Source organism: Clostridium sp. AF27-2AA (genome assembly GCF_003478505.1).
Classification (GTDB): Bacteria; Bacillota; Clostridia; order Lachnospirales; family Lachnospiraceae; genus Brotaphodocola.
This window is the reverse complement of sequence record NZ_QUFI01000018.1, coordinates 1-57,671: the sequence shown is the minus strand read 5'-3', so window position 1 is coordinate 57,671 and position 57,671 is coordinate 1. Positions and strand designations below refer to the sequence as shown.

Below are 57,671 nucleotides of genomic sequence, written 5' to 3'. Positions count from 1 at the left end.
TGGACATTCTGGATGTGGACAAGGTCGGCCTTGATAATAATGACCGGAGTATTCTTCTCATGATGATCGAGAAATTCGGCGGCGGCCCGGTTGGTCTGGAAACCCTGGCAGCGGCGCTCGGCGAAGATGCCGGAACGCTGGAGGATGTGTATGAGCCGTATCTTCTGATGAATGGCTTCCTAAACCGTACGCCACGCGGAAGGGTGGCAACACCGCTGGCTTACCGGCATCTGGATATTCCATATGACGGGCAATCCATGTAAAAACAAAAGAAACAAAAAATAAAAATCCGGAGAATTGATGCACGATGATAGAAAGCAGAGTTCTCCGGATTTGTGGATTTTAGCATATTTTCCCAGAAACACAAAATGAGAAACTGTGGGAAACACTCTTGTTGAGATGGTGGGAATATGTTAAAATGTATACAGTATTAAAATTATATTATTTATAAGGAAATTTCATGGAACAGAAAAATTATACGGAAGTTTTTATAGATGGAACCGTTTTTACATTGGGCGGTACGGAAGATGAAGCGTATTTAAGACAGGTTGCTGCTTATCTGAATGAGAAGATTGGCGAAGTCCGCAAGATGGATGGTTTTTCCAGACAGAGTCCGGAATATCAGAATCTGACTATTCAGCTGAATCTTTCTGATGATTATTTCAAGGAGCAGATGCGTGCAGATGACCTGAAACAGCAGAAAGAGGAACTGGAAAAAGACGCATACAGCTTAAAACATGAGCTGATCACCACTCAGATGAAGTATGAGGCACAGTCCAGGGAACTGGAAGTGGCCAAGGCTGCTCCGCTCAAAGACCGGGAAGAACTGGAAGCAGCGAAGGAAAAGCTGGAGAATGCATCTCAGGAAATCGAATCGCTGAAAAACCGTTGCGAGAACACGAGACAGGAGCTTGCAGCTGCAAAGTCGGAAAATGAGACCGTGCAGCAGGAGCTTGCAGCCGCCAAGTCAGAAAATGAGACCGTGCAGCAGGAGCTTGCAGCTGCAAAGTCGGAAAATGAGACCGTGCAGCAGGAGCTTGCAGCTGCCAAGTTGGAAAATGAGACCGTGCAGCAGGAGCTTGTAGCCGCAAAGTCAGAGAATGAGTCTGTGAGCCGGAAACTGGCTGCAGAGAAAGAACGGCTTTCTGCTGAAATAGAGCAGGTCTCCGCAGAGAAGAATGAGGCTGTCGCAGAGACAGAAAATATGAGGACAGTGCTTACTGCTGCACAGGCAGAGGCGGAAAGACTGAGAGCAGATCTGGAAAATGCGCAGGCAGAAGCGGAAAGCCTGAGAGCGGATCTGGAAAATGCGCAGGCAGAGGCGGAAAGCCTGAGAGCAGATCTTGATGATACACGGACAGAAGCAGAAACACTGAGACAGCAGCTTGTCCGGGTACAGGAAAATTCAGCCAATACCGGAAGCGAGCTGGAAGCCATGAAAGCAGAGTCTGAGACGGCGAAGCAGAACCTGGAAACGAAAGCAGCAGAGGCAGAGCATTTGAAACAGGAACTGGAGGAAGTGCGTCGGAAGCTGGCACAGCTGTATTCTGAGCAGGATGCAGCTGAACAGGAGCTGCAACAGGCTCATTTAAAAAATGCAACTTCGCTTCAGGAACTTACACAGGCGAGAAGCGAAGCAGAAACCGCAAAGCAGGAGCTTACACAGGCGAGAAGCGAAGCAGAAACCGCAAAGCAGGAGCTTACACAGGCGAGAAGCGAAGCAGAAACCGCAAAGCAGGAGCTTACACAGGCGAGAAGCGAAGCGGAAACCGCAAAGCAGGAGCTGGAGGAAGCATGCGAGACAGCGACAAGGGCTGAGAGTGATCTGAAGGAAGCACGCGAGGAAAATGAGCGTCTCAACCGGGAACTGCTTCAGGCAAAACAGGATGCAAAGCAGGCACGGCAGGAGCTGGAAACATTGAAACAGTCAGCAGAACAGATTCAGCCTGAGGTACAGCAGACCCGGCCGGAGAAAGAGGCAGCAGTGGCCGTGGAAACCATGGAAGCAGCCGAATTGGTTGAGGAGCAGGATGCTGAATCCGCAGCGGCTGAGGTGGCTGCTGTGAAGGAGCTGGTTGCATCCATTCTGCCAAAGACAGTAAAAACGCCGGAAGAACAGAAAAAGGCTGATGAAATGGCAAAACAGGCAGCGTTCAAGGCAGCTCTTGCTGCAGCAACGCATCCGAACAGGCATTTTATCCGTTAAGTAATACAATATGGGGGTGAAGGGTGTTGAAAGACAATCGGAACTCCCTTTCTTTTGGCCTGAAACCAAAACGGTCATTTGACTGTTTTGATCCTGATTTGCGGAGAAGCAGATCCAGCGAAATGGCTCACTTTAATATGAGGAGGAGAATTTGAATTCACGTGTAGAAATCCTGGCTCCGGCCGGGTCAATGGAAAGCATGATGGCAGCGGTTCAGGCTGGTGCCGATGCGATATATATGGGTGGCAGCCGGTTCGGGGCCAGGGCTTATGCAGACAACCCAGAGGAAGACAGGTTCTTGGAAGCAATCGATTATGTGCATCTGCATGGCTGTCGTCTTTATATGACAGTTAATACGCTGGTGAAGGAAGAGGAACTGGACCAGCTTTATGACTTTTTAAAGCCATATTATGAGCGGGGTCTGGATGCGGTGATCGTGCAGGATCTTGGTGTGTGGAAGTTCATCCGGGAGCATTTTCCGGATCTTCCGATTCATGCGAGCACCCAGATGACTGTGACAGGATGGCGCAGTGCCCAGAGCTTAAAGGAGATGGGAGCGACCCGCGTGGTAACAGCGAGAGAGTTATCTCTTCAGGAAATCGCAGAGATCCGCGACCATGTGGATGTGGAAATCGAGAGCTTTGTGCATGGCGCATTGTGTTACTGCTACTCCGGGCAGTGTCTGCTTAGCAGCCTGATCGGCGGCCGCAGCGGTAACCGCGGACGTTGCGCACAGCCCTGCAGACTTCCCTATGACGTACTGACAGCAGCCGGAAAGCCGGTTCAGAGTGCGGCAAAGCAGAATTCTGCGAAACTGACGGAAAGCATATACGAAACCGGAAAGCAGAATGCAAGAAATCAGAACACAGGAAAAAAGGGCAAAGGAAAGCACAGTCCGGACATGCAGGACAGAAATGCCCGGATGAAGGGAAAGCCGTATGCACAGCAGAAAGCAGCGGTGGGGGATGACCGCTATGTCTTAAGCCTGAAAGACCTCTGCACCCTGGATATTCTCCCGGACATCATTGAATCCGGTGTCTATTCCTTAAAGATTGAGGGCCGCATGAAGAGTCCGCGCTACACTGCCGGTGTCGTGAGTATTTACCGCAAATATGTGGATTACTATCTGGAGCATGGACGGGACGGTTATAAGGTAGATCCGGCAGACCGCAGGATGCTCCTGGATCTCTTTGACCGCGGTGGCTTTACGGATGGTTATTATCTTCACCACAATGGCCGCGAGATGGTGGCATTAAAAGAAAAACCGGCCTTCCGGGAAGGAAATCAGGCTTTGTTTGACCGTCTGGACCGGGATTATGTGGAGAAGAAAAAGCAGGAGCCGCTATCCGGCCATGTAGTGGTAAAGGAAGGCAAGCCGCTGAAGCTTTCCCTCTGGTGCTGTGAGCCGGAGCGTCTTCTGGAAGAAGCAGCAGCTCAGAATCCGTATGTGGAGGTGAACGGCGCAGAGGTTCAGACGGCCCAGAACCAGCCCATGGGAGAGGAAAAGCTGTTAAAGCAGTTAAACAAGACCGGAAATACCCCGTTCTATTTTGAAAACCTGACAGCAGAGATCGAAGGAAATTGTTTTGTGCCGGTTCAGGCGCTCAATGAGCTGCGCCGGGAGGCACTGGAGCAGATGGAAGAGAAGCTGCTGCAGCCATTCAGACGGACGGCGGGAGCGGTAGAAAGCCAGGATGAAGGCGAAAACGAGCGGTCTGAGCAGCAGAGCGAGACTGGCAGTGTGGAAGCAGGTTCCTGTGGCCTTCACATCTCCATCGAGGAACCTTGCCTCTTACCCATCGCCATTGCCCATCCGGATGTCACCCGCATCTACCTGGATTCCTGCGGCTTGGGGCCGGAGACCTGGAAGGTGGCGGTACAGGCATGCCATGACAACGCAAAGCAGTGCAGCCTGATGCTGCCGAACATCTTCCGCACGGAGGCGGAGACTTATTTCCGCAGACATATAGATGCCCTGAAAGAGGCCGGCTTTGATGAGCTGGTGGTAAAATCCCTGGATGAGATCACGTTTTTAAGAGAAAACGGCCTGGGGGATATTCCTATGGTATCGGACGCAAATCTTTATGTCCTGAACCATCTGGCAAGAGAGCAGATGGAAGACCTTGGAATTTCCCGCATGACCCTTCCGCTGGAGTTAAACAGCCGGGAGCTGGAGACACTGGGCTGTGCGGGGATGGAACTTTATGTGTACGGTTATCTTCCGGCCATGGTGTCGGCCCAGTGCATCGTAAGGACTACAAAGGGCTGTACGAAACAGCCGGAGGTCTTAAAGATGAGGGATCGCACCGGAAAAGATCTTCCAGTGAAGAATCACTGCCGGTTCTGCTATAACACCATCTATAATCCAAGTCCTCTGTCCCTGCTCGGACAGGAGAAGCTGATCCGACGGCTGGCTCCGGGGGCGCTGCGTCTTGCGTTCACGCTGGAGACACCGGAGCAGATGAAAGCAGTGCTGGATGCTTTTGCGGATCAGTTCCTTCACGGGGAAGAAACCAGGGATCCGTTCAAAGATTTTACACGCGGCCATTTCAAGAGAGGCGTAGAATAAATATATATGGTAAATATTGTCATTGAAGTATCGAAATATCTGCTGATCCTGCTGATCGCGGCTTATACCTACTGGAATTTCAGTTATTTCCGGTTTCGGGATCCCTGGCAGCAGGGAAGAGTCTGTGTCCGGCAGAATGCGGCCATGTTTCTGCTGCATTTTGTGGCGTATGCGGTGCTGTTCTTAAAATCAGAGGATGAGCGGGTAATCCTGTTTTATCTGGCACAGGTAGTATTCCTGGCAGTTTATCTGGGACTTTATAAGGTGTTTTATCCACTGCGGTCCAGGCTTCTGGTCAACAACATGTGCATGCTTTTGTGCATCGGCTTTGTGATCCTGACCCGTCTGGATTTTGACAAGGCCATTCGCCAGTTTGTGATTGTTGCCATATCGGCACTGATCACCTGGATTATCCCGTTCATTCTGGAGCGGGTGTGGCAGCTGGCGAACATTCCGTGGGTATACGGTTTTGCCGGTCTGGCGCTGCTGATCGTGGTATGGATCATCGGCAACAACAGCTTCGGCGCGCAGCTGTCCGTGAACATTGCGGGCATCGCGTTTCAGCCGTCAGAGTTTGTAAAAATCCTGTTTGTGTTCTTTACAGCCTGCATGTTTTACCGGGATACCGAGTCTAAGACGATCATAGAAACCACGGTGATGGCGGCTGCTTATGTGCTGGTGCTGGTGCTTTCCAAAGATCTGGGAAGCGCGCTGATCTTTTTTCTGACGTACCTGACCATGCTGTTTGTGGCAACCGGAAGCTATCTGTATCTGTTTTCCGGCCTGCTTTGCGGCAGCGGCGCGTCGGTGGTGGCATACCAGCTCTTTGCCCATGTGCGCACCCGTGTGGCGGCCTGGAAAAATCCATGGGCGGACATTGATAACCGCGGTTACCAGATCACCCAGTCCCTCTTTGCCATCGGCACAGGCGGATGGTTCGGCATGGGCCTATATCAGGGCATGCCTTATAAAATCCCGGTTGTGGAAAAGGACTTTGTATTCGCTGCAATTTCCGAGGAGCTTGGCGGGATATTTGCTCTCTGCGTGCTGCTCATCTGCCTGGGCTGCTTCTTACAGTTTGTGCTCCTGGCAGCGCGGATGCAGGCATTGTTTTATAAACTGATCGCCTTTGGCCTTGCCATGGTTTATGCGGTTCAGGTATTTTTAACCGTGGGCGGAGTGACGAAATTCATTCCGTCTACCGGTGTAACCCTGCCCCTTGTCAGCTATGGCGGAAGTTCTATTTTGAGCACCTTTATCATTTTCGGTGTGATTCAGGGCCTGTACATTCTGAAACGGAATGATGAGGAGGACTATGAAGAAAAATTCGACTGAAAAGAAAACAACAGAAAAACGGACAGCCGGAAGAAAAGTGGCAGGACAGAAGGCAGATAAGAGTATTTTGTTTGTGACCTATATTATGGTAGGCCTGTTTGTTGGTCTGATGGGCTATTTCGGCTATTTTCTGCAGGTGCAGAGTGAGACGGTCATCAACAATTCCTATAATGCGCGTCTGGACAGTTTTTCTGACCGGATCATCCGCGGAGAGATTTTAAGCAATGACGGCACGGTACTGGCGAAGACCAATGTGGCAGAAGATGGGACAGAGGTGCGGGAATACCCGTATGGAAGCCTGTTTGCCCATGTGGTGGGCTATTCCGACCAGGGCAAGACCGGCCTGGAATCTCTGGCGAACTTTTATCTGTTAAGTTCCCACATGAATCTGGTAGAGCAGGCCGTCAACGAGTTATCCGATGCGAAAAATCTGGGAGACCAGGTGGTGACTACGCTGGATGTGGGGCTGCAGCAGGCGGCTTCCGACGCGCTGGGTGACCGCAGGGGCGCTGTCGTGGTGATGGAGCCGGACACAGGCAAGATCCTCGCCATGGTTTCCAAGCCGGGCTTTGACCCGAATCAGCTGAGCAGCCAGTGGGAGAGCCTGATCTCCGGGGACAATACTGAGGCACAGCTTCTCAATCGTGCCGCACAGGGTGTGTATCCACCGGGATCAACCTTTAAGATCGTGACGCTTCTGGAATATATCCGGGAGCATCCGGATACCTGGGAGGGGTTTACTTTTGACTGTGACGGCAGCTATGAGGCCGGAGATTACAGGATTTCCTGTTATCATGGGAATGCCCACGGCCATCAGTCGCTTTTGCAGGCATTTGCGAATTCCTGCAATGGCGCTTTTGCAAGCCTCGGTCTTACCATGGATCTCGGGCAGATGCAGAATACCTGCGGAGAATTGTTGTTTAATAAAGACCTTCCGATGTCTCTGGCATATAGCAAGAGCTCATATGCCATGGGACCAGGGGCTTCAGACTGGGAACGGCTGCAGACCGCTATTGGCCAGGGAAACACCCAGATGACGCCACTGCACAACGCTATGATCACAGCGGCCATAGCGAATGGCGGTACGCTGATGAAACCATATCTGATCGATCACGTGGAATCTGCGGCGGGAGAGGAAGTAAAGAAATATCTGCCTTCCGCTTATGGAAATCTGATGACCTCGCAGGAGGCCTCCACGCTTTCCATGTTCATGCGGAGCGTTGTGACGGATGGAACCGGTTCCGGTGTCCGTACCGATGCTTATTCCGTAGCCGGAAAGACCGGATCTGCGGAGTTTGAGACCGGAAAAGAGACCCATGCATGGTTTACCGGGTTTGCCCCGGCAGAGGATCCGAAACTGGTAGTCACGGTACTGGTGGAGGAGGCCGGATCGGGCGGTCATGTGGCCGCGCCGATCGCAAAAAGTATTTTTGATACCTATTTTTCAAGATGAAAATGGTGATATAACGCTACACAAAGTTTTTAGGAGTGACAAAGGAGGAATCGCATGTTTCATGCAAAGGAGTATGTGAAGGCGGAAAGCCTGGAACAGGCATATGAGCTGAACCAGAAGAGAAGCAACGTTCTGGCAGGCGGTATGATGTGGTTGAAAATGAGCAGCGGGAACCGGAATACGGTGATTGACTTAAGTGGTCTGGGTCTGGATCAGATCGAGGAGACAGAAGATGAATTCAGAATTGGCTGTATGTGCAGCCTGCGGCAGTTAGAGCTTCATAAAGGCTTAAATCAGTACTTTGACGGCGCATTTCGTGAGTGTACCCGCTGGATCGTTGGAACCCAGTTCCGCAACAGCGCGACTGTGGGAGGCAGTGTTTTCGGACGCTTCGGCTTTTCTGATATTCTTACCTGCATGATGGTTCTGGACAGCTATGTTGAGCTTTACAAGGGCGGAACCGTATCTCTGGAAGAATTTGCGAAGATGAAGTACAGCCGGGATATTCTGGTGCGCATCATCATCAAAAAGGATGGCAGAAAAGCAGCCTATGCCAGCCAGCGGCGTTCCAAAACAGATTTTCCGCTGATTGCCGTCGCAGCGGCAAAGAAGGATGACATGTGGTATATTTCCGTTGGCGCGAGACCGTCTAAGGCGGCACTGGTAACACGTCCGGTCCAAACCGGATGTGAGCTTTCCGCGCAGGCAGAGGAAGCAGTCAGCATGTTCTCATTTGGAGACAACCTGCGGGGCAGCGCGGATTACCGGAAGTCTCTGGCGGAAATTTATGTGAGAAGGCTCATGGAGCAGTTAAGTGGGGAGGAGGCATAGCATGAAAATCAGACTGACATTAAACGGAAAAAAAATCGAGGCTGAGATCAAGGCAGATACCCTGCTTCTGGATCTGGTCCGGGAAAAGGGCTGCTACAGTGTAAAGCGTGGCTGCGAAACTTCAAACTGCGGACTCTGCACGGTGTGGCTGGATGGAAAGCCGGTGCTTTCCTGCTCTGTTCTTGCTGCCAGAGCCGACGGACATGAGGTTACAACTCTGGAGGGCCTTCAGAAAGAGTCAGAGGAATTTGCTGATTTTCTGGCAAGAGAAGGCGCGGACCAGTGCGGTTTCTGCAGTCCTGGTTTCATTATGAATGTACTGGCTATGGAACGGGAACTGGTAAAACCGACTATGGAAGAGGTGCGGGAGTATCTGGCAGGAAATCTCTGCCGCTGTACCGGATACGCCGGCCAGCTCCGCGCCCTGGAAAAATATTTAAACCGGAAGAAGGAGGCGTAAACCATGGAAGCGAAGAATAGATATGTAGGCATGTCTGTGATCAAGAAAGACGCAAAGGCACTCCTCGCCGGAAAACCGCTTTATACCGATGATATCGCTCCGAAGGATTGTCTCATCGTGAAGCTTCTGCGCAGTCCTCATGCGCATGCGCTGATTGAGGAGATCGATCTTTCCAGAGCATTAAAGGTAGAGGGGATTGAGACGATCCTGACGTATCAGGACTGTTCCCAGAAGCGTTTTACCATGGCGGGCCAGACCTACCCGGAGCCAAGCCCGTATGACCGCCTGATCCTGGACCAGAGAGTCCGTTTTGTAGGTGATGCAGTGGCAATTGTGGCCGGTGAGACGGAAGAAGCAGTGGATAAGGCTCTGCGTCTTATCAAAGTAAAGTACCAGGTGCTGGAGCCGGTGCTGGACTTCCACACTGCAAAGGATAACCCGATCCTGGTACATCCGGAGGACAGCTGGAAGAGCCTGTGCCCGGTTGGCGCCGACAATAAGCGCAACCTCTGTGCCTCTGCGCAGGACAGCAATGGTGATGTGGATGCGATCCTGGCAGACTGTGCCCATGTTATTGACCGCACGTATCATGTGAAAGCGAATCAGCAGGCAATGATGGAGACCTTCCGGACCTTTACCTCCATGGACGCTTACGGACGCTTAAACGTGACATCCTCCACGCAGATCCCGTTCCATGTGCGCCGTATCGTAGCTCACGCGCTGGATATCCCGAAGTCTAAGGTCCGTGTGCTCAAGCCGAGGATCGGCGGCGGATTTGGTGCAAAGCAGACGGTGGTTACGGAGGTTTACCCGGCGCTGGTAACCTGGAAGACAGGAAAACCGGCCAAGCTGGTCTACACCCGCTATGAATCCCAGATCGCTTCTTCCCCGCGTCACGAGATGGAGGTACATGTGCGCCTGGGTGCGGATGAAAATGGAATTTTTCAGGCCATTGATCTGTACACATTGTCCAATACCGGAGCATTCGGTGAGCATGGCCCGACTACCGTAGGTCTGTCCGGCCATAAGTCTATTCCGATTTATTCCACGCCGAAGGCTTACCGATTCTGCTATGATGTTGTTTATACGAATACCATGTCAGCAGGCGCGTACCGCGGTTACGGCGCGACCCAGGGTGTGTTTGCGCTGGAGTCCGCAGTCAACGAGCTGGCACGGGAACTTCAGATGGATCCGACCGTGATCCGTGAGAAAAATATGGTACACGAGGGCGATCTGATGCCGGCTTACTACGGCGAAACCGCCAACAGCTGTGCTCTGGACCGCTGCATGGCAAGAGCAAAGGAGCTGATGCACTGGGATGAAAAATATCCGTGCCGCGACATGGGTAACGGAAAAGTCCGTTCGGTAGGCGTTGCCATGTGCATGCAGGGCTCCTCTATTTCCGGTGTGGATGTGGGCTCCATTACCTTAAAGCTGAACGATGACGGCTTTTATACCATGATGATCGGTGCGTCAGATATGGGTACCGGCTGTGATACCACGCTGGCCCAGATCGCGGCAGACGTGCTGGGCTGTGATCTGGAAAACATTGTGTCCCATGGTGTGGATACGGATGTTTCTCCGTATGATTCCGGTTCCTATGCGTCCAGTACCGCTTACTTAACCGGTATGGCTGCCGTGAAGGCATCCAAATCCATGATCCGCCTGATCACCGAGAAGGGAGCGGAGTATCTGGAGAAGGCACCGGAAGAGGTGGATTTTGACGGTGAGCAGGTATTCGCAAAGGACGGTTCGGCTTCCATCAGCTTAAAGGATATCGGAAACCGTGCCATGGCGAATAACGGGAAGGCTCTTGAGGTGACCGAAAGCCATTCCTCACCGGTATCTCCGCCTCCGTTCATGGTTGGTATGGCTGAGATTGAGATGGATCAGGAAACCTGTGATTTTGAGCTGGTCAATTATGTGGCTGTGGTAGACTGCGGAACCCCGATCAACCCGGCAATTGCCCGGGTACAGACGGAGGGAGGTCTTGGACAGGGTATCGGCATGGCAATGTTTGAGGATGTGACCCGTTCCGAAAAGGGCCAGGTGTATGAGAATTCCTTCATGCAGTACAAGCTTCCGACCCGCGTGGATGTGGGAAATATCCGGGTTGAATTTGAAAGCAGCTACGAGCCGACCGGTCCGTTTGGAGTCAAATCCATCGGTGAGGTTGTCATCAATACGCCGTCTCCGGCAATTGCGGCGGCCGTGGCAAATGCCACCGGCGTGCAGATCCGGGAACTGCCGATCACTCCGGAGAAAATCTTTAAAGAACTGCACAAATAAAGTTTATGGAAGTAACAGAATAAGAAACTTGCAACTTACCCGAAATAGAGGTATACTTAAACCAGTCTGTGTGACACACCAAAGCTGTGCTTATTGCACGGTACAACAGGAGGAATTGCAATGATAGAAGCAACGAGCTGTGGAGGTGTGGTTATATTTCGCGGCAAGATCCTGGTCCTTTATAAGAATTACAAGAACAAGTACGAGGGCTGGGTCCTTCCAAAGGGAACTGTAGAAGCAGGGGAGGAGTATAAAGAAACGGCTCTTCGGGAAGTAAAAGAAGAGACCGGCGTGAGCGCTTCCATTATCAAATATATCGGGAAGAGCTCCTATTCCTTCAATACGCCGCAGGATATGGTGGAAAAAGACGTACACTGGTATCTGATGATGGCGGACAGCTATTACAGTAAACCACAACGGGAAGAGCATTTTGTGGATTCCGGTTATTACAAGTTTTATGAGGCTTACCACCTTCTGAAGTTCTCAAATGAGAAGCAGATTCTGGAAAAGGCCTACAACGAGTACCGGGATTTAAAAAAAGCGAACCTCTGGGGCAGCAAGAAGTATTTTTAAGATTTTGCAGAGCAACTGAAACAGTATGTAAGAACAGGGAATCCAGTGGATTCTCTGTTTTTATGCCCGGCATTAAAAACGGGAATAAAAAAAGAAGGAGTTTTGTGTGCATGAAATATGATGTGATTATTGTGGGCGCAGGCCCGGGGGGAATTTACTCTGCGTATGAGCTGACAAAGAAGTGCGGAGGCAAAAAAATTGCGGTTTTTGATTCCGGCTACACCTTAAAGAAGCGTCACTGCCCGATTGACGGTGACAAGATCAAAGCCTGCGTCAAATGTAAATCCTGCTCTATTATGAGCGGATTCGGCGGAGCGGGCGCGTTCTCCGATGGTAAATACAACATTACCAACGATTTTGGCGGTACTCTGTATGAGTACATCGGCAAAAAAGCAGCGACTGAGCTTATGGAATATGTGGACGAGATCAATATGGCCCACGGGGGCGAGGACACCAAAATGTACTCTACCGCAGGAACCAGCTTAAAGAAGGTCTGCATCCAGAACCGTTTAAAGCTGTTGGATGCATCTGTGCGCCATCTGGGAACCGACATCAATCTGGTTGTATTAGGCCAGCTTTACGATGAGTTAAAGGATCAGGTGGATTTCTACTTTGAATCCCCGGTTACCCATATTGAGAGCCTTGAGGACGGAATCTACCGGGTATGGGTGGGTGAGACCTCCTATGACTGTAAGAAATGTATTGTTTCCGTAGGAAGAAGCGGAAGCAAATGGATGGAGCATATCTGTAAGGAGCTTGAGATCCCGACCAAGTCCAACCGTGTGGATCTGGGCGTTCGCGTGGAACTTCCAGCGGTACTGTTCTCCCATCTGACGGATGAGCTTTACGAGAGCAAGATCGTATACCGTACTGAGAAGTTTGAGGATAACGTGCGTACCTTCTGCATGAACCCGCGCGGCATCGTGGTAAATGAAAACACCAACGGCATCGTGACTGTAAATGGCCACAGCTACGAGGATCCGGCCAAGCAGACCGAGTGCACCAACTTCGCGCTGCTGGTATCCAAGCACTTCTCCGAGCCGTTTAAGGACAGCAACGGCTACGGTGAGAGCATCGCCCGTCTTTCCAACATGCTGGGCGGCGGTGTCATCGTACAGCGTTTCGGTGACCTGGTGCGCGGAAGACGAAGCACCCAGAAACGTATCGAGGAAAACATGTTCATGCCGACCCTTTCCGCAACTCCGGGCGACTTAAGCCTGGTGCTGCCAAAGCGTATTCTGGACGGCATCATTGAGATGATCTACGCCCTGGATAAGATCGCGCCTGGTACTGCCAATGACGATACCCTGCTGTACGGCGTGGAGGTCAAATTCTACAACATGGAAGTAGATGTGGATGAGAACCTGGAGAGCCGCCACAAAGGCCTTTACATCATCGGTGATGGCAGTGGCGTGACCCATTCCCTGTCCCACGCATCCGCAAGTGGTGTGTATGTAGCGAGAAAGATCGCGGAAACATTATAAAGAATCGGAAAATGTCTGCCGGACGTTTGTACAGTGGAAAATGCCGGTTGTTTGTATGTCATGCAAACAGCAGGAATAATCCGTTGTCAGGCGTCCGGCAAACGCATGTGAGGAGATATGCCATGAAATCATCGAATGAACTGCGCACGATGCTGCGCTCCATTGACCATAAAAGCTATCCGGCTTACAAATCCCTGTCCGGGGCATACCAGTTTGGGAATTACGCGCTGGTGATCGACCATGTACAAGGAGACCCCTTTGCGTCCCCGTCTTCTGTTCATCTGGAAATCCCGTGGAAACTGTCCGGATTTTCTGAAGAAATGCGGGATCAGGAATGCAAACGCATTGCGCTGCAGGATCACCTGACAAGATTATTTTCTGCCCAGACGGAGCGGTTCAGTTTTCAGGCAAAGGGCTCAGGCAAGAGCGGCCTGATTTCCATCAGCCGGTGCGGCCAGGAGGTCTTAGAGCGCAGCGCCTGTGAGATCAGCCGTGACACCATTACCGTGCGTTTCCACGTCGGTTTTCCGGCTTTTGGAAGAACCATTGACGCAGGCGGACTGGAGAAGATTCTCTTTGATTTTCTGCCGAAAGCAGCGGAAAAAAGTTTTTTCGCAAAAAATCTGGATCGGAAAGCGCTGCAGGCGGCGGTATGGCTGGCAGAAGACCAGACAAAGCTGCGCCGCCAGATGAAAGAGAAGAATGTGGTAGCTTTTGTGGCAAACGGTTCCATTCTGCCGAGAAAAAGCGGCGTTTCCGACCAGCCGATGAAAGACAGCATTCCCTTTGTTTCTCCGAAGAGTATGGAGCAGAGCTTTATCCTGCCTCATCACGGAGAGATTCACGGCATGGCAGTACCGGCAGGCATTACGCTGATCGTGGGGGGCGGCTATCATGGAAAATCCACGCTGCTTTCCGCTCTGCAGATGGGCGTGTATGACCATATCGCGGGGGATGGACGGGAATTTGTCCTGGCGGATGAGACCGCGGTGAAGCTTCGGGCAGAGGAGGGGCGATCTATTCGCAACACTGACATTTCCCTGTTTATCAATGACCTGCCCAACGGCAAGGACACGAAAAACTTTTCCACGCCGGATGCCAGCGGAAGCACCTCCCAGGCTGCAGGCGTGTTGGAAGGCATTGAGGCGGGAAGCAGGCTGTTTTTGATTGATGAAGATACCTCCGCCACTAACTTTATGGTGCGGGATGATTTCATGCAGCAGGTCATCAGCCGGGAGAAAGAGCCGATCACGCCATTTCTGGAGCGGGGCCGGGATCTGTATGAAAAGGCTGGTGTATCTACGATTCTGGTAGCGGGAAGCTCCGGCGCGTTCTTCTACATCGCGGACCACATCATTCAGATGGACTGCTATAAGCCGGTGGAGATCACGGAGCAGGTGAAAGCGCTGTGCAAAGAACATCAGGCGCCGAGAGTCCAGGCACCGGGATTTGCGGTTCCGGCGTTTGCGGAGACGTATGCGGCGGGAAGAACGGCAGGTACGAATGACCGGAACGGCAGGTCGGATCGCAGCAGAGGAGGCCGTGGTGGTGATCGTGCCCAGGAGCGCAGCAAAGTGAAAACCTTCGGCCGTGATTCCTTCTCCATTGACCGGGAGACGGTAGATCTGCGCTATGTGGAACAGCTGGCGGATTCCGAGCAGACCTCTGCCCTGGCCTATCTGACCTGTTACGCCCTGGAACAGCTGACAGACGGGCGAAAAAATCTGCGGCAGATTGCGGCGGAACTGCGAAAGCGGATTGAGACAAAAGGCTGGGACGGCCTGACCGGTTCCTATGTGCCATGCGGTCTGGCGAAGCCGAGAATTCAGGAAATATTTGCGGCGCTGAACCGGTACAGAGGCTAAGAAGATTGCGTGTAATTTGCAGGCCGGAATTTCCGGTGCTGAAAATTCCGTGTGGCAGCATTTAGTGTAGCCGATTTTGACTGCGAATCAGAAACATATGAAAAAATCAGAATTAACGAAATTAAAAGAAATACGGAAGAAAATAAAAACGACATATCTGGATAAAATAAAATCCGAACAGTTTCGGAAAGACAGTGTGGTTCTTCCACTGCTGGCAGGTCTCGCCCTGGTGGTGATACTGGCTGCGGCCATTGCCGGAATACGAAGCATTTCTGCAGATCCCGGGGCTGGACAGATGGAGTCAAGGGCGGCGTCCGTCAGTGACAGTTCCGGCGAGGAGACTACGGCGGAGCAGGAAAGCGCAGAAACGGATGCGGACCCGGAGAAACGGACTGGTTTTTATACAGAGGATGGCGTGCTCTACTATTATACAGAGGATGGATCCTTGTATCTTGGCTGGCTTTTACAGGATGATGACTGGTACTATTTTACGGAGCAGGGTGCCGTCATCGGTTACCAGACTATTGAGGAATATGGCCGGGTAGACGAGTGTTACTTCGAGGAAAATGGCCGCCTGGTGATGGATGCGGAGACGCCGGACGGAAGAATGGCAGACAGTGACGGTTATCTGCTGGATCCGAATGAGGAGGCAGCCATACTGGAAGCCTGGTCTGAGTTTGAAATGGAGGCAGGAAAGGCGGTTACGCCCGGCGCTTTAAGCGGAATCCACATTTCCGGGGAACCGGCGGAGTTCTATATGCTTTCCATTGCAGGGGAATCCTCCGGCGGCCAGATCATCGCAGGAGACAGAGGCCGGGCCTATGGCCTGTGCCAGTTTGATTACCGTTACGACCTGGTAGATTTCATGCGGTGGGCTTATGAGCGGCATCCATCTCTCTGGCAGGAGTTCGCGGAATACACGGAAAAAAATGCCAGAGATGTATCCCTGGTGGAAAACGCGGGTATCGTGCAGGCCTTTGTCAGTGCCAGGGAACGGGATTACGAGGCGGCCATCAGCGATGAGCTGGAGTTTATGCGCATGACCTACTGGGATAATTTTGCGGCGAAGCTGAACGCGGCAGGATACCGGCTTTCGGAGCGGCACATTGCCGTGAGCGCAGCCTTCTTTTCCGTCAATGTAAACTGCAGCAGCCAGGCAAGCGTATTTCTGGAGCATCTGTCACCGGAAATGACGGATGCTGAGATGATCTGCGAGATTTACAAGATCCGAAACACGATTCTGGCGGAACAGAACGTGGGAAGGGTGAAAAAGGGAACGACGCTCCGCTATCAGATGGCGGAGCCGAGAATGGCTCTCGATCTGCTTCACGGCTATACCACCATTGATTCGGTAAAGAATTATGGCGGCGGTGTGCAGTGGAACGGCGATCTGTTTGTCAACGCGGTGCTGACCAGCGCCGTGCAGGGCATGAGCATGGAATGGGAGGAAGCGCTGCTTGCGACACCGGCAGACGCGGAAACGGAGAATGGGCAGTCTGAACCAGAAACAGGTGGCCAGGAAGAAACGTCCGACACGAATGGTCAGAAAGAAACATCCGGCGCAGACGCAGAAAAAACATCTGGCACAGATGGCAGGAATGCTGACATGGAGAATGAGGAATAATAAGGCGGTCAGGAGGAAACTTATGAATACAGAAAAGAAACATTCCGAGTATGAAGAACTGATGCAGTATCTCGAGGAGGCCCAGGCCTATGAAACGGCACTGATTCTCTTTGAGTGGGACGAGGAGACGCTGGCACCGGAGGAGGCGGGAAGCCGCACCGCCCGGATACAGGGTGTGCTGTCCTCATCTTACCAGCGCATTATGATGAGTGAGCGGGTGAAGGAGCTTGTAGACAAGTGCCTGCAGGAACTGACTGGAAAAGAGGGCAGTGCGCAGGATGAGGCAGATGGCTCAGAAAAGATTACACTGGAGACCCCGGATATGGAACTTACAGAAGATGGCATCCGTTATGCGATTCTGAAATCCGCGAAGCGCACCATCGAGGAGATCTCCTGCATTCCGCCGGAGGAGTACCGGGCGTATCAGGAACTGATCTCGAAATCCACCCGTATCTGGACAAAGGCGCGCAAAGAAAATGATTTTGCTTCTTTCGCTCTGGTCTTAAAAGAGATCATTGATTACCAGAAAAAGTTTGCGTCCTACCGCCAGAAGGAAGGTCAGAAGCTCTACGATGTGATGCTGGATTCCTTTGAACCGGGTTTTACCATGAAGAAACTGGATGAGTTTTTTGACATGTTAAAAGAGCACATCGTTCCGCTGTTAAAGCAGGTGATGGAAAGTCCGGTCCGCATTCAGGATGATTTTCTGGACGGGGACTATTCTGAGGAGAAGCAGCGGGAACTGGCAGAGTATCTGGCAAAATATGTGGGTTTTGATTTTTCAAAAGGAGTTCTGGCAGTCAGTGCCCATCCGTTTACCACAAATTTGCATAACCGGGATGTGCGCATCACCACCCACTATAAATCCAGAGTGGATTCTTCAGCATTTTCTGTGATTCATGAGAGTGGACATGCTATTTACGAATTTGGCATTGATGACCGGTTAAGCCAGACGCCGGCTGGTCAGGGAACCTCCATGGGCATGCATGAGTCCCAGTCCCGGTTCTTTGAGAACATCATCGGCCGCAGCGAGGCCTTCTGGATCCCGGTATACGGAAAGCTGAAAGAGCTGTTCCCGGAGCAGTTAAAGGGTGTGGGACGAGAAATGTTTGTCCGTGCCATCAACAAAGTCCAGCCGGGCCTGATCCGCACGGAGGCCGATGAGCTGACCTACAGCCTTCATGTGCTGGTGCGCTATGAACTGGAGAAAATGCTGATCGAGGAAGATCTGGATGTCAGCGAACTTCCGAAACTCTGGGCTGACAAATATGAGGAATACCTGGGAATCCGCCCGGAAACTGACGCGCAGGGCGTGCTTCAGGACATCCACTGGGCCCAGGGGTCCTTCGGCTACTTCCCGTCCTACGCGTTAGGCAGTGCCTTTGGCGCGCAGATGCTGGCCCGGATGAAGCAGGAGATGAATTTTGACCGTCTGCTGGAGGAAGGAAAGCTGGATGTGATCCGGGAGTATTTGAGAAAGCATGTACACCGCTACGGAAAGATGAAGGACAGCCGGGAAATTTTAAAGGATATGACCGGGGAGGATTTTGATCCGAAATATTATGTGGAATATCTGGAGAAGAAGTACAGGAAGCTGTATGCAGTATAAAAATCAGGGAACAGCGGACGAGTAAGAGCGTATAAAGTATATTGAGATATCAATGGAAACAGGAGCAGGTAGATCGATGTCTGTGAACCAGAAACTGGAAAATCTCTTAAACCTTTCCCTGGACACTACTGCGGAGGAACGGAGCCGTTCCGCGGAGCTGGAGACCGGCTATAACCCGGAAGAACAAACCTGGGAGCTGATCGTAAAATACTCCGGGAGCCTGGATGCGGCACGGGAGCTTGGCGCTGCAGTGGAGGAGATGCGTAACGAGTATGCGATCCTGACCGTGAAAGAAAGCCTGATCCCGTACATCAGCGCACTTCCGCAAATTGAATACATTGAAAAACCAAAGAGGCTGTTCTTTGCCGTTGACCAGGCAAAGACAGCCTCTTGTGTGAATCTGCTGCAAGAGGCACCGCCATATTTGAGCGGAAAAGGAGTGCTTGTGGCCGTTGTCGATTCCGGGATTGATTATTTTCATGAGGCATTCCGGAAGGAAGATGGCACAACCCGGATTCTGGAGCTCTGGGACCAGACGCAGAATCGGGTCTATACGGAGAGGGAGATCAACCGCGCACTGGAGGAGGGCAGCCGGGAGGCAGCCCGGAACATTGTGCCATCCGTGGATCTGAGTGGGCATGGAACAGCTGTGGCGGGAATTGCGGCAGGAGACAGCAGAGGGGCCGCAGCTGGACAGACTGCTGATGGCGGCGGACGGAGCACAGCTTTTTCAGGCAGCGCCGCATCTGGCATGTACCGCGGCATCGCCTGCGAGAGTGAACTGTTGGTGGTGAAGCTTGGCACCGCCCGCCCGGGGGGCTTTCCGAGGACCACAGAGCTCATGAGGGCAGTCAATTATGCAGTTTCCTTTGCGGCAGAGCGTTTTCTCCCTCTGGTCATCAACATCAGCTTTGGCAACACCTACGGTTCCCACGACGGGACCAGTCTGCTGGAAACCTTTCTGGATGATATTGGAAACTATGGAAGAACAACGATTCTGGCAGGGACCGGAAATGAGGGAGCATCAAGCGGTCATACCTCCGGGACGCTGCAGATGCGAAGAACGGAGAAAGTGGAGTTCACAGTATCTCCCTATGAAAGCAGCTTCAGCATCCAGCTCTGGAAATCTTACACTGATCAGTTTACGGTTAGTCTTCAGGCACCATCTGGGGAGAGATTCGGGCCGTTTTCAGAAAAGCTTGGCCCGGCCAGGTTCCGTTACCGAAAAACACAGATCCTCTTGTATTACGGGCAACCGGGTCCCTACAGCACAGCCCAGGAGCTGTACTTTGAGTTTATTCCGGATGAGGGCAGCTATGTGGAGGAAGGAATCTGGAGCTTTTATTTAAGTCCGGTCAGTCTGGTAAGCGGCCGGTACGATTTCTGGCTTCCGTCAGCCGGAATTTTGAATACGTCGACCCGTTTTCTGCGGCCGACGCCGGATACCACCCTGACGATTCCATCGACGGCCTCTAAGGTGATTACCGTAGGAGCCTATAACAGCAGGTATTATTCCTATGCGGATTTTTCCGGCCGGGGATTTACCCGCCTGACGAACCAGATAAAGCCGGATCTTGCCGCGCCAGGCGTAAATATCATGGCTCCGGCAGCAAACGGCGGATACCAGTCTGTTACCGGAACCTCTTTCGCAACACCGGTGGCTTCCGGAGCAGCAGCGCTTCTCATGCAGTGGGGAATTGTAAACGGAAATGATCCGTTTTTGTATGGGGAGAAGGTAAAAGCATATCTGAGAAGAGGAGCAAAGAAACTTCCGGGGATCTCGGAGTATCCGAATCCGATGGTGGGGTATGGGGCACTGTGCGTGCGGGATAGTCTGCCGGAGTAAACGAAAGCGGCCGTGATTTTACCGGATACCAGCGCGGATACTTTTCACGAAGCCCGGACCATGATATACTCTAAATCAGGAATAAAGAAAAGGACGAAAGAGATATGAAACAACTTGATTTTGAACATGGTACAGTGACCGGAAACATCCTTGGAGCTGCGGTTCCAATGCTGGTGGCGCAGATTTTAAATCTGCTCTACAACATTGTGGACCGCATTTATATTGCACGTATCCCCAAAGTGGGAACAGCAGCGCTGGGAGCGGTGGGACTCTGCTTTCCACTGATCGTGATCATCACGGCGTTTTCGAACCTGTACGGAAGCGGCGGCGCACCGTTATTTTCCATTCACAGGGGGAAAAAGGAGACACAGACAGCAAATGACATCATGAATACGTCATTTTCCATGCTCTGCCTGACAGGAGTGATCCTGATGGTAGTTGGCATGCTGCTGATCCGGCCGATCCTGATATTATTCGGGGCGTCAGAGGGAGCACTGGCATATGCCTGCCCGTATATGATGCTTTATCTGATCGGTACGCTGCCATCTATGATCGCGGTGGGTATGAATCCATTTATCAATGCCCAGGGCTATTCCCTGACCGGCATGCTTTCCGTAGCGATCGGTGCGGCGGCCAACCTGGTTCTGGATCCGCTGTTTATCTTTGTTCTGGGCTTTGGTGTGCGCGGAGCAGCAATCGCAACGGTTATTTCCCAGTTTTTGTCAGCGGCCTTTGTACTGCATTTTCTTTCCGGAAAAGCGGAGCTGAAGGTACGCTTCCTGCGCAGGACGGAACTTGCAGGATCCGTCAGCTACGCGAAAGAGATCGTCAGTCTCGGTACGGCGGGTTTTATCATGCAGCTGACCAACAGTCTGGTGACGATCTGCTGCAACCATGTGCTTTCTGCTACAGGCGGTGATATTTATATTTCAGTCATGACTATTGTATCCAGTGTGCGCCAGCTGGTGGAAACTCCGATTTCAGCGATCAATGACGGATCTTCTCCGATTTTAAGCTACAACTATGGAGCGCGCCGTCCGGCCCGGGTGCGGAAAGCGGGTGTGGTGATGGGACTTCTGATCCTAGGCTATACAGCGGTAATGTGGAGCGTTATCATTCTGGCACCTGGTGCGCTGATCCGGGTGTTCAGTTCTGATGCCCTTCTGCTGCAGGATGCGGTTCCGGCCCTGAAACAATATTTTGCGGCATTTATTTTCATGGATCTGCAGTATATGGGACAGACCACGTTTAAATCACTGAACAAAAAGGCCTATGCGATCTTTTTCTCATTGCTTCGAAAGGTGTTTATTGTGGTTCCGCTGACTTATTTCATGCCATATGCGCTGCATATGGGAACTGCTGGTGTATTTCTGGCAGAACCGGTCTCAAATGTGATCGGCGGCAGCCTGTGCTTTATCACCATGCTCTGCACGGTATTGCCTGAATTAAAACGAATGGAGTAGACAAAAACTATGAAAAAGAACGCTGCAAAAAAACTGACTTATGTAAGCCGTGCGTGCATGACGGTTCTGACTACAGTGCTGATCGTATTATTTTTCTGTATCATGTCTCTGGTGGGGAAAATTCAGGGGACAGCAAGGGTGGTAAACTACGCCGGTCTGGTGCGCGGCACGACGCAGCGCATGGTCAAGCTGGAAAACATGCAAAGTCCGCAGGATGAGATGCTTGAGGAGGTGGAGTCGATCATAATCGGACTGCGCTATGGAAGTGATGATCTAAACCTGGTCCGTCTGGATGATTCCGCATTCCAGGATAAGATGCAGGAGCTGGAGGATTATTTTGAAACCCTGAAAGTGGAAATACAGCTTGTTCGGGAAAATGGCTATGAAAACACGCAGATCATTGAAAAGAGTGAGCAGTTCTTCCGGATCTGTGATGAGGCTACCGGACTTGCGGAGGCCTATTCCCAGAGAAAGGCAACGGCACTGAATCAGCTTGAGCAGGTGGTCTTCGCGGATATCGCAGGACTTCTGATCCTGATTGCCATGGAAATATTTAAGGCATTGCGCTATGCGGCCCAGAACCGCATTCTGCAGAAAAAGGTTTATCTGGATGAGGCCACGGGGCTTCCGAATAAAAATAAGTGTGAGGAAATTCTGGACAATGATACATTCCTGGAAGATGGGGAAACGGTTGCAGTCTGTGTGTTTGATTTAAACAATCTGCGTATCATCAACAATAATCTCGGCCATGAGAAGGGAGACGAATATATCCGTTCCTTTGCGGTGCAGCTGCGCGGGGCTATGCCGTCGGAGCATTTTGTGGGACGCGACGGAGGGGATGAGTTTCTGGCCGTGATCCGCGGACTGGAGCGGGAGGCGGTGGAAGCCTGCCTTTCCCAGGTACGGAGCCAGACAGCGGAGTATTCTGCCGATCATCCGGAGATGCCCATCAGCTATGCGGCTGGTTATGCGATTTCATCGGATTTTGAATCCTGCAGCATGCGGGATCTGTTCCGGCAGGCCGATAAGAATATGTATGTCGATAAGAACCGCGCCAAGATGCTGGAAGCGGCGGAAAAGCAGAATGAAAATATCCGGCTGCTGGATACAGTCAAACAGCAGGGCTATTCGTTTTCGGACTGCCTGTACTGCGATGCATTGCTCGACCAGTACCGGGTGCTGCGTGCGGATTCCGAGTTTTTTCTGGCGGAGGAAGGCAGCTACACCGGTGCAGTGGAGCAGATTGTGCAGGAACTGGCCCGGGGAGTGGAACGCGGACCATTGCGCCAGAAGCTGCAGCCGGAGGCGCTGAACCAGGTGCTGACCAGCACGCGGGCAAAGCTGGAATTCCCGTATCAGTGTACGGACGGCGAAAGGGTGCGCAGAGGCCGCATGACGTTGCTTTTTTTAAACAATACGGAAGATGGACGGCTGCATCATTTTATCTTTGGTTTTGAGCCGTTCCATGACAAAAATCAGGTGTCAGCCAATGAGAAGGTCCAGCTGACCCGGTATTATGAGCAGATGAAGCAGTCCATTCTGGAAAATGGAAATTATGTGGATGCTCTGATGGATGAGGCTGAGGCGGTCTACACGGTGGACTTAACACATGACCGTCTGGAAAAAATCTTTTTTCCGTCTGGCAGCAGTAGATTCAGGATTTCGCAGCAGGCACCCTGCTCTTATAACGAATATTGTGCATCCAGAATGGAGCGGATCACAGAGGATACCATGGAGAATTACTGCATTGTGGATTCTTCGGAAAAACTTCTGGAGCGTTTCCGCAATGGCGCTAAGCAGGTTACGGTGGAGTATCAGGAAAACGGATCGAATGGGGAACCGGAGTGGCTGCAGAAGACAGTGCTGATGTCACAGGATACGCTGTACGATGAAAAAGTGGGACGGGAGATGACCGTGGTGCACGGAATTATCCTCTTTAAGAATACGTCTGTTTTCCATGAGAAGGAGCAGAAAGAGAAGGAGCGCCTGAAGGTGGCCTACGAGGAGGCAGACCTGGTAAGTAAAGCGAAAACGGAGTTCTTAAACCGTATGAGCCATGATATCAAGACACCGATCAATGGTGTGATGGGTATGCTGGAGATCATCCGACGGAACATGGATGACCGGGAACGGGTCGAGGAATGTCTTGGAAAGATCCAGCTGTCCACCAGACATCTGCTGGCGCTGGTCAATGATGTTCTGGACATGGGGCGCATTGAGACAAAGCAGGAAAAAGGAATGATGGAAGCCTTTGATCTGGAGCATCTGATGACCGAGACTTCCTCTCTGGTGGAAGCCCAGCTGGAGGAAACCGGAATCCGGCATTACCGACACAGAGAAGGAATTCGGCATACAGCTCTGATCGGAAACCCTCTGCATCTGCGCCAGATCATGGTCAATCTTCTGAGCAATGCAATCAAATACAATAAGCCGGGCGGCAGGATTGATACCTATGTAAAAGAGCTTTCCTGCGATGGAAAGCAGGCTTTTTATGAGTTTTGGATTACGGACACCGGTATTGGCATGCAGAAAGAATTTGTAAAAAATAAGCTGTTTCAGCCCTTTACACAGGAACAGGCAGATGCGAGGACACAGTATAAGGGAAGCGGTCTTGGCATGTCGATTGTCAAGGGCCTGATCGAAAGTATGAACGGTTCTATTCAGGTGGAAAGCGTGCCGGGAGAGGGAACGACCTTCACATTTCAGCTTCCTTTTCTTCTCGATGATACGACTTGCAGCAATCGGAAGAGGGAGAAGACGGAAGAGACTGATGCAGCCGGAATGAAGATCCTGGTGGTGGAGGACAACGAAATTAATATGGAAATTGCCGAATTTTATCTGACGGAAGCAGGGGCGAAAACGGAAAAAGCATGGAATGGAGCCGAGGCAGTTCAGAAATTTGCGGAATCCGAAACAGGAAGTTTTGATGTGATTCTGATGGATGTTATGATGCCGGTCATGGACGGACTGGAGGCAACTAGAAGAATCCGTGCGCTGGAGCATCCGGATGCAGGGACAGTCACGATTCTTGCTATGACAGCCCAGTCTTCTGCCGACAGCATTCACCAGTGTGAGCAGGCTGGAATGAACGGCTATATCGCAAAGCCGGTGGAGGCAGCAGAGCTGCTTCGGATCCTGGCAGAAAATGTACCAAAAGGGTATAAAAGGTAAGGAAGGTGAACTGATATGGAGAGACGGGAAGGTTACCCGAATCTGGATCTGAAGCAGAGCGGAAATCTTCTGCGCTATCAGATCCGAAAGTCTGGTTATAGTGTGCAGGACATTCAGAACTATCTGGTGCTTTCCTGCCCGCAGCCGGTTTACCGTTGGTTTCAGGGGAAAACGCTTCCATCTGTGGATCATCTGTATGCCTTAAGCCGCCTGCTGGGCGTGCACATGGAAGAACTTCTGGCCGGACCTCAGGAAAGTCCGCTTTACCGGGAAGCTTTTGGAGAGAAGCGGTATCTGTTTTCTTATCTGAGACAGTTAAGCCGGGCGTCGTGAATGGATGTGCAGTTTCGATTGGACTATTTGTCCAATGACGAATTCGAACGTTTGTTTTATCCTCTTGTCATAACCGAAAAGGAAATGACAGGAGGATTTTTTTATGGAAAAAGGACGAATGATTTATGTGGATGAAAGTGGAAAGAAGCTTGTTACACGGATGTTGATTTGCGATATGCGTCCAGTGCGGAGCGGATGTGGTATGCACATTGTAAATACGTTCCGTTATGGAGGATTGCGGTCGGCGGAGGAATTTCTCTGTTTTGCGGGGCGGTTTGCCAGGCTGTATGAGGAGAGGAAAGTGGAGATTGAGGAGGAACTGGTGCGGGAGGTTCTGTTGGGAGCAGCCACATTCTGGCTGGAGCCGGAAAGCTACTGCTATGTGATCTGCGGGGATACCATGACCATTTACTGCGGCCTAGAACCGGCGGAGACGGTTTACCGCCGGGCGGATGCCTTTGAGCCTCCGGTGGATGAATGTGAATTTGTCACCATCATGGAGACCTTAAAGAGCGGGGAGGGAATCTCTGCGCCTGCGCAGGATCTCATTGTTCATCTGCTGGGGCTTCTGATGCGGGACTGGGGCGGTGAGATTTCCTACTACGTGTATGATCTGGATTTTGGCCGGAAGTTTGAGCCGGGGCTGCTCTCAGACCGGGACGGATATGTGGATCTAAGCTGTGATCAGGCCCTCTACCGGGATCTGGCGCGCACAGGATTCTGAATGAAAGCGTTATATCCCGTAGGTAGGAATTTTCTGAACTGAAAATTCCGTATGATACAGTGGTGGCAGCAGATTTTGCCGATTTGGAATGCGTAGCATCGGCAAAATCCGGTTGCTGTTTGCACAACGTGTAAACAACAACCGAAAATCTTAAACATGGGAAATTTTGTGAGATATGGTTGCATTTCCGGAAGAGACATGATATAAGTGTATTAAGAAAATTAATACACTTATACAGAAAGGAGGCGTAGCTGGGAAATGATTCATCTGGACTATAAAGACAGCCGACCGATTTATGAACAGGTGGCAGACCGTTTAAAGGAGCTGATGATCCTCGGTGTTCTGGAAGAGGACGGCCAGATGCCTTCTGTCCGATCTCTGGCAACGGAATTGTCCATCAACCCCAACACCATACAGCGGGCTTATGCGGAACTGGAACGGAATGGATTTATCTATTCGGTCAAGGGACGGGGAAGCTTTGTGGGAAGCATCAGCAGACTCCGGGAACAGAAATGCCGAGAGCTCGAAGAGAAGGTAGCAGGTCTTGCGGTGGAGGCAAAAAGTCTTGGTATGGACAAAACAGCATTCGTCCGCATGGCGGAGGAACAGTTTGGAGGAGAGAAAACAGTATGATAGAGGCAACCAATCTCACAAAAAAATTTGACGATATCCTTGCGGTGGATCATATCAATGCGCAGATCCGGGAAGGCAGCGTCTTTGGTCTCATTGGAACCAACGGAGCCGGAAAGAGTACGTTTTTGCGGATGGCGGCAGGTGTCCTGAAGCCGGACGAGGGAAGCATCACGATAGACGGAATGGATGTATATGAAAATGAGGCGGCAAAACGGAAATTTTTCTATATTTCCGACGACCAGTATTTCTTCGGCAATGCGACACCGGAGGATATGATGAACTATTACCGTATTGTTTATCCGGAGTTTGACGAAAAACGCTTTGACTCTCTGTTAAAGAGCTTCGGACTTCAGAAAAACCGCAAGATCAACACCTTTTCCAAGGGCATGAAAAAGCAGGTTTCCATCCTGTGCGGTATCTGCGCGGGGACAGAGTATCTGTTCTGCGATGAGACCTTTGATGGCCTGGACCCGGTTATGCGCCAGGCGGTCAAGAGCATTTTTGCGAATGACATGGAAGAACGGAAGCTGACCCCCATCATTGCATCCCACAATCTGCGGGAGCTGGAAGACATCTGCGATCATGTCGGTCTTCTGCACAAGGGTGGTATTCTCTTAAGCCGTGACCTGGATGAGATGAAGATGAATCTCCACAAGGTTCAGTGCGTATTAAAAGAGGGCATGCAGCCGGAGCATATTACCGGTCTTGACATTTTGAAGACGGAGCGGCGCGGAAAGCTTCTGACCCTTACGGTACGAGGCAGTTTAAATCAGGTGGAATTTGTTATGCAGCAGGCGGATCCGGTATTTTATGAAACCATTCCGCTGTCCTTAGAGGAGATTTTTATCAGTGAAACGGAGGTAGTCGGTTATGACGTCAAAAAACTTATTTTTTAAGCTGATGCGGGAGGACTGGAAAAACCGCCTCTGGGCGCCGGCCCTCATTGCTCTGGCAAGCTTTTTCGCTTATCCGGTTTTTCTGGCTTTTATGGCAGGAAAGGCTGACCGGGACTGGAATACAGCTGCGGAAGCCTTCCACTGGTTCTCGGAACAGTCCATAAGATGGATCTCTTTTGAAAACGGAGTGGCAGTTTTCTTTGTAGTGGTGGTTTCTCTGGTCTGCGGACTCAGCAGCTTCTACTATTTAACCTCCGGAAAACGTGTGGATTTTTATCATAGCATACCGGTACGGCGGGAGATCCTCTTCCTGGTCCACTATGCAGACGGCATCCTGATGCCGGCCATTCCGTACGCATTTGCTCTTGTTGCTTCCGTGATCGTGTGCGCGGCAAACGGTGTGAGCACGGATGCTCTGTGCGCAACAGCTGTAAGTGCCTATATACTGCACATGATCTACTACATCCTTTGCTACACAACCGTGGTGATCGCGTCCCTGATGACCGGTCATCTTGTGATCGGCTTTTTTGGCAGCATGGTGCTGATGTTTTATATGCCGATCGCAGCCAGCCTGTTTGAATCCTTTTTTGAGAGCTTTTTTCTGTCCTATTATTATCCGGGTGACGATTCTGTGTTTGAAAATCTGATCCGGATTTCCCCGGTCATGGAGTATGTTCATACGGTATCGCTCTACGCAGATCAGAAGCCGGTGGTTATGGTGGCGGCGGCAGCGCTGATCGTGTCGCTGCTCCTGATAGCGGCAGCAGTCTTCCTTTACAAAAAGCGCCCGTCGGAGGCGGCAGGAAAGGCTATGGCCTTTGCAGTGAGCCAGCCGGTCATCCGAGTGCTCATCACGGTGGTGGCAGGTCTTGGCATAGGGGATTTTTTCTGGTCCCTGCAGCGCTCCAACGGCTGGATGGTTTTTGGTGTAGTCTGCGGAAGCGTGATCTCGCACTGTGTGATCGAAAGCATTTATCATTTCGACTTTAGAAAACTGTTTTCCCATAAGGAGCAGCTTGCCTTCAGTACCATTGCGGCACTGGCAATTCTGTTTTCCTTCCGGTTCGATGTATTCGGATATGACACCTACCTTCCGTCCGCAGACAAAGTAGCGTATGCATCTGTGGATATCGGCAGACTGAATGACTGGGTTTCCTATGGAAAGGTAGTGGACGATCAGGAAATACACGGACAGCGGGTGCTTTACAGCTATGAGTTCACGCCATCGGAAATCTACATGGCGCAGCATATGAAAAGCACCGATGTAGATACCATTCTGAATTTTGCGGCAGCCGGTATTGAGGAGAACCGTCTCTGCAGGAACGAGTGGGATCAGCGTGGGACAGGGGAAAACGCAGTGGCCTATGAAACGGCTGAGGTAACGGCAGCTCCGGTAGAAACATCAGACGAGAGCGAAAATGTGCGTTACACCACGGCAACCGTTACCTATACCTTAAAGAGCGGACGCAAGGTTATCCGCAATTACAGCATCAACATGACAAAGAACTACGAGCTGATCAAGAAGCTCTTTCAGGATGAGGAATACCAGAAAGCAGCATATCCGCTTCTTGCGGCAGATGCAGATACCTTTGTCAGCGTGCGTTACCGCCAGAGCCGTTCCAAAGGAGACCAGAGCCTGAAAAATCTGACAGCCCAGGAGCGGAACGAAGTGCTTTCTGTATACCGGCAGGAATTTTCTGCCATGAGCCTGGAGCAGATGGAGGAGGAGACGCCTGTAGGGCTGATCCGCTTTACCACAGAGACCGATGAAAAGGCGATTGCATGGTGGAATAACGCGGAGCTTGACACGCTGAGCAGCTGGAATTACTACTACGGCGCAGATGTGCGGGATCAGGATTTTTATCCGGTGTATCTGTCCTTTACCAAGACCATCCGTTTGCTTGGGCAGTATGGTGTTTCTGTGAAAGATGAAGCACTTTCAGATAAGATCGTTTCGGTGACCGTGAGCGGTTATGCGCCAAATTCAGATTCATACCAGACGGTTACGTTTACGGATCCGGAAGAGATCAAAGCCCTTGGCGATATCACACGCAATGAGCGGATGCTCTACTATGATCTCATGTATGAGGAGGATGATCTGACGGTAGAAGTAACGGTATCGGGTAAAACAGGAAAAGCAGAACAGGAAGATGATATGGAAAATACATACAGCAGCTTTTTCAAAAAAGGAGAGGTTCCTCAGATCGTAAAAGACAGGATGGGATTCTGATAAAAATAAAAACAGGATATGCGCGGAAAGGAAGGATTTCCGTGTATATCCTGTTTAAAGTTATGCATAATTATGCATAAACATGAAGCCTACATGAGGTTTGCGTCCGGCATGTTTTTCTGCTCCTCGATCAGATCGGCCAGGGTAGTGTTGTCTACTACGTTGTCGATGGCTTCCTTCAGCCGCTCCCAGACAGTAAGGGTGGTGCAGCGTCCGGCGTGTTCACAATGGTTGATGTCTTCATCCAGGCAGGAGACCGGAGCAAGGCTTCCTTCAGCAGCGCGCAGGATCATGCCGACGGTATATTCCTCCGGCTTTCTGGTAAGCATATAGCCGCCCTGGGCTCCGCGGATACTCCGGACATAGCCGGCTTTGTGAAGAAGTGAAACGATCTGTTCCAGATATTTATCGGAAATGCCCTGGCGCGCGGCCACCTGGCTGATCTTGGTACACTGGTCCGGATTCAGGCCAAACTCGATCATCATGCGCAGTGCATAGCGTCCCTTGGTTGATACTCTCATGGTTATCCCTCCTCACAGGACATTGTACAGGAAAAAGTCATGAATGTAAATGGAAACGGCTTTTTCTCATGCTTTATTTTTGATGCAGGATATGATATACTATCTGCAATAGTATGCACTGATTCAGTATGAAATCTGATATGTGCACATTCCGTCAGGAGGAAACTGATATGAGAGACGGCTTTATCCGCACAGCGGCAGCTACACCTAAGATCAAGGTTGCAGACCCGGTTCATAACCGAGAGACCATCTGCCGGATCATAGAAGAATATGAAAAGAAAGGCGCAGAGCTTCTGGTCTTCCCGGAGCTGTGCCTTTCCGGATATACCTGTAACGATCTGTTCCAGCAGGAGATCCTGCTAGAACAGGTAAAAGAAGAATTAAAGAATCTTGTGGATTTCACAAAGGGACGGAAAATGCTTTTGTTTGCCGGACTTCCCTGGGAGCATGAGGGAAAGCTTTACAATGTGGCAGCAGCCATCTGTGATGGAGAACTCCTTGGCCTGGTGACAAAGACCAATATGCCGAACTATTCAGAGTTTTATGAACTGCGGCATTTTACACCTGGTATGGAGATACCGGTCCTGACAGACTGGCTGGACACCCGGGTCCCTATGGGAACCAACCTGCTGTTTACCTGTAAGGAGAATCCGAAGCTTACGGTGGCAGCTGAGATCTGTGAGGATGTGTGGGTACCGTGCCCGCCAAGCATCCGCCATGCGCTTGCCGGCGCCACAGTTATTGTGAACTGTTCCGCCAGTGATGAGGTGGTCGGAAAAGATTCCTACCGCCGGGAGCTGATCTGCGGCCAGTCTGCGCGCCTCATCTGCGGTTATGTGTATGCCAACGCCGGGGAGGGTGAGTCTACCCAGGATCTGGTATTTGGCGGCCACAATATCATTGCGGAGAACGGAACTCGCCTGGCAGAGTCCGGACGGTTTGTTCCGGAGACAGTTATGGCCGATATGGATCTGGAGCGCCTGAACGCGGAGCGCCGCCGTACCACCACGTATCCGGCGGCAGACCGCAGCGGCTACCAGACCATCCGGTTTTCCCTGGCGCCTTCGGACGATTCTTCACAGAAGGAGGCAGGCACAGAGAACGGAAAGCTGCTCCGCTATATCGACAACCGTCCCTTCGTTCCACATAACGAGCTGGAGCGAAGCCGCCGCTGCGAGGAAATCTTCACCATTCAGGCCATGGGCTTAAAGAAGCGCCTGGAACACACCGGCTGCAGTCATGTGGTCCTCGGTATTTCCGGCGGACTGGATTCCACCCTGGCCCTTCTGGTTGCGGCAAGAGCTTTTGATATGTTAAATATTCCGCGCAGTCAGATTCATGCTATCACCATGCCGTGCTTTGGCACCACTGACCGCACCTATCAGAATGCCTGTCAGATGACGAGAAAGCTTGGGGCATCCTTAAAGGAGATCGATATCAAGGCGTCGGTGACCCGTCATTTTGAGGATATCGGCCACGACATTTCTGTCCATGATGTGACCTACGAAAACGGACAGGCCAGAGAGCGTACCCAGATCCTGATGGATATCGCCAACCAGGTGGGCGGCATGGTGATCGGAACCGGTGACATGTCGGAGCTGGCTCTTGGCTGGGCTACCTACAATGGCGATCACATGTCCATGTACGGCGTGAATGTTTCCGTTCCGAAGACACTGGTACGTCATCTGGTGCGCTACTACGCAGATGCGTGCGGTGAAGAAGAATTAAAGGCAGTTCTTCTGGATGTACTGGATACCCCGGTGAGTCCGGAACTGCTTCCGCCGGAGAACGGCGTCATCTCCCAGAAGACAGAGGATCTGGTGGGACCCTATGAGCTTCATGATTTCTTCCTTTATTATGTGCTTCGCTTTGGCTTTAAGCCTTCCAGAATTTACCGGATGGCACTACAGGCATTTGAGGGAGAATATGACAGAGAGACCATCTTAAAATGGCTGAATGTATTTTACCGTCGTTTCTTTGCCCAGCAGTTCAAGCGTTCCTGCCTGCCGGATGGTCCGAAGGTCGGTTCCGTGGCCGTATCTCCGAGAGGAGATCTGCGTATGCCGAGTGACGCGGCAAGAAGAATCTGGATGGAGGATTTAGAGAAAATCCAGTAGCATTACAGAACATGGCGAAAATCAAAATCAGCCATCATAATCCGGCAAATTGCCATGAAAGGTCATAACGCCGGAAAAGGAGAAAACAAAACGTGATCAGCAGTACAACCAATAAACAGGTGAAGTTTGTGAATGCCCTGGTGAAGAAAGCGAAGACCAGGCGGGAGGAAGAACTGTTCGTGGCAGAGGGACTCCGCATGTGTTCGGAAATTCCAAAAGACCGCATTCACACCTTATATATATCAGAAGCTTTTAGCAAAACGAAGGAGTGCAAGGTACTCCGGGAGGGCGTAAAGCACATCGAACTGGTGACAGATGAGGTATTTAAAAGTCTGTCCGATACCCAGTCACCTCAGGGAATCCTGGCGCTTGTAAAACAGTATCATTATACGCTGGATGAGGTGGCAGAGGCGAATCAGAAGACTGGAAAACCGGCGCTTCTCATGGTGCTCGAAACCATTCAGGATCCAGGAAACCTGGGCACCATCCTGCGTGCGGGAGAGGGAGCCGGTGTGACCGGAGTCGTGATGGACGCCAACACTGCGGACATCTACAATCCCAAAGTCATTCGTTCCACTATGGGTTCTGTGCTCCGCATGCCCTTTGTCTATGCAGAGGATCTGCATGAAACACTGGAAACACTGAAGCAGAAAAAGGTCCGCCTGTTCGCGGCCCACTTAAAGGGAAAGAACGCCTATGACCTGGAGGATTACACCGGGGATACAGCGTTTCTTATCGGCAATGAGGCCAACGGACTGACCGATGAGACTGCGGCTATGGCGGATACTTATGTCCGCATTCCCATGGAGGGCCGCGTGGAATCCTTAAATGCCGCTGTGGCGGCCTCCGTCCTCATGTTTGAGGCAGCAAGACAGCGCAGAAATCAAAAGTAAGGGGGAGTTGTTATGGCAGCAATTTACTGGCTCATTGCCTTTGTGATACTGGTGGGCATTGAGATCATGACCACAGCCCTGACCACCATCTGGTTCGCGGGAGGCGCGGCGCTTGCCTTTGTGGCAGCCCTCTTTGGCGCGCCGGTTCCGGTCCAGCTGCTGGTATTTGTGGTGATTTCCTTCATGTTACTGTTCCTGACCCGTCCGCTGGCGGTCCGGTATATTAACACTTCTACGGTTAAGACGAATGTAGACAGCCTGATCGGCAAAGATGCCCGGGTAACCGCCGAAGTCAACAATGCGAAAGAAACCGGAACGGTTTCTGTTCAGGGGCAGGAGTGGACCGCACGCTCAGAAAAAGAGGATGCGGTTTATCCGGAGGGAACCAGAGTCTGGATCCGCGAGATCCAGGGAGTTAAACTGATTGTGAGTGATGAAAAGGCAGTTGGCCTTTCACAAGAAAAGGAGGAAGTATAATGGGTTTTCTGTTTATTTTTCCGTTACTGATCGTAATCTTAGCAGTGCTGGCATCCTGCATCCGTATCGTACCCCAGGCACAGGCTCTGGTAGTGGAGCGCCTGGGTGCTTACCTGGATACCTGGTCTGTTGGCGTGCATTTCCTGGTTCCCTTTGTGGACCGTGTAGCAAAGAAGGTCAGCTTAAAAGAACAGGTTGTGGACTTTGATCCGCAGCCGGTTATCACCAAAGATAACGTTACCATGCGGATTGACACCGTTGTATTCTTCCAGATCACAGATCCGAAGCTTTACGCCTACGGTGTGGTAAATCCGATCATGGCCATCGAGAACCTGACGGCCACCACCTTAAGAAACATCATCGGTGACCTGGAGTTAGACCAGACCTTAACCTCCCGTGAGACCATCAACACCAAGATGCGCGCATCCCTGGATGTGGCAACGGACCCGTGGGGAATCAAGGTAAACCGTGTAGAATTAAAGAACATCATCCCGCCGGCAGCCATTCAGGATGCCATGGAGAAGCAGATGAAGGCAGAGCGTGAGCGCCGTGAAGCCATTCTTCGGGCGGAAGGTGAGAAGAAATCCACGATCCTGGTTGCGGAAGGTAAAAAGGAATCCGCGATCCTGGACGCAGAGGCAGACAAACAGGCAGCCATCCTTCATGCAGAGGCAGAGAAGGAACGCCGGATCCGCGAGGCGGAAGGTGAGGCTGAGGCAATCTTAAAGGTACAGCAGGCAAAGGCAGATGGTATCCGCTTCTTAAAGGAGGCCGGCGCAGACGCAGCTGTGCTTCAGCTTAAGAGTCTGGAGGCATTTGCGGCAGCAGCAGACGGCAAAGCTACCAAGATCATCATCCCATCCGATATCCAGGGCATGGCAGGTCTGGTTACTTCCGTGGCTGAGATCGCAAAAAAAGAAGATGGAAGGCAATAAAAATTTTTATACAGAGGAGAGACCAATTATGAACTTAAAGGGAAGACATTTTCTGACACTGAAGGATTACACTCCGGAGGAGATCATGTACCTTCTGAACCTTTCCGCAGAGGTAAAGCGCAAGAAAAAAGAGGGCATTCCGGTAGATAACTACAGAGGCAAAAATGTGGCTCTGATCTTCGAGAAGACCAGTACCAGAACCAGATGCTCCTTCGAGGTTGCAGCACATGACATGGGCATGGGAACCACCTACCTGGATCCGTCAGGTTCCCAGATTGGAAAGAAAGAGAGCATTGCGGATACCGCCCGTGTGCTGGGACGCATCTACGATGGTATCGAGTACCGCGGTTTTGGACAGGAGATCGTGGAGGAGCTTGCGAAATACGCAGGTGTTCCGGTATGGAATGGTCTGACCAACGAGTATCATCCGACCCAGATGCTGGCAGACATGCTGACTGTCCGTGAGCAGCTTGGCCGCTTAAAGGGCGTGAAGTTCGTATACATGGGCGATGCCCGCTACAACATGGGCAATTCCCTGATGATCGTCTGCTCCAAGCTGGGTCTCCACTTTGTAGCATGCGCTCCGAAGAAATATTTCCCGAACCCGGAGCTGGTAGCTCAGTGTGAGGAGTACGCAAAGGCATCCGGCGGTACCATCACCCTGACCGAGAACGTGGAAGAGGGCACCAGGGGCGCTGACGTAATCTGCACCGATGTATGGGTATCCATGGGTGAGCCGGATGAGGTATGGGAGGAGCGTATCCGTGACCTGACTCCGTACAAGGTAACCTCTGCTGTTATGAAGAACGCTGGCGAGAAGGCAATCTTCTTACACTGCCTGCCGTCCTTCCATGACTTAAAGACCAAAATCGGCGCTGAGATGGGCAAACGTTTCGGCATCACCGATATGGAGGTAACGGACGAGGTATTCGAGTCTGAGCAGTCTAAAGTCTTTGATGAGGCAGAGAATCGCATGCATACCATCAAGGCTGTTATGATGGCAACTCTTGGAGTGTAATTTATGGCAGGGCAGGAGAAAAAACGTAATCCGCGCAATGCTGCGCTGATTCTGGACCTGCTGCATATCGTGATCGGCATTCTTGTTGTTATCTGCGCCATCCTGGCGTTTTTGGATCCGGAGGGGAACAGTATTCTGTTCCCCGTGATTTTCTGGCTGGCCGCCGTGTTAAACGGTGTGATGGGCGGATTTCGGATCAGAATGAGCGGACACGACAGAAAGAAGCAGGCGGGGGGAGCGGCCCAGTGCCTGCTGGCAGTGATCCTGACGATACTGGGCGCGCTAAGTGCCATCAGCATCTGGAGGTAAAGATTGAAAAACGAAATTTTAAAATGTTTAAAAGAGACAGACGGCTATGTTTCTGGTCAGGAACTCTGTGAACGTCTCGGGGTATCCCGCACAGCGGTGTGGAAGGTGATCCGCCAGCTTGAAGCGGAGGGGTATGAGATCGAGGCAGTGCGCAACCGGGGGTACCGTTTACATGACAGCGCGGATATCTTAAATGAAGCAGAAATCCGCGCTGTATTAACTTCCGGCTGGCTGGGACAGAATGTAAAGTTTTTTGAAGAGATCGATTCCACCAACAATGAAGTGCGCCGCATGGCGGAGCAGGGCGCGCCGGAGGGTACTCTGGTGGTGGCAGAGATCCAGACGGCCGGAAAGGGCAGAAGAGGACGCAGATGGGATTCTCCCAAGGGCAGCGGGATCTGGCACAGCTTCCTGTTACGTCCGGAGTTTGCGCCGGAACATGCTTCCATGCTGACCCTTCTTGCGGCCATGGCTGTGCGGAAATCCGTGAGCGATGTAACCGGCCTGGAGTGTCTGATCAAATGGCCGAATGATATTGTGGTGAATGGCAAAAAAATCTGTGGGATCTTAACAGAGATGAGCACGGAGGAGGATTCCATCCGTTATGTGGTGGTAGGAATCGGCATCAATGCCAATACCCTGGACTTTCCGGAGGAAATCCGCGCTACGGCTACCTCCCTGGCCCTGGAGCTGGGGCATCCGGTCCACCGCGCGGCACTGATCAATGGCGTGATGTGTGCCTTTGAGGAATATTATGACATTTACCGTGAAACACTGGATATGAGCCGGCTGAAAGAAAGCTACAATCATGAACTGGTCAATGTTGAGCGGGAGGTAAAGGTGCTGGCGCCGGGAGGCGATTATACCGGAATTTCCCACGGAATCAATGACGCGGGCGAGTTGATTGTAGAGCTTGCGGACGGCACCATCCGGGAGGTCAATTCCGGAGAAGTGTCAGTAAGAGGAATTTATGGATATGTATGACGCAAAACAGCTGTATGACCGCTTAAAGGTTTCTGAGCGTGATGATGAGACACTGGATCTGGATGCCAGGCTGCGGGCCATGAATGGTCCGCTGCTTGCCTGGTATGAGGAACACGCCCGTATCCTTCCCTGGAGAGAAAACCCGGAAGGCTACCGTGTCTGGATCTCGGAGATCATGCTGCAGCAGACCAGGGTAGAAGCGGTCAAACCCTATTTTGAACGGTTTCTTGAGGCGCTGCCGGATGTGGCTTCGCTGGCATCTGTGGAGGATGACCGGCTGATGAAGCTCTGGGAGGGCCTCGGTTACTATAACCGGGCGCGCAATTTGAAAAAGGCGGCCGGAGTGATCATGGAGGAATATGGCGGAACGATGCCGGAGCAGTATGATGAGTTGTTAAAGCTTCCGGGAATTGGAAGCTACACGGCCGGGGCAGTGTCTTCCATCGCGTTCGGTCATCCGGTTCCCGCAGTTGACGGCAATGTACTCCGGGTTATTTCCAGAGTGACGGCCAGCCGGGAAGATATTTTAAAGGCTTCCACGAAAAAGTGGATGGAGACCCATCTTCGGGGGACCATGCCGAAGGACCGGGCCAGTCATTTCAATCAGGGACTCATTGAGATCGGTGCCATCGTGTGTGTGCCAAATGGTGCGCCTCACTGCGCGGAATGTCCGCTTGAATCCATCTGCCTTGCAAAGCGCCATGATCTGATCGGGGAGATCCCGGTCAAGACACCGCCGAAAAAACGCCGTCTGGAAGATAAGACGGTCTGCATTCTGGAGTGCGGGGACCAGGTGGGCTTAAACAAGCGGGATGACAGCGGCCTTCTGGCATCCCTCTATGAGCTGCCGAACCGCGCGGGGCATCTCGCGCCGGAGGAGGTGCCGGAGGCTTTTGGCCTGGATCCGGGGGAGATTGTGGAGCTGGAGCCGGTTGGTCCGGCCAAACATATCTTCTCCCATGTGGAGTGGCACATGACGGGTTACCGGGTACGGTTAAAGAACGGAATCCCGAAAGCTTACATTGCGGCGGAAAAAGAAGATCTGAAAACGATTTATGCCCTGCCGAATGCCTTTGGCAGGTATACAAAGATGATAGAATGACGATAATGAAGAGAAGGAGGCTGGCAGCATCATATGGCTAAGAAAAAACAGATGCTTCTGATCATTAATCCGAGATCCGGAAGAGAGAAGATCCGCTTAAAACTTCTGGATATTCTGGATGCTTACACAGGTGCCGGGTATCAGGTGCAGGTGCATGTGACCCAGAAAGCCCTCGATGCCAGAGACGCGGTACTTAGGTATGGCGCGAAAAAGGATCTGATTGTGTGCAGCGGCGGTGACGGAACCTTAAATGAAGTGATCTCTGGCATAATGGAGCTTGAAAAACCGATTAGTCTGGGCTATATCCCTGCCGGTTCTACGAATGATTTCGCTTCCAGCTTAAAGCTTCCAAAGCAGATGATGCCGGCGGCCCTGAATGCCGTGAATGGCAGCCCCTACGCCATTGATATCGGACATTTTTGCGAAGACCGGTATTTTGTCTATGTGGCGGGATTTGGCGCATTCACGGAGGTTTCCTACCTGACGCCTCAGGACAAGAAAAACCTGCTGGGACATCAGGCCTATATTCTGGAAGGCGTGAAAAGCCTGGCCTCCATCAAATCCTATTCCATGAAGATTTCCTGTCCGGAAGAAACACTGGAGGGGGAGTTTATTTATGGCATGGTGACAAACACAGTCAGTGTAGGCGGCTTTAAAGGCCTGGTAAACCAGAACGTGGCGCTCAATGACGGACTGTTTGAGGTGCTTCTCATCCGCACGCCCAAAACACCGCTGGAGCTCAGCGGTATTGTGACCGGACTTTTGATGAGGGAAGGGGAAAACAGCGATCTGGTTTATAAATTTAAAACGAACGTGCTTACCATTCACGCACAGGAGCCGGTAGACTGGGTTCTGGACGGCGAATTTGGCGGAACCCGGACAGACGTGGTCATTCAGAATCTTCCACAGCAGATCATGATCCTGTGCCCGCCGGCATCAAGGGGTCAGACCAGAAAAAACAGAGAATAAAAACAGAGAATAATGAAAATAATTGTTGAAATCTGACGCTGGATATTATATAATGGTTTGTTGTGTAGGCTTTCGTAAACCTTCAACTGAAAGGATGTTACTGTGGAAAAAGACGATTTTTTAGATAAGCTGAAAAGGCTGGTAGAAGTTGCCAAAACAAAGCATAATGCATTGGACATCACGGAGATCAATGACTTTTTTAAAGGGGAAAACCTTAGTCCTGAGAAGATGGAGCAGATATACAGCTTCCTCGAGGAGAAAAATATTGACGTAGTCCCTGTCATTGATGACGCTGCCCTTGCAGATGACAGTCTGCTTCTCGACGATGATGACGTCGATATGGACGACAGCTTCATGAAAGACTCCGAGGATATCGAGTTAGATGCGGTAGATCTGCTTGAGGGAATCGGAACCGAGGATCCGGTCCGCATGTATTTGAAGGAGATCGGTACCGTACCGCTGCTGACCACAGAGGAAGAACTTACGCTTGCAAAGCGCAAGGCAGAAGGCGATGAATATGCCAAAGAACGCCTGATTGAGGCAAACCTCCGTCTGGTAGTCAGTATCGCAAAGCGTTACACCGGACGCGGCATGAGCTTCCTTGACCTGGTTCAGGAGGGAAACCTGGGCCTTATCAAAGGTGTAGAGAAGTTTGACTATACAAAAGGATATAAGCTGAGTACATATGCGACTTGGTGGATCAGACAGTCTGTAACCCGTGCGCTCGCGGACCAGGCGCGTACGATCCGTGTACCGGTGCATATGGTTGAGACCATCAACAAGATGTCAAAGATGCAGCGCAAGCTGACTCTGGAGCTGGGCTATGAGCCGTCTGTGACAGAGCTTGCCGACGCCCTCGAGATGTCAGAAGACAAGGTTATGGAGATCATGCAGATCGCCAGAGAACCAGCTTCCCTGGAAACCCCGATCGGTGAGGAAGATGATTCCAATCTGGGTGATTTCGTAGCGGACAGCAATGTAGTGACTCCGGAAGGCAACGTTGAGAACGTTATGTTAAGAGAGCATATCGATTCCCTTCTGAAAGACTTAAAGGAGCGTGAGCGTCAGGTCATCGAACTGCGTTTCGGTTTAAAAGACGGTCATCCGCGTACCCTGGAAGAAGTCGGAAAAGAGTTTAACGTTACCCGTGAGCGTATCCGTCAGATCGAGGCAAAGGCCCTCAGAAAGCTGCGTAATCCGGTGCGGAGCAAACGCATCCGTGATTTCCTGTAAATGGAGATACTATGAACCGCAGAAATTATCAGCGCGAGCTGGAAGCAGTCATAAAAGAAAATGAGAGCAAGAGTCGGGTTCCCCGGCTCTTGTTGCATAGTTGCTGCGCGCCATGCAGCAGCTATGTACTGGAATATTTATCCGATTATTTTGAGATTACGGTATTTTACTATAATCCCAATATTTCTCCGGCAGAGGAATATGAAAAACGGGCAGCGGAGCAGCAGCATCTGATCCGTGAGCTGCCTGCGAAGCATCCCATTCATCTGGTGGTGGGAGCATATGAGCCGGAACGCTTTTACGCGGTAAGCCGCGGTCTGGAACAGGTGCCGGAGGGCGGGGAACGCTGTTTTCGGTGCTTTCGCCTGCGCCTGGAGGAGGCGGCGAAAATGGCGGCAGAGGGCGGATTCGATTACTTTGCCACCACCCTTACCATCAGTCCTTTAAAGAATGCCCAGAAGCTGAATGAAATCGGGGAAGAACTCTCTGAACTTTATAAAGTGGAGCATCTGCCATCTGATTTCAAAAAGAAAAACGGTTACAAAAGGTCGGTAGAATTGTCCGCACTGTACGGACTATACCGGCAGAATTATTGTGGATGCGTTTTCTCAAAGCGTGACGCCGAAGAGAGGCTTCATGATTCTTAAAAAGAGGATAGGTAGATTCTGGAAGAATCTTGACACTTTTCGTGATTTGTAATAAAATTTATAGAGATTTGAAATCAATTCTAAAGGAGACGTGAACTATGCTTAGTAAGAATTTAACAGTTGTAAATCCGTCCGGACTTCATTTAAGACCGGCAGGCGTTTTATCCCAGACTGCTATGAAATTCAAATGTGATGTTATCATCGAGTGCGGGGAGAAGAGAATCATCGCAAAGAGTGTATTAAACGTAATGGCAGCAGGCATCAAGTCCGGCACTGAGATTACACTGATCTGTGACGGTGAGGATGAGGCAGCAGCTATGGAGACCGTAAGCAAGGCAATTGAGAGCGGTCTTGGCGAAATGTAAGTCTTCTTTGAGCAGATAAAAGCAAACAAACTGTGAGGAAAAGGTACTCTTCGGAAGAATATTCCGGAAAGTACCTTTTTTCTGTGCAAAAAGGCTATGAAATCCTGTTTTTTTTCGTGAAAAACAAAAGAAAATAAATAAATTGACAATTTAACTTTCAAAAAAGGATTTACAAATGAAAAAATGTGTAGTATTATGCAGGAAAGATTACACAAGGAAATCGCGAGGGCGCGAAAATTCATTTTGAATTTTCGTGCCCTTTTTATTTCATTAGAAAGGAAATGATTTATGGACAGCGATCAGAGAACCTTAACAAAATCCCCAGACACACTGGATCACCAGACAAAAGCTCCGGGTCTTTATGATCCGAGCTTTGAGCATGACAACTGCGGTATCGGTGCCGTAGCCAATATCAAGGGTATTCCGAGCCACCGCACCGTGGAGCAGGCCCTTCACATTGTAGAAAATCTGGAACACCGCGCAGGTAAGGACGCGGAGGGAAAGACCGGAGACGGTGTCGGCATCATGCTGCAGATCTCCCACAAATTCTTTAAGAAAGTGACAAAGCCGCTGGGCATTGAGCTTGGCGAGGCCCGGGAGTACGGTGTCGGCATGTTCTTCTTCCCCCAGGATGAGCTTGCCAGAAATCAGGCAAAGAAGATGCTGGAGGTTATCGTCCAGAAGGAAGGACTGAAGTTCCTTGGCTGGAGAACCCTTCCGACCCATCCGGAGGAGATTGGTGACAAGGCCGTGGAAAAGATGCCTTACATTATGCAGGGCTTTATCGGAAAGCCTGCAGAGGTGGAAAAAGGATTGGACTTTGACCGCCGTCTGTATGTGGCACGTCGTGTATTTGAGCAGAGCAACGACGATACGTATGTCGTATCCATGAGTAGCCGTACCATTGTATACAAGGGTATGTTTTTGGTAAAGGAGCTGCGTCAGTTCTTTGAGGATCTGCAGGACCCGGATTACGAGTCCGCCATCGCAACCGTGCATTCCCGCTTCAGCACCAACACAAACCCGAGCTGGATGCGCGCCCATCCGAACCGTATCATCGTACATAACGGTGAGATCAATACCATCCGCGGCAACGTAGACAAGATGATGGCCCGTGAAGAAAACATGGAGACCAAGTTTTTCAAGTCCGACATGTACAAGGTTCTGCCGATCATCAGCCAGGAAGGTTCTGACTCCGCAATGCTGGATAACGCGTTGGAGTTCATGGTCATGAGCGGCATGGAGCTTCCGATGGCCGTGATGATCCTGATTCCGGCTCCGTGGCAGCATGACCGGTTCATGCCCCAGGAGGTCAGGGATTTCTACCGCTACTACGCAACCATGATGGAGCCGTGGGATGGCCCGGCCTCCATTGTATTCAGTGATGGAGATGTGATGGGTGCGGTTCTCGACCGCAATGGCCTGCGTCCGTCCCGTTACTACATTACGGATGATGACCAGGTGATCCTGGCTTCCGAGGTTGGCGCAATCGACATCGACCAGTCTCATGTGGTGAAGAAAGAGCGCTTAAGACCGGGCAAGATGCTCCTGATTGATACCGTGAAGGGTGAATTGGTAGGGGATGAAGAATTAAAGCTTCGCTACGCATCCCGTCAGCCCTATGGCGAGTGGCTGGATGTCCAGATGGTGGAACTCAAAGATCTGCCGATCCCGAACAAGGGAGTGCCGGAGCTTACAAAGAAGCAGCGCGCGCAGCTTCAGAAGACCTATGGTTATACCTATGAGCAGTACAAGACCATGATCCTTCCGATGGCATTAAACGGTGCTGAGGCAGTATCCGCCATGGGTGCGGACAGCCCGTTAGCCGTACTTTCCAAAAAGCATCAACCGCTGTTTAACTACTTCAAACAGCTCTTCGCCCAGGTAACCAATCCGCCGATTGATGCCATCCGTGAGGAGATCGTAACCTCCACCACGGTCTATGTCGGTGAGGAGGGCAATGTTCTGGAGGAGGCTCCGGAAAACTGCCACATCTTAAAGGTAGATAACCCGATCCTGACCTGCACCGATCTGTTAAAAATTAAATATATGAAGAAACCGGGATTCAAGGTGGAAGTGATCCCGATTACCTATTATAAGAATACTTCCCTGGCCAAGGCTATTGACCGCCTGTTCCTGGAGGTGGATCGTGCGCATCGTGATGGCGTGAACATCATCATCCTGTCTGACCGCGACATCGATGAGAACCATGTGCCGATTCCGTCCCTGTTAGCCGTATCTGCCCTCCAGCAGCATCTGGTAAAGACCAAGAAGCGCACTTCCATGGCACTGATCCTGGAGAGCGGAGAGCCGAGAGAGGTACATCACTTTGCAACCCTGCTTGGCTTTGGCGCAAGTGCCATCAACCCGTATCTGGCTCAGGAGTCGGTTCACTATCTGATTGAGTCCAAGATGCTGGATAAGGATTATTACGCAGCGGTAAATGATTACAACTCCGCAGTCCTCCACGGCATTGTCAAGATCGCGTCCAAGATGGGTATTTCCACCATCCAGTCCTATCAGGGAGCCCAGATCTTCGAGGCCATCGGTATCTCCAAAGAGGTCATCGCCAAGTACTTTACCAACACCGTCAGCCGTGTGGGCGGTATCACTCTGGAAGATATTGCAAACGATGTGGATGTGCTGCATTCCACCGCATTCGATCCGCTGGGTCTGGATGTGGATCTGACCCTGGAGAGTGTGGGAAGCCACAAAGAGCGCTCCGGACAGGAAGAGCATCTTTACAATCCGCGCACCATCCATCTGCTTCAGCAGGCGGCATGGACCGGAAATTATGAGATCTTTAAAGAGTACAGCCATGTGCTGAATGAAGAAGAGCAGACCATCAATCTGCGCAGCCTCATTGACTTTAACTTTGATGAAAACGGCGGCATCCCGATTGATGAGGTTGAGAGCGTGGATTCCATTGTGAAGCGGTTTAAGACCGGTGCCATGTCCTATGGTTCCATTTCCCAGGAAGCCCATGAGACCCTGGCTATTGCCATGAACCGTCTGGGCGGCAAGTCCAACACCGGTGAGGGTGGTGAGAGCCTGGAGCGCCTGGTTCCGGGACCGAAGAACAACAACCGCTGTTCTGCCATCAAGCAGGTGGCATCCGGACGTTTTGGTGTAACTTCCCGCTACCTGGTAAGTGCCCAGGAAATCCAGATCAAGATGGCGCAGGGCGCGAAGCCTGGTGAGGGCGGACAGCTTCCGGGCGGAAAAGTATATCCGTGGGTAGCTAAGACCCGTCATTCAACAACCGGTGTCGGCCTGATCTCCCCGCCGCCGCATCACGATATCTACTCCATCGAGGATCTGGCACAGTTGATTTACGACTTGAAGAACTCCAACACCAGAGCAAGAATCTCCGTCAAGCTGGTATCGGAAGCAGGTGTGGGAACCGTAGCAGCCGGTGTTGCAAAGGCAGGAGCCCAGGTTATCCTGGTATCCGGCTTTGATGGCGGTACCGGCGCGGCTCCGAGAAACTCCATCTACAATGCGGGACTTCCGTGGGAGCTTGGCGTGGCTGAGGCACACCAGATCCTGATCATGAACGGCCTGCGTGACAAAGTCATTCTGGAGACCGATGGTAAGCTGATGACTGGCCGTGATGTGGCTATTGCCTGCATTCTGGGTGCCGAGGAGTTCGGTTTCGCAACCGCTCCGCTGGTAACCATGGGCTGCGTCATGATGCGTGTCTGCAACCTGGATACTTGTCCGGTGGGCATCGCGACTCAGAACCCGGAGCTGAGAAAACGCTTCAAGGGCAAACCGGAGTATGTGGTAAACTTCATGCATTTCGTAGCACAGGAGCTGCGTGAATATATGGCAAAGCTCGGTGTGCGTACCGTGGACGAGCTGGTGGGACGCACCGATTTATTAAAGAAGAAAGAGCACATTCCGTCTGAGCGCGCGAACAAGGTAGATTTAAGCAATATCCTTGGAAATCCCTACGAGGGCATGCATTTCCGCGGATACCGCGACAAGCTGGAGTACGACTTCAAGCTGGATCAGACTATTGATGAGCAGGTATTCTTAAAGCAGTTAAAAACCGCCCTGAACAAGGGACAGAAGAAGAGCCTGAAGGTAGATGTCTCCAACGTAGACCGTACCCTGGGAACCATTTTTGGTTCCGAGATTACCAGACAGTATCCGGACGGACTGCCGGAGGATACCTTTACCATTCAGTGTAACGGCAGCGGTGGACAGAGCTTTGGCGCCTTCATTCCGAAGGGCCTGACCCTGGAGCTTTGTGGCGACAGCAATGACTACTTCGGAAAAGGTTTGTCCGGCGGTAAGCTGATCGTATATCCGCCGAAAAATGTGAAATTTAAGGCAGAAGATAACATCGTGATTGGAAACGTTGCCCTGTACGGCGCTACCAGCGGAAAGGCGTACATCAACGGCGTGGCCGGTGAACGTTTCTGCGTCCGCAACTCTGGCGCAACGGCAGTGGTTGAGGGCGTTGGCGATCATGGCTGTGAGTATATGACCGGAGGACGCGTGGTTGTTCTTGGTACCACCGGAAAGAACTTCGCAGCCGGCATGAGCGGTGGAATTGCTTATGTACTGGATGAGAAGCGTGATCTGTACAAGCGGCTTAATAAGGAATTGGTTTCCCTGGAGGAAGTAACGAACAAGTATGATGTCCAGGAACTGAAAGAGATGATCCAGGATCATGTGGCATACACAGGCTCTGCGCGCGGAAAAGAGATTCTGGACCACTTTGGCGAGTACCTGCCGAAATTCAAGAAGGTAATGCCTCATGACTACCGCCGCATGATGAACACCATCGTACAGATGGAAGAGAAGGGCTTAAGCAGTGAGCAGGCCCAGATCGAGGCATTCTACGCAAATCAGAGAAAGTAAGGAGGAGAGGACGATGGGAAAGCCAACAGGATTTTTAGAATATGACAGAGTAAACGGCAAGGCGGCTGCACCACTGGAGCGCATCAAGAACTTCAATGAGTTCCACACTCCTTTGACAGAGGCACAGCAGAGAAAACAGGGCGCGCGCTGCATGGAGTGCGGCGTCCCCTTCTGCCAGTCCGGTATGATGATGAACGGTATGGTGTCCGGCTGCCCGCTCCACAACCTTGTTCCGGAGTGGAATGACCTGGTGTACACCGGAAACTGGGGTCAGGCTTACAACCGCCTGAAAAAGACCAACAGCTTTCCGGAGTTTACCAGCCGTGTGTGCCCGGCTCCCTGCGAGGCAGCCTGCACCTGCGGCCTGAACGGAGATCCGGTCAGCATCAAGGAAAATGAGCATGCCATCATTGAAAAGGCGTATGAGACTGGCGAGGCAGGACCGAGACCGCCGAAGCTGCGCACTGATAAAAAAATCGCAGTCATCGGCTCCGGCCCGTCCGGCCTGGCTGCGGCAGACCAGTTAAACAAGCGCGGTCACAATGTCACCATGTTTGAGCGGGAGGACCGCGTAGGCGGCCTTTTAATGTACGGCATTCCGAATATGAAGCTGGAAAAGCAGATCATTGACCGCAAGATCAATGTGATGAAGGAAGAGGGCGTGACCTTTGTGACCAGCGCCAATGTCGGAAAGAACTACAAGGCTGCAAAGCTGTTAAAGGAATTTGACAGCGTGGTTCTGGCCTGCGGCGCATCCAATCCGCGGGATATCAATGTGCCGGGCCGTGACGCGGAGGGCATTTACTTTGCGGTAGACTTCTTAAAATCCACCACAAAGAGCCTGTTAAACTCCAATCTGGAGGACGGCAACTACATTTCCGCCAAGGATAAGCATGTCATCGTCATCGGCGGCGGCGATACCGGAAACGACTGTGTCGGAACCGCCATCCGCCATGGCTGCGCTTCCGTGAGCCAGCTGGAGATGATGCCGAAGCTTCCGGAGAAGCGCACCGAGAACAACAGCTGGCCGGAGTGGCCGCGCGTCTTAAAGACCGATTACGGCCAGGAAGAGGCCATTGCCGTGTTCGGCCATGACCCGCGCATCTACCAGACTACCGTGAAGGAGTTTGTGAAGGATGAGAGCGGAAAGCTGGTAAAGGCCATCCTCATCAGCCTGAAGGCAGAGAAGAACCCGGAGACTGGACGCATGTCCATGGTGCCGGTGGAAGGCTCTGAGAAGGAGGTACCGGCAGACCTGGTGCTGATCGCGGCAGGATTTTTAGGTGCCCAGAGCTATGTTGCAGACGCATTCGGCGTAGAACTGAATGCCCGTACTAACGTAGCAACCGAAGCCGGAAAATATGCCACCAATGTAGAGAAGGTATTCACCGCAGGCGATATGCACCGGGGACAGTCCCTGGTGGTATGGGCAATTCATGAAGGCCGCAATGTGGCAAAAGAAGTGGATAAATATCTGATGGGATATACAAACCTGGCGTAACATTTGCCTGTAAAAATAAAAAAATCCGCTTGACAGGAAGTCGGTCATCTTATATAATGTTGTTATTGCATGAGCAATACATACAATTTATAAGATGGCCTGGTGGCTCAGCTGGTTAGAGCGCCGCCCTGTCACGGCGGAGGTCGTGGGTTCGAACCCCATCCGGGTCGTTAAAAAAGAAGTCTGGCAGCAGACTTCTTTTTTGCGTAAATAAAAATTTAAGAGCAATACCAATATAGGTCCGAAGCCGGTAATCCCGGCATACCGCTGCGCAAAATATGGGTATTGTGTTCGGACGATGCAGCTGACAGATGTTTGCGGATAGTCGGACGAATCGTCCGCCTCCCTCAAACACCAGTCGCTGCATAGCCGGACACGTATACCCATATTTATGCTCCGCGGAATGCCGGGATAACCGGCTTCTGCTGTATTGCTCCCGCTAAGAGAGAAATAAAATCAGCCAGAACGGTACTGATAAAAGCCATGAATTCCAGATTTTACCAATACTGTTCTGGCTGTGTTTTTTACTACCGTAGAATAACCAGGAAAGCAGAAGCAGGCCGGGGTGGAATCCTGCGTAGCATAAATAGAAGTGCAACGTGTCCGGCTATGTGGCGACTGACGTTTTCGGGAGGCGGACATCTTGTCCGACTATCCGCAAACGGCTGTCAGCCACATCGTCCGAACACGGCACTTATATTTTGCGCAGCGGGATACCACCCCGGCCTGCTTCGGACCTTTTGTGACTATTCTTAAATTGTTATTTCCTCACAAACATTATAGCTCCAGTGATGTCATGACGCCGACCTCCATCACCCTGGATGACGGGCAGGAATACAAGCTGAGCAGTTCCGAGATGCAGTTTGCCTTCTCTGTCTATGGTTCCATTCGTGTGGGAGACCGGGTAACGCTGATCTGTGAGAAGAGTGAGAATTCCAACGGCGACGCGACCTACACCGTTGTGGATTACGTGGAAGATTAAGGGAGGCCGGATATGTTTGAGAAATTATCTGCGAAATTTGGAAAGGCACCATCTGCAGCGGACTATGAAGGGAAAAATGGAACAGGCGGAGCGAGCGGTTCTGGAAATGCTGGAAAAGCATCTGGAAAAAAAGGAAAACAGCTCAGTGGTAAAAATAGAAAGAAGCGTGTGCTGCTGATCGCCGCAGGAGTGGCAGTTCTTGCGGGCGGCGGTTTGTTCTGGCACAGCCACAGCGCAAAGGCAAAAATGGCCAGCGCAAAAACGGGAGAGCAAAAGACAGCCATAGCCACCGTGGGAACCCTGACTTCGGAACTGACTTCCTCTGGCACCATTTCCCCAAAAGATACCTATACCATTACTTCTCTGGTGGAGGGAACCGTGCTGACGGCAGATTTTGAGGAGGGAGATCAGGTAACGGAAGGACAGGTGCTTTATCAGATTGATGCTTCCTCCGTAGAGTCAGATCTGAAATCCTCAGAAAATTCCCTGGCCCGTGCAAATAAGAGCTATCAGCAGGCGTTGGAGGACTACCAGGAAGCAGTCAGCAATTACAGCGGCAATACTTATAAGTCTACCCGCACCGGATTTATTAAAAAATTAAATATCCAGGTGGGAGATAAGGTGGGTTCCAATACAGATCTGGCGGAGCTTTATAATGACCAGACTATGAAGCTGAAGGTTCCGTTTCTGGCAGGGGAAGCTGCGGTTATCCCGGCGGGAAGCCAGGCTGTGGTCACCCTGACCGACACCGAGGAGCAGCTTACGGGTGTGGTTACGGCAGTCAGCAACATGGATGAGGTACTGGATGGCGGGCGCATCGTCCGCTACGTTACTATGGAGGTGGAAAACCCGGGCGGCCTGACCACATCCCACAATGCCACCGTTACCATCGGTGAATTTGTCTGCTGCAGTGAGGGCACTTTTGAGGCCATGACCGATACCACCATGAAGGCATCCATTACCGGAAACGGCAGTCTGGAGGTTGAGGAGCTTCTGGTGCATGAGGGTGACTATGTGACCTCCGGCACGCCGCTGTTCCGCATTAAGAGTAAGGATGTGGAAGACATTCTGGATTCCTATCAGGATGCGGTGGACCAGGCTCAGGAGAAGATTGAGTCGGCCCAGAGCAATGCGGACAATAAGCAGGAAACCTACGATAATTATACCATTACCGCGCCGATCTCCGGCCAGGTCATCACCAAGAACGTGAAGGCAGGAGACAAGATTGCCCGAAGCTCCAGCAGCTCCACTTCGACCCTGGCAGTCATTTATGATCTGTCTGAGGTAACCTTCGAGATGTCTGTGGATGAGCTGGATGTGGGCCGGGTCAAGGTGGGCCAGACGGTCAATGTCACGGCGGACGCCATTGAAGGAAAAACTTTTACAGGCAAGGTCACTAACATCAGCCTGCAGAGCTCCCAGAGTAACGGCGTTACCAACTATCCGGTTACTGTGACTCTGGATGAGGTGGGAGACCTGCTTCCGGGTATGAACGTGGATGGAACTATCATCCTGGATCAGGTGGATGATGCGCTGATGATTCCGGTGGATTCCCTGATGCGTGGCAACCGCGTGTATGTGAAGGATGACAGCGTGACCAGACAGCAGGGCAACATACCGGCCGGATTTAAGGCAGTGGATGTGGAGACAGGAATCAGCAATGATGATTACGTGCAGATCACAAGCGGTCTTTCCGAGGGTGATGAGGTCTATGTGGATTCCGCGTCCAGCAATACCAGCACCGATATGTTCCAGATGGGCGGAATGGGCGGTCCTGACGGCGGCATGGGAGGCGGCCCTGGCGGCGGAAATGGCGGACAGGGCGGAAACGTCGGCAGCCGTGGCGGTGGAAATGGCGGAAACCGCGGTGGCGGCGGAATGCCGTAAAGGAGAGTATAGATGGCAGAACCTTTGATCGAATTAAAAGACATTTACAAAATATATCATATGGGAGATGAGCAAGTCCGTGCCAATGACGGCATCTCCCTTACCATCAACCGCGGCGAGTTCGTGGCGATTGTGGGAAAGTCCGGCAGCGGAAAATCCACCCTCATGAACATCATCGGCGCGCTGGATGTGCCCACCTCCGGCAGTTATCTGCTGGGCGGTGAGGATGTAGACCAGATGAGCGATGACCAGCTAGCAGACATCCGCAACCGGATGATCGGCTTCATTTTCCAGCAGTACAACCTGCTTCCAAAATCCAACCTTCTGGAAAATGTGGAGCTTCCGCTTCTGTATGCGAAGGTTCCGGCAGAGGAGCGGCGGGAGCGTGCCATGCGTTCCCTGGAGCGGGTCGGACTGGCAGATAAATGGAAGAACATGCCGAACCAGCTATCCGGCGGCCAGCAGCAGCGTGTCTCCATTGCCCGGGCCCTGGCAGGAGATCCGTCCCTGATCCTGGCGGATGAGCCAACTGGCGCGCTGGATTCCAAAACCAGTCATGAAGTATTGAATTTTCTGAAGGAACTCAACAAAGAAGGAAACACCATCGTCATGATCACCCACGACAATGCCATTGCCCTGGAGGCAAAGCATGTGGTGCGGATCCACGATGGAAAGATCAATTTTAATGGAGATGTGAAAGACTATGCTGCAATCATTTAAGCTGGCCATCAAGAGTATCTGGAGCAACAAGATGCGCTCCTTTCTGACCATGCTGGGCATTATCATCGGCGTGGCTTCGGTTATCATTCTGGTAAGTCTGGTGAACGCCTACATGTCCTATATGACAGAAAGCTTTGCAAGCCTCGGAACAAACCAGATCAGCGTAAATATGGTCAATCTTCCGTCCCGGTCAGTAGCGGTGGATGAGATGTATGCGTTTTATGAGGAAAATACCGAAAGCTTTGACCATATGACGCCCATGGTGAGCATCAGTGCTACCGTAAAAAACGGCACGGACTCTATGACTTCTACATCAGTGAACGGCATCAGTGAGGATTATCTCGGCATCAAGGACTGGACGCTGGCCTATGGGCGCAACATTCAGTATGCTGACATTACCGCACGGCACAAGGTCTGCCTGATCGGTGCTTATGTGGCAGATGAGCTGTACGGAAGTGCAGAGAAGGCTTACGGCGAGACCATCAAGGTAAACGGATATGCGTTTCAGATTGTGGGCGTGGTGGAACAGCAGGACGATACACTGGAAGAGGGCGGCACCGATGATTTTCTGTTCATGCCCTACAGCTGCGCGGTTAAGATGGCCCGCAATGCCAGCATCAACAATTATACCTTTACAATCCGCGATCTGTCCGCGGCAACGGAAGGCAAGAACCTGATCGAAAATTTCCTGTATGAAAAATTCAAAAATGAAGATTTGTATACAGTCACGGCTATGAGTGAGATGCTGGATTCCTTAAACAGCATGATTGCCATGGTATCGGCAGGCCTGGGCGGCATTGCCGGAATCTCCCTGCTGGTGGCAGGCGTCGGCGTTATGAACATCATGCTGGTGTCAGTCACAGAGCGGACAAGAGAAATCGGCATCCGCAAGGCACTGGGAGCAAAGCGGAGCGTCATTATGCAGCAGTTTGTTATTGAAGCGGCGGTGACCAGTTCACTGGGCGGTGTGATCGGAATTCTGCTGGGAAGCATTGCCACCTCCACCATTGGAGCACTGGCCGGGCTAAACGCGACGCCAACCCCGATGGCCGTGATCGTGTCCTTCAGTGTGTCTGTGGGAATCGGCCTGCTGTTTGGATATATGCCTGCAAGCCGCGCGGCAAAGCTGAACCCGATCGATGCGCTGCGGAGTGAGTAAGGAAGGAGAGAGAGCATGAGCAAAAAAGAATTTCGAGACAAAAAATCGTTTTCTGGAGATGTCCGGCAGAAATCATGTTTTGTTTCAGGCTTTTGCAGAGAGATGTCATTTGCTGCTTACAGATGCCTGCGAAAGTCTGTGCCAGCCACTGCTGCGGCAGCAGTAGTGCTTGCGTCTGCGTTTGTGACTGTCCCGCAGTTTCCATCCTACGCATCCGATAAAGCCGTGGAGACTGTCTACCTTGGTACCCCGGCTCATGTCTGGTGGGAGACGGACACTACCGGCAAGTGGTCTTCCGTTTCAAAAGCCCATGAGTATCAGGTGAAATTATACATAGCAGACAGCGTGGACCGGGATGAAGACAACTGGCGCAAGGTGGATTTCGATGATGAAAGCATGGAAGAAGCCGAGTGCGTCATGACAAAGCGCACCGGGGAAACCTCCTGCGATTTCAGCGCCTACATGGATGACCTTCACACCTACTTCTTCGTGGTGCGGGCCACACCAAAAGTCAGCGAGCAGGCCTATGTGAAAGCCGGTTGTTGGGTAGGTTCCCCGGACGCAGACTATCGCGCAGCTCAGGTAATCGGCTATACAGATGGCAAGTGGCGCAACTATCTGGAAGGAAGCCGCTACCAGTTAGAGGACGGAAGCTACCTCGGCGCAGGCTGGCAGCGCATCGAAGCCAGTTGGTACCTGCTCGATGACCAGGGCTACCGCCTCACCGGCTGGCAGGAGCGGGACGGAAACCGCTATTACCTGGGCGAAACCGGCCAGATGGCCACCGACTGGTTCGTCTGGAACGATAACTGGTACTACGCCGACAAAACTGGCGCCATGCAGACCGGCTGGGTCATGACCGAGCCAGGGAAATATTATTATATGGATGAGAATGGTGTATGGAAGGAAGACGCTGTGAGAAATGAAGAATGATTGGATTTTGCGGTAAACGTATCATTGATTTTGGACTGTTATCCGTGGCAATTTTTAAAGGGAGATTACAACGCCGCAGTGCTGTAGTCTCCCTTTGTAACTGATTTTATCGTTGTCCGCCAACACTCCAGCCCATACGTCTGGAATCACTATCAGGTTTTGTCGTTGCCTGCCAACCCTCCGGCCTGCATCACAGCCCTCGACCAGATCCGGGAGCAGGAATATGCAGAAGTATGTGCAGGAATAGCCATGGTTCTGCTTTTTGTTGCCTGAGCAACTGTCCAAAAGTACCAAATCCTCTCAGTTATGATAGAAACAGAAAAAATTGAGAGGACGATGGATATGAAAAATTTAAAGAAGAAAATTTTAGGTGCAGTGTTTGGTGTATTTGCGGCAATCAGTCTGACAGTTCCGTCCTATGCGGCAGTTTGTGTGTCCGGCAGCGCAGATTCGCTGCAGCAGGATCCGCATTATAAAGAGGTGTCGGAAATTGCGGAGGGCTTATCGGAATGTATGCCGAATGAGGCGCAGAAAAAATATGTATACAGTGTAACTATGACCAGAATTTTTTATGCCGGAAAGCTATTCAGACCTGAACTGCCAGATTTTTCAGCCATTTCTTCTGGCGATAACGCAGGTAACCGAGGATGGCCTTATAAATTTCTTCGGTCAGAACCAGGGCATATACGCCGTAGATTGGCAGATTCCACAGGAATGCACCTAAAAATGCAAGCGGAACGCCGAGAAACCATACGCCGCTGGTATCTAAAAACAGACACATCTTTGTATCACCGCCGCTTCTGAGCACACCCACAACGTTGACATAGTTAAACATTTTCGCAGGCATGTAGAGGGCGAAGACCAGCAGGCACCGGTTTACATCCTGAGCAACCTGTGGCGTGATATTGTAAATTCCGATGATCTTCCAGCGGCCTAAGACCAGCAGAATATCAGCTGTCACAGTGACCAGAAACTGCAGGATGAAAAACTGAGTGGCATATTTTTCAGCCTGTTTTATGTGTCCGGCGCCCAGTTCATGTCCAAGAATTACGGCTGTCGCAGCGCTCAGGCCCTGAAAGAGTACAACTGCGATGTCCTGTATCGTAGTGGCAATGGTAATGGCGGCCACTGCGTCATCACCCATACGTCCGTAGGCCAGAGAGTACATGGTCGTTCCCAGTCCCCACATAAATTCGTTGGCGATGACCGGGGCAGAGGTCTCCACAAAACGGAAGATAAAGGATTTGGACCAGCCAAACATGCCCCTTGGACCGCAGGCTAAAGCAAGCTTCTTTCCATATACATAACCAAGAACCAGAATCAGTTCAATGCATCTTGCGATCAGAGTCGCGCAGGCCGCACCGGCAACACCCATAGCCGGGGCTCCGAGTTTTCCAAAGATCAGCACATAGTTTAAGCAGATATTAAGACCGATGGCAATACAGCTGCAGATCAGCGGAAACATGACGATATTGGTAGCACGAAGCATTGCCACATATACATTGGTAAGAGCAAGGAATGGATAGGCAATGGCTGCGATCCGCAGATATTGTGCTCCCAGTGCGATGCTGCTTTCGCTGGTAGTAAAGATCCTCATGACCATTTTCGGATTGCTCAGGCTCGGAATTACAAAAAACAGAGCACCGGTCAGTGCCAGAAGTATAGAAAGTCCGAGGACTTTCCGGATATGTTTGACATCACTGTTCCCCCAGAATTGGGCAGCTAAAATACCGCCGCCACTGACAATTCCGAATACCAGCAGAGAAAATACGAAAAATACCTTGTTTGCGAGGCCGACAGCTGCAATCGCTGTAGATCCCAAGCCTCCGATCATAAGGGTGTCTACCATATTTACAATGGTGTTTAACATTCCCTGCAATGCGACAGGGCATGCAATCATAAGTGCTTTTTTCAGGAAAGGCCCATCCTGTAGCATTTCCCTTGTTTTGTTGAATAATCCTCCCATGTTCTTCTCCGTTTGTTCTTATTTACATTCTGGCTGAGTCCCATCTTCTGTTTTTGTTTTCGGGGTATAAAAAAAGCAGTTAGACATTTAGCCTAACTGCCGGTAGGTACTCACCCACTGGGATTATACTGAAAAGAGGTGGGTTTGTCAACAAACAGTTACAGAGCTCAGAGCTTATTATGAAAATAGGCAGCACTGTTATCAAAGTTAAAAACAGACTAAGATCGTATTTTGGGGTGTTATTATGAAAAAAATATGCTATACTTGTTAAGAAACTGACAAGAAAAATCATCATTCTAATACAGAAGTGATACAACGCGAGGAGGAATTTCATGAACCAGAATCCATTTGGGGGTCAGGATCCGTTTGAGTATCTGCGCAGGCAGATGGAAGAACAGCTGCGGCAGAAGCAGCAGAAGAACCAGTGGCAGAAGCAACAGTCCGGAGGCGCAAACCAGAACCGGCAAAATGGCAGTGCGGGCGGTTCAAAAAATGAAGAACCGGAACGCTTTGATTCCGACGGCAATCCTATAAAGAACAAAAAGAAAAAACTCCGTCTGTTCCGCAATACCGGAGTGGCTGTTGCGGTGGTGGCGCTGGCTATGATTGGCATCAACAGCTACTATGTCCTTGATGAGGAAAACTACGCGGTGGTGACAACCCTTGGAAGTCCCCAGGCAGAGTCCCAGGCGGGACTGCATTTTAAGATTCCGTTCATTCAGAATGTGACCATGGTTTCCAAGGGCATCAAAGGCATGCCGATCGGCTATATTCCGGAGAGTGGCGAGTCGGTGGATGAGGAATCCATCATGATCACCAAGGATTTCAACTTTGTTAACACCGACTTCTATCTGGAATACATGGTGAATGATCCGGTGAAGTATCTGTATGCTTCTTCAGATCCGGAGGCTACCCTGAAAATGCTGGCGCAGTCCTACATCCGTGATACGGTAGGCATCTATAATGTGGACGATGTCATTACCACCGGAAAAGCGGTGATCCAGTCGGAAATCAAGGAGAAGCTGACCAACCGCATGATCGCGGAAGATATCGGGCTTTCTGTGGTAAACATCACCATTCAGGACGCGTTCCCTCCAACAGAGGAGGTCTTAAGCGCATTTAAAAATGTAGAAAACGCGAAGCAGGGCAAGGAGACGGCCATCAACAATGCCAACAAGGACCGCAATGAGAAGATTCCCCAGGCAGAGGCTGAGTGCGACCAGATCATCAAGAACGCGGAGGCAGAAAAGGAAGCCCGCATCAACGAGGCTCAAGGCCAGGTGGCACGTTTTGAGCAGATGTACACGGAGTACAGCAAGTACCCGCTTATCACAAAGCAGCGTATGTTCTACGAGACCATGGAGGATGTGCTTCCGTCCATGAAGGTTTACATTGTGGATGAGAGCGGTACCCAGAAAATGCTGCCCCTTGACAGTTTTACATCCGCAATGCAGTCAGCAGGCAGCGGAGCAGCGGAAACTGGAAACAGCAATACCAAAGCAGACGGCAACAGTACCGGGCAGGCCGCAGATACTGATTCTGCGAATGCACAGTAGGACACGGAAGGAGGAAGTTCATCATGAAAAAAATAGCAAAAGCCTTCAGCGGCCTGATCATCATTGCGGCATTGTTTGTTTTAGGAAATTCCCTGGTCATCACCTACCCGGATGAATATATGATCGTGCGCCAGTTCGGTGAGATCGTCCGTGTAGTAGAGACTCCTGGCGTTTCCGTAAAGATCCCATTCGTGCAGACCAGTGCGCCGATCCCGAAAGCACTTCAGATTTATGATATCCCGAAATCGGATGTCATCACGAAGGATAAAAAGAGTATGATCGCGGATGCCTTTGTTCTCTGGAAGATTTCCGATCCGGTGCTCTTCACCCGCCATTTAAATGGCCAGGTAGCCCAGGCCCAGTCCCGTATTGCGGCATCGGTCTTTTCTTCCATGAAGTCTGTGATTTCCAACATGGATCAGACAGAAATCATCGAGAACCGTGATGGAAAGCTGGCAGAAGATATCAAAGATAACATCGGCGCTTCCCTGGATGGATACGGCATAGAGGTTCTGGCGGTAGAGACGAAATCCCTGGATATGCCGGATGATAACAAACAGTCCGTGTACGACCGTATGATCTCGGAACGAAATAACATTGCAGCTTCCTACACAGCCCAGGGTAATTCCTCCGCTCAGAAGATCAAGAACGACACCACGAAAGAGGTATCCGTCATGAAGTCCGAAGCCAATGCCGAGGCAGAGAAAATCAAGGCAGAAGGCGAGGCCCAGTACATGCAGATCCTCTCCAATGCCTACAACGATGCCAGCAAGGCAGACTTCTACAACTTCGTCCGTGCTCTGGACGCAGCCAAAGCATCCTTAAAGAACGGAAACAACACCCTGATCCTGGACAAGAGTTCGCCAATCACACAGGTATTCTACGGATATTAACAATTTAAGAATAGTCGCGAAAGGTCCGAAGCAGGCCG

The 57,671-nt window shown here is 51.3% G+C and carries 44 protein-coding genes and 1 tRNA gene (1 of these 45 running past the window's edge); 43 read left to right on the top strand and 2 right to left on the bottom strand.

Annotation, left to right across the window (positions count from 1 at the left end):
• The 21 genes from ruvB to DWY84_RS11035 all read left to right on the top strand — a co-directional run.
• Nucleotides 1–263 carry the 3' end of a Holliday junction branch migration DNA helicase RuvB gene (ruvB, locus tag DWY84_RS11135; protein WP_118533282.1) on the top strand. It extends 745 nt beyond the left edge of the window, so 263 of the gene's 1,008 nt are visible here — the last part of the coding sequence; its start codon lies beyond the left edge, outside the window; its stop codon occupies nucleotides 261–263.
• 197 nt (nucleotides 264–460) lie between these two features.
• The gene (gene zapA / locus DWY84_RS17425) at nucleotides 461–2,206 is read left to right on the top strand and encodes a cell division protein ZapA (protein ID WP_182434948.1); all 1,746 of its coding nucleotides are present in this window, start codon (nucleotides 461–463) and stop codon (nucleotides 2,204–2,206) included.
• 190 nt (nucleotides 2,207–2,396) lie between these two features.
• Nucleotides 2,397–4,775 carry a DUF3656 domain-containing protein gene (locus tag DWY84_RS11125; RefSeq protein WP_347560790.1) on the top strand — a complete coding sequence of 793 codons (2,379 nt, stop codon included), beginning with the start codon at nucleotides 2,397–2,399 and terminating at the stop codon, nucleotides 4,773–4,775.
• Nucleotides 4,776–4,781: 6 nt separating this feature from the next.
• On the top strand, nucleotides 4,782–6,110 hold the full coding sequence (locus tag DWY84_RS11120) for an FtsW/RodA/SpoVE family cell cycle protein (protein ID WP_118533278.1): 1,329 nt from the start codon (nucleotides 4,782–4,784) through the stop codon (nucleotides 6,108–6,110).
• The gene (locus DWY84_RS11115) at nucleotides 6,091–7,563 is read left to right on the top strand and encodes a penicillin-binding transpeptidase domain-containing protein (protein WP_118533276.1); all 1,473 of its coding nucleotides are present in this window, start codon (nucleotides 6,091–6,093) and stop codon (nucleotides 7,561–7,563) included. Before DWY84_RS11120 ends, DWY84_RS11115 begins: the two co-directional genes overlap by 20 nt.
• Nucleotides 7,564–7,617: 54 nt before the next feature.
• Nucleotides 7,618–8,394, top strand: coding sequence for an FAD binding domain-containing protein (locus tag DWY84_RS11110; protein WP_118533274.1), 777 nt, complete (start codon nucleotides 7,618–7,620; stop codon nucleotides 8,392–8,394).
• A 1-nt stretch (nucleotide 8,395) separates the two neighbouring features.
• On the top strand, nucleotides 8,396–8,854 hold the full coding sequence (locus tag DWY84_RS11105; protein ID WP_118533272.1) for a (2Fe-2S)-binding protein: 459 nt from the start codon (nucleotides 8,396–8,398) through the stop codon (nucleotides 8,852–8,854).
• Nucleotides 8,855–8,857: 3 nt separating this feature from the next.
• Nucleotides 8,858–11,143, top strand: a complete 2,286-nt coding sequence (locus DWY84_RS11100; protein WP_118533270.1) for a molybdopterin cofactor-binding domain-containing protein — start codon at nucleotides 8,858–8,860, stop codon at nucleotides 11,141–11,143.
• A 120-nt stretch (nucleotides 11,144–11,263) separates the two neighbouring features.
• Nucleotides 11,264–11,716 (top strand): NUDIX hydrolase, encoded by a 453-nt coding sequence (locus tag DWY84_RS11095; RefSeq protein ID WP_118533268.1) that lies wholly within the window; start codon nucleotides 11,264–11,266, stop codon nucleotides 11,714–11,716.
• A gap of 110 nt (nucleotides 11,717–11,826) precedes the next feature.
• Nucleotides 11,827–13,200 (top strand): FAD-dependent protein, encoded by a 1,374-nt coding sequence (locus DWY84_RS11090; RefSeq protein WP_118533266.1) that lies wholly within the window; start codon nucleotides 11,827–11,829, stop codon nucleotides 13,198–13,200.
• Between the two features lie 122 nt (nucleotides 13,201–13,322).
• A complete protein-coding gene (locus tag DWY84_RS11085; protein WP_118533264.1) occupies nucleotides 13,323–15,065 on the top strand; it encodes an ABC-ATPase domain-containing protein in 1,743 nt (580 codons plus the stop codon).
• A 97-nt stretch (nucleotides 15,066–15,162) separates the two neighbouring features.
• Nucleotides 15,163–16,689, top strand: coding sequence for a hypothetical protein (locus DWY84_RS11080; RefSeq protein WP_118533262.1), 1,527 nt, complete (start codon nucleotides 15,163–15,165; stop codon nucleotides 16,687–16,689).
• Nucleotides 16,690–16,711: 22 nt separating this feature from the next.
• Entirely contained in the window at nucleotides 16,712–18,298 is a 1,587-nt protein-coding gene (locus DWY84_RS11075) for a carboxypeptidase M32 (RefSeq protein WP_118533260.1), read from the top strand.
• A 76-nt stretch (nucleotides 18,299–18,374) separates the two neighbouring features.
• Entirely contained in the window at nucleotides 18,375–20,144 is a 1,770-nt protein-coding gene (locus DWY84_RS11070; protein WP_118533258.1) for a S8 family peptidase, read from the top strand.
• Nucleotides 20,145–20,248: 104 nt separating this feature from the next.
• Nucleotides 20,249–21,607, top strand: a complete 1,359-nt coding sequence (locus DWY84_RS11065) for an MATE family efflux transporter (protein ID WP_118533256.1) — start codon at nucleotides 20,249–20,251, stop codon at nucleotides 21,605–21,607.
• A 9-nt stretch (nucleotides 21,608–21,616) separates the two neighbouring features.
• Nucleotides 21,617–24,778 carry an ATP-binding protein gene (locus DWY84_RS11060; RefSeq protein WP_118533254.1) on the top strand — a complete coding sequence of 1,054 codons (3,162 nt, stop codon included), beginning with the start codon at nucleotides 21,617–21,619 and terminating at the stop codon, nucleotides 24,776–24,778.
• A gap of 15 nt (nucleotides 24,779–24,793) precedes the next feature.
• Nucleotides 24,794–25,111 (top strand): helix-turn-helix transcriptional regulator, encoded by a 318-nt coding sequence (locus DWY84_RS11055; protein ID WP_118533252.1) that lies wholly within the window; start codon nucleotides 24,794–24,796, stop codon nucleotides 25,109–25,111.
• Between the two features lie 103 nt (nucleotides 25,112–25,214).
• Nucleotides 25,215–25,835 (top strand): hypothetical protein, encoded by a 621-nt coding sequence (locus DWY84_RS11050; protein WP_118533250.1) that lies wholly within the window; start codon nucleotides 25,215–25,217, stop codon nucleotides 25,833–25,835.
• Nucleotides 25,836–26,093: 258 nt separating this feature from the next.
• On the top strand, nucleotides 26,094–26,468 hold the full coding sequence (locus tag DWY84_RS11045; RefSeq protein WP_118533248.1) for a GntR family transcriptional regulator: 375 nt from the start codon (nucleotides 26,094–26,096) through the stop codon (nucleotides 26,466–26,468).
• The gene (locus DWY84_RS11040) at nucleotides 26,465–27,364 is read left to right on the top strand and encodes an ABC transporter ATP-binding protein (protein ID WP_118533246.1); all 900 of its coding nucleotides are present in this window, start codon (nucleotides 26,465–26,467) and stop codon (nucleotides 27,362–27,364) included. The genes DWY84_RS11045 and DWY84_RS11040 overlap by 4 nt, the downstream gene beginning before the upstream one ends.
• On the top strand, nucleotides 27,339–29,594 hold the full coding sequence (locus tag DWY84_RS11035; RefSeq protein ID WP_118533244.1) for a DUF6449 domain-containing protein: 2,256 nt from the start codon (nucleotides 27,339–27,341) through the stop codon (nucleotides 29,592–29,594). Before DWY84_RS11040 ends, DWY84_RS11035 begins: the two co-directional genes overlap by 26 nt.
• 89 nt (nucleotides 29,595–29,683) lie before the next feature.
• Here the strand turns inward: DWY84_RS11035 and DWY84_RS11030 are convergent, their stop codons facing one another.
• On the bottom strand, nucleotides 29,684–30,115 hold the full coding sequence (locus DWY84_RS11030) for an Rrf2 family transcriptional regulator (protein ID WP_118533242.1): 432 nt from the start codon (nucleotides 30,113–30,115) through the stop codon (nucleotides 29,684–29,686).
• A 170-nt stretch (nucleotides 30,116–30,285) separates the two neighbouring features.
• Here DWY84_RS11030 and DWY84_RS11025 point away from each other — a divergent pair, with 170 nt between their 5' ends.
• From DWY84_RS11025 to DWY84_RS10930, 20 genes are all read left to right on the top strand, one after another.
• On the top strand, nucleotides 30,286–32,232 hold the full coding sequence (locus DWY84_RS11025; protein WP_118533240.1) for an NAD(+) synthase: 1,947 nt from the start codon (nucleotides 30,286–30,288) through the stop codon (nucleotides 32,230–32,232).
• Nucleotides 32,233–32,324: 92 nt separating this feature from the next.
• Nucleotides 32,325–33,125, top strand: coding sequence for an RNA methyltransferase (locus DWY84_RS11020; RefSeq protein ID WP_118533238.1), 801 nt, complete (start codon nucleotides 32,325–32,327; stop codon nucleotides 33,123–33,125).
• A 12-nt stretch (nucleotides 33,126–33,137) separates the two neighbouring features.
• A complete protein-coding gene (locus DWY84_RS11015) occupies nucleotides 33,138–33,602 on the top strand; it encodes an NfeD family protein (protein ID WP_118533236.1) in 465 nt (154 codons plus the stop codon).
• On the top strand, nucleotides 33,602–34,537 hold the full coding sequence (locus DWY84_RS11010; RefSeq protein ID WP_118533234.1) for an SPFH domain-containing protein: 936 nt from the start codon (nucleotides 33,602–33,604) through the stop codon (nucleotides 34,535–34,537). Before DWY84_RS11015 ends, DWY84_RS11010 begins: the two co-directional genes overlap by 1 nt.
• A 28-nt stretch (nucleotides 34,538–34,565) precedes the next feature.
• Nucleotides 34,566–35,555 carry an ornithine carbamoyltransferase gene (argF, locus tag DWY84_RS11005; protein WP_118533232.1) on the top strand — a complete coding sequence of 330 codons (990 nt, stop codon included), beginning with the start codon at nucleotides 34,566–34,568 and terminating at the stop codon, nucleotides 35,553–35,555.
• Between the two features lie 3 nt (nucleotides 35,556–35,558).
• A complete protein-coding gene (locus DWY84_RS11000) occupies nucleotides 35,559–35,864 on the top strand; it encodes a DUF6637 family protein (RefSeq protein ID WP_118533230.1) in 306 nt (101 codons plus the stop codon).
• A gap of 3 nt (nucleotides 35,865–35,867) precedes the next feature.
• On the top strand, nucleotides 35,868–36,848 hold the full coding sequence (locus DWY84_RS10995) for a biotin--[acetyl-CoA-carboxylase] ligase (protein ID WP_118533228.1): 981 nt from the start codon (nucleotides 35,868–35,870) through the stop codon (nucleotides 36,846–36,848).
• Nucleotides 36,835–37,950, top strand: coding sequence for an A/G-specific adenine glycosylase (mutY, locus tag DWY84_RS10990; protein WP_118533226.1), 1,116 nt, complete (start codon nucleotides 36,835–36,837; stop codon nucleotides 37,948–37,950). The genes DWY84_RS10995 and mutY overlap by 14 nt, the downstream gene beginning before the upstream one ends.
• 33 nt (nucleotides 37,951–37,983) lie before the next feature.
• Nucleotides 37,984–38,919: a YegS/Rv2252/BmrU family lipid kinase gene (locus DWY84_RS10985; protein ID WP_118533224.1), complete on the top strand. Its 936-nt coding sequence runs from the start codon at nucleotides 37,984–37,986 to the stop codon at nucleotides 38,917–38,919.
• A gap of 102 nt (nucleotides 38,920–39,021) precedes the next feature.
• Nucleotides 39,022–40,152 (top strand): RNA polymerase sigma factor RpoD, encoded by a 1,131-nt coding sequence (gene rpoD / locus DWY84_RS10980; protein WP_118533222.1) that lies wholly within the window; start codon nucleotides 39,022–39,024, stop codon nucleotides 40,150–40,152.
• Between the two features lie 11 nt (nucleotides 40,153–40,163).
• Nucleotides 40,164–40,799 carry an epoxyqueuosine reductase QueH gene (locus tag DWY84_RS10975; RefSeq protein WP_118533220.1) on the top strand — a complete coding sequence of 212 codons (636 nt, stop codon included), beginning with the start codon at nucleotides 40,164–40,166 and terminating at the stop codon, nucleotides 40,797–40,799.
• Between the two features lie 98 nt (nucleotides 40,800–40,897).
• Entirely contained in the window at nucleotides 40,898–41,164 is a 267-nt protein-coding gene (locus DWY84_RS10970; protein WP_118533218.1) for an HPr family phosphocarrier protein, read from the top strand.
• A 288-nt stretch (nucleotides 41,165–41,452) separates the two neighbouring features.
• Entirely contained in the window at nucleotides 41,453–46,036 is a 4,584-nt protein-coding gene (gene gltB / locus DWY84_RS10965; RefSeq protein WP_347560789.1) for a glutamate synthase large subunit, read from the top strand.
• A 13-nt stretch (nucleotides 46,037–46,049) separates the two neighbouring features.
• A complete protein-coding gene (locus DWY84_RS10960; RefSeq protein WP_118533216.1) occupies nucleotides 46,050–47,537 on the top strand; it encodes a glutamate synthase subunit beta in 1,488 nt (495 codons plus the stop codon).
• A 96-nt stretch (nucleotides 47,538–47,633) separates the two neighbouring features.
• Nucleotides 47,634–47,707 (top strand) — tRNA-Asp (locus DWY84_RS10955).
• A gap of 473 nt (nucleotides 47,708–48,180) precedes the next feature.
• Entirely contained in the window at nucleotides 48,181–48,519 is a 339-nt protein-coding gene (locus DWY84_RS10950; protein WP_118533214.1) for a hypothetical protein, read from the top strand.
• Between the two features lie 12 nt (nucleotides 48,520–48,531).
• Nucleotides 48,532–50,406, top strand: coding sequence for an HlyD family efflux transporter periplasmic adaptor subunit (locus DWY84_RS10945; RefSeq protein ID WP_118533212.1), 1,875 nt, complete (start codon nucleotides 48,532–48,534; stop codon nucleotides 50,404–50,406).
• A 12-nt stretch (nucleotides 50,407–50,418) separates the two neighbouring features.
• Complete coding sequence (locus DWY84_RS10940) at nucleotides 50,419–51,126, top strand: ABC transporter ATP-binding protein (protein WP_118533210.1); 708 nt, start codon at nucleotides 50,419–50,421, stop codon at nucleotides 51,124–51,126.
• On the top strand, nucleotides 51,110–52,285 hold the full coding sequence (locus tag DWY84_RS10935) for an ABC transporter permease (RefSeq protein ID WP_118533208.1): 1,176 nt from the start codon (nucleotides 51,110–51,112) through the stop codon (nucleotides 52,283–52,285). The genes DWY84_RS10940 and DWY84_RS10935 overlap by 17 nt, the downstream gene beginning before the upstream one ends.
• Nucleotides 52,286–52,300: 15 nt before the next feature.
• Entirely contained in the window at nucleotides 52,301–53,218 is a 918-nt protein-coding gene (locus DWY84_RS10930) for a hypothetical protein (protein WP_118533206.1), read from the top strand.
• 586 nt (nucleotides 53,219–53,804) lie between these two features.
• Here the strand turns inward: DWY84_RS10930 and DWY84_RS10925 are convergent.
• Nucleotides 53,805–55,184 carry an MATE family efflux transporter gene (locus DWY84_RS10925; RefSeq protein ID WP_243024834.1) on the bottom strand — a complete coding sequence of 460 codons (1,380 nt, stop codon included), beginning with the start codon at nucleotides 55,182–55,184 and terminating at the stop codon, nucleotides 53,805–53,807.
• A 332-nt stretch (nucleotides 55,185–55,516) separates the two neighbouring features.
• On the opposite strand from DWY84_RS10925, the gene hflK reads away from it, so the two are divergent.
• Together hflK and DWY84_RS10915 are read left to right on the top strand one after the other, a co-directional pair.
• The gene (hflK, locus tag DWY84_RS10920; RefSeq protein ID WP_243024833.1) at nucleotides 55,517–56,740 is read left to right on the top strand and encodes an FtsH protease activity modulator HflK; all 1,224 of its coding nucleotides are present in this window, start codon (nucleotides 55,517–55,519) and stop codon (nucleotides 56,738–56,740) included.
• Between the two features lie 23 nt (nucleotides 56,741–56,763).
• On the top strand, nucleotides 56,764–57,633 hold the full coding sequence (locus DWY84_RS10915) for a protease modulator HflC (protein WP_118533204.1): 870 nt from the start codon (nucleotides 56,764–56,766) through the stop codon (nucleotides 57,631–57,633).
• Nucleotides 57,634–57,671: the final 38 nt, after the last annotated feature.

Excerpts from the sequence above, each read along its gene's own strand:
- DWY84_RS11025 (WP_118533240.1), top strand. The coding sequence starts at position 30,286 with ATGAGAGACGGCTTTATCCGCACAGCGGCAGCTACACCTAAGATCAAG.
- DWY84_RS11110 (WP_118533274.1), top strand. The coding sequence starts at position 7,618 with ATGTTTCATGCAAAGGAGTATGTGAAGGCGGAAAGCCTGGAACAGGCA.
- DWY84_RS11085 (WP_118533264.1), top strand. The coding sequence starts at position 13,323 with ATGAAATCATCGAATGAACTGCGCACGATGCTGCGCTCCATTGACCAT.
- argF (WP_118533232.1), top strand. The coding sequence starts at position 34,566 with ATGAACTTAAAGGGAAGACATTTTCTGACACTGAAGGATTACACTCCG.
- DWY84_RS10975 (WP_118533220.1), top strand. The coding sequence starts at position 40,164 with ATGAACCGCAGAAATTATCAGCGCGAGCTGGAAGCAGTCATAAAAGAA.
- mutY (WP_118533226.1), top strand. The coding sequence starts at position 36,835 with ATGGATATGTATGACGCAAAACAGCTGTATGACCGCTTAAAGGTTTCT.
- DWY84_RS10915 (WP_118533204.1), top strand. The coding sequence starts at position 56,764 with ATGAAAAAAATAGCAAAAGCCTTCAGCGGCCTGATCATCATTGCGGCA.
- DWY84_RS10945 (WP_118533212.1), top strand. The coding sequence starts at position 48,532 with ATGTTTGAGAAATTATCTGCGAAATTTGGAAAGGCACCATCTGCAGCG.
- DWY84_RS10935 (WP_118533208.1), top strand. The coding sequence starts at position 51,110 with ATGCTGCAATCATTTAAGCTGGCCATCAAGAGTATCTGGAGCAACAAG.
- DWY84_RS11095 (WP_118533268.1), top strand. The coding sequence starts at position 11,264 with ATGATAGAAGCAACGAGCTGTGGAGGTGTGGTTATATTTCGCGGCAAG.
- hflK (WP_243024833.1), top strand. The coding sequence starts at position 55,517 with ATGAACCAGAATCCATTTGGGGGTCAGGATCCGTTTGAGTATCTGCGC.
- DWY84_RS11030 (WP_118533242.1), bottom strand. The coding sequence starts at position 30,115 with ATGAGAGTATCAACCAAGGGACGCTATGCACTGCGCATGATGATCGAG.
- DWY84_RS11070 (WP_118533258.1), top strand. The coding sequence starts at position 18,375 with ATGTCTGTGAACCAGAAACTGGAAAATCTCTTAAACCTTTCCCTGGAC.
- DWY84_RS10940 (WP_118533210.1), top strand. The coding sequence starts at position 50,419 with ATGGCAGAACCTTTGATCGAATTAAAAGACATTTACAAAATATATCAT.
- DWY84_RS11045 (WP_118533248.1), top strand. The coding sequence starts at position 26,094 with ATGATTCATCTGGACTATAAAGACAGCCGACCGATTTATGAACAGGTG.
- gltB (WP_347560789.1), top strand. The coding sequence starts at position 41,453 with ATGGACAGCGATCAGAGAACCTTAACAAAATCCCCAGACACACTGGAT.
- DWY84_RS11115 (WP_118533276.1), top strand. The coding sequence starts at position 6,091 with ATGAAGAAAAATTCGACTGAAAAGAAAACAACAGAAAAACGGACAGCC.
- DWY84_RS11100 (WP_118533270.1), top strand. The coding sequence starts at position 8,858 with ATGGAAGCGAAGAATAGATATGTAGGCATGTCTGTGATCAAGAAAGAC.
- DWY84_RS11080 (WP_118533262.1), top strand. The coding sequence starts at position 15,163 with ATGAAAAAATCAGAATTAACGAAATTAAAAGAAATACGGAAGAAAATA.
- DWY84_RS11090 (WP_118533266.1), top strand. The coding sequence starts at position 11,827 with ATGAAATATGATGTGATTATTGTGGGCGCAGGCCCGGGGGGAATTTAC.
- DWY84_RS11050 (WP_118533250.1), top strand. The coding sequence starts at position 25,215 with ATGGAAAAAGGACGAATGATTTATGTGGATGAAAGTGGAAAGAAGCTT.
- DWY84_RS11015 (WP_118533236.1), top strand. The coding sequence starts at position 33,138 with ATGGCAGCAATTTACTGGCTCATTGCCTTTGTGATACTGGTGGGCATT.
- DWY84_RS11105 (WP_118533272.1), top strand. The coding sequence starts at position 8,396 with ATGAAAATCAGACTGACATTAAACGGAAAAAAAATCGAGGCTGAGATC.
- DWY84_RS11055 (WP_118533252.1), top strand. The coding sequence starts at position 24,794 with ATGGAGAGACGGGAAGGTTACCCGAATCTGGATCTGAAGCAGAGCGGA.
- DWY84_RS11040 (WP_118533246.1), top strand. The coding sequence starts at position 26,465 with ATGATAGAGGCAACCAATCTCACAAAAAAATTTGACGATATCCTTGCG.
- DWY84_RS11060 (WP_118533254.1), top strand. The coding sequence starts at position 21,617 with ATGAAAAAGAACGCTGCAAAAAAACTGACTTATGTAAGCCGTGCGTGC.
- DWY84_RS11010 (WP_118533234.1), top strand. The coding sequence starts at position 33,602 with ATGGGTTTTCTGTTTATTTTTCCGTTACTGATCGTAATCTTAGCAGTG.
- DWY84_RS10960 (WP_118533216.1), top strand. The coding sequence starts at position 46,050 with ATGGGAAAGCCAACAGGATTTTTAGAATATGACAGAGTAAACGGCAAG.
- DWY84_RS11075 (WP_118533260.1), top strand. The coding sequence starts at position 16,712 with ATGAATACAGAAAAGAAACATTCCGAGTATGAAGAACTGATGCAGTAT.
- DWY84_RS10925 (WP_243024834.1), bottom strand. The coding sequence starts at position 55,184 with ATGGGAGGATTATTCAACAAAACAAGGGAAATGCTACAGGATGGGCCT.
- DWY84_RS11125 (WP_347560790.1), top strand. The coding sequence starts at position 2,397 with ATGGAAAGCATGATGGCAGCGGTTCAGGCTGGTGCCGATGCGATATAT.
- DWY84_RS10970 (WP_118533218.1), top strand. The coding sequence starts at position 40,898 with ATGCTTAGTAAGAATTTAACAGTTGTAAATCCGTCCGGACTTCATTTA.
- zapA (WP_182434948.1), top strand. The coding sequence starts at position 461 with ATGGAACAGAAAAATTATACGGAAGTTTTTATAGATGGAACCGTTTTT.
- DWY84_RS11035 (WP_118533244.1), top strand. The coding sequence starts at position 27,339 with ATGACGTCAAAAAACTTATTTTTTAAGCTGATGCGGGAGGACTGGAAA.
- DWY84_RS11065 (WP_118533256.1), top strand. The coding sequence starts at position 20,249 with ATGAAACAACTTGATTTTGAACATGGTACAGTGACCGGAAACATCCTT.
- DWY84_RS11000 (WP_118533230.1), top strand. The coding sequence starts at position 35,559 with ATGGCAGGGCAGGAGAAAAAACGTAATCCGCGCAATGCTGCGCTGATT.
- DWY84_RS11120 (WP_118533278.1), top strand. The coding sequence starts at position 4,782 with ATGGTAAATATTGTCATTGAAGTATCGAAATATCTGCTGATCCTGCTG.
- DWY84_RS10985 (WP_118533224.1), top strand. The coding sequence starts at position 37,984 with ATGGCTAAGAAAAAACAGATGCTTCTGATCATTAATCCGAGATCCGGA.
- DWY84_RS10930 (WP_118533206.1), top strand. The coding sequence starts at position 52,301 with ATGAGCAAAAAAGAATTTCGAGACAAAAAATCGTTTTCTGGAGATGTC.